Below are 56774 nucleotides of genomic sequence, written 5' to 3' on the forward strand. Positions count from 1 at the left end.
CGTCAACCAGCGGCGCAAGGAGGCCCAGAAGGCCCAGGTCGAGGCCGAGTTCGAGGAACTGTCCGAAGAGCCGACGGCAGGTGGCTTCCCGGTGCCGCCGCTCGATCTGCCGCACTACCACGGGGTGCAGCACAAGGAGATTCCCAGTGGGACTAACTGATTGGCTGAACCCCGTCAAGGGCTTCGGGGTCACCTTCCACACGATGTTCAAGAAGCCCGTCACGACGAACTACCCGGAGGAGAAGAAGCCGACGGCTCCTCGCTTCCACGGGCGTCACCAGCTCAACCGCTGGCCTGACGGGCTGGAGAAGTGCGTCGGCTGCGAGCTGTGCGCCTGGGCGTGTCCGGCCGACGCGATCTTCGTCGAGGGCGCGGACAACACCGACGAGGAGCGGTTCTCACCGGGTGAGCGTTACGGGCGCACATACCAGATCAACTATCTGCGGTGCATCCTCTGCGGTCTGTGCATCGAGGCCTGCCCGACCCGGGCGCTCACCATGACCAACGAGTACGAGCTCGCCGACACCTCCCGCGAGAGCCTCATCTTCACCAAGGAGATGCTCCTCGCGCCCCTGACCCAGGGCATGGAGCAGCCCCCGCACCCCATGCGGCTCGGTGAGACCGAAGAGGACTACTACCGGCTGGGGCGGACCAATGGGTGAGACCGTCACGTTCTGGGTGCTCGCCGTCGTGTCCGTCGGCGCCGCGCTCGGCATGGTCTTCAACAGGAAGGCCGTGTACTCCGCGCTGATGCTCGGCACGGTCATGCTCAGCCTCGCGGTCCTGTACGCCGTGCAGGACGCGCCCTTCCTGGCCGCGGTGCAGATCATCGTCTACACCGGCGCGATCATGATGCTGTTCCTGTTCGTGCTCATGCTGGTGGGCGTCGACTCCTCCGACTCCTTCGTCGAGACGCTGAAGGGCCAGCGCGTCTGGGCCTCGCTCGCGGCCCTCGGCTTCCTGGTCCTGATCGTCCTGGCCTTCGGCAACGCGATCTTCGCCGACCAGGCGGGGCTGGCGCAGGCCACGGCGCAGGGCGGCTACATCCGCTCGATCGCGCTGCTGCTGTTCACCAAGTACGTGTTCGCGTTCGAGATCACCTCGGCGCTGCTGATCACGGCGGCGCTGGGCGCGATGGTGCTGGCGCACCGCGAGCGGCTCACCGAGAAGCCGACGCAGAAGGACCTGGCCCGCGCCAGGTTCCTCGGCGACCAGCCCTCGGCGCTGCCCGGCCCCGGCACCTACGCCAGGAGCAACGCCATCGACATGCCGGCGCTGCTGCCCGACGGGTCGGTCGCTCCGTCCTCGGTCAACCGGTACATCGCCCGCTACGACGTGGAGCACGACCACCTGCCCGCCGACCCGAAGCTCGCCGAGGCCATCAAGCACACGGCCGAGGAAGACGCCGAGGAGCGCGCCATCGAGCGGGACGACAGCGAGCAGAACAATGAGGTGACCAAGTGACGACGCACTACCTCGTCCTGTCCGGCCTGCTGTTCGCCATCGGCGCTCTGGGCGTGCTGATCCGGCGCAACGCCATCGTGGTGTTCATGTGCGTGGAGCTCATGCTCAACGCCTGCAATCTCGCCTTCGTGACCTTCTCCAGGCAGGTCGGCAACCTGGAAGGCCAGATCATCGCGTTCTTCGTGATGGTGGTGGCCGCGGCCGAGGTCGTGGTCGGCCTGGCCATCATCGTGACGATCTTCCGAACCCGCAGGTCCGCGTCCGTCGACGACGCCAACCTGCTGAAGTACTAAGAGGTGACTGGTGGAATCTCCTGTTGAGATCATCCAGCACACCGGCGGCGTGATCGGGGTCTCCTGGCTGATGATCGCCCTCCCCCTGGTGGGGGCGGCCATCCTGCTGGTGCTGGGCCGGTTCACCAACCGCTGGGGCCATCTGCTGGGCGTGGCCATGTCCCTCGCCTCGTTCGTCGTGGCGGTGCTGGCGTTCTTCGAGCTCATCGGGTTCGGGGACGAGCAGCGCCGGCGGGCGGTCGAGCTTTACGACTTCATCCCCGGCATGGTGAAGATGGGGCTGCTGATCGACCCGCTGTCGATCAGCTTCGCGCTGTTGATCACCGGTGTGGGCTCGCTGATCCACATCTACTCGATCGGCTACATGTCGCACGACGAGCACCGGCGCAGGTTCTTCGGTTACCTGAACCTGTTCGTCTCCGCGATGCTCCTGCTGGTGCTGTCGGACAACTACGTCGGCCTGTTCATCGGCTGGGAGGGCGTCGGTCTGGCGTCGTACCTGCTGATCGGGTTCTGGCAGTTCAAGCCGTCGGCTGCGGTCGCGGCGAAGAAGGCGTTCGTCGTCAACCGCGTCGGTGACTTCGGCCTGCTGGTCGGCATGTTCATCATCTGGACCACGTTCGGCTCGCTGACGTTCAAGACCCTCGGCGAGCAGATCACGCCGGGCCAGGAGAGCGGCACCATGCTGGCCATCGGCCTGCTGCTGCTCCTCGGCGCGTGCGGCAAGTCCGCCCAGCTCCCGCTGCAGTCCTGGCTCCTGGACGCCATGGAGGGCCCGACCCCCGTGTCGGCCCTGATCCACGCCGCGACCATGGTCACCGCCGGCGTCTACCTGGTGGTCCGCTCGGGGGCGTTCTTCTTCCCCGAGGGCTCGGGCGCGGCGCTCGCCGTCTCCATCGTCGGCGCGGCCACGCTGCTCGCCGGTGCGATCATCGGTTGCGCCAAGGACGACATCAAGAAGGGCCTGGCCGGTTCGACGATGTCGCAGATCGGCTACATGATGCTCGGCGCGGGCCTCGGCCCCGCGGGGTACGCGTTCGCGATCGGTCACCTGATCACGCACGGCTTCTTCAAGGCCGACATGTTCCTCGGCGCCGGTTCGGTCATGCACGGCATGAACGACGAGGTGAACATGCGGAAGTACGGCGGGCTGCGCAAGGTCATGCCGGTCACCTTCGTCACGTTCTTCATCGGCTACCTGGCGATCATCGGGTTCCCGCTGCTGTCCGGTTACTTCACCAAGGACGGCATCATCGAGACCGCCGTCGAGCACAACCAGGTCCTCGGCTGGCTGGCCGTCCTGGGCGCCGGCATCACCGGCTTCTACATGTCGCGGATGGTCTTCATGACCTTCTTCGGTGAGAAGCGCTGGGCCGAGGACGCGCACCCGCACGAGTCGCCTGCCGTCATGACGTGGCCGCTGATCATCCTGTCGATCGGCTCGATCGGACTGGGCGGCTACCTCATCCTGAGCAACCGCCTCATGGACTTCCTCGCCCCGGCCGTCGGGGCGCCGGAAGAGCGGCCGGAATTCCACTTCGCCAGCACGCCGGGTCTTGCCACGCTCGCGCTCGTCGCAGTCGGGGCGGCCTTCGCCTGGATGAGGTACGGCCGGGCCGAGGTGCCGGTCCTGCAGCCGCGCGGCTCGTTCCTCACCACGTTCGCCCGGCGTGACCTGTACGGTGACGCGCTCAACGAGTCGCTCTTCATGCGTCCCGGCCAGTGGCTGACCCGGATCGCGGTGTTCTTCGACAACCGCGGCATCGACGGTCTCGTCAACGGCCTGGCCGCGGGCATCGGCGGCAGCTCCGGGCGCCTGCGGAGACTCCAGACGGGCTTCGCCAGAACGTACGCGCTGTCCATCTTCATCGGTGCCGCCCTGCTGACCGGCGCCCTGCTCCTCGTTGGGAACCTCTGATGTCACCCTGGCTTCCGATACTCATGGCGGTGCCCGTGGTGGGCGCCATCGTGGTGGCCCTGCTTCCCAAGGGCAGTGACAAGCTGGCCAAGCAGGTCACCCTGCTGGTCTCGCTGCTGACGCTGGTCCTCACGGGCGTCATGGCCGCCGGGTTCAAGCCGGCCGGTCCGCGCTTCCAGTTCACCGCCGAGTACAACTGGATCCCGAGCTTCGGTGTGAAGTTCGGAGTCGGCGTGGACGGCGTCGCGCTCGTGCTGATCGCGCTCTCGGTGGTGCTGGTGCCGATCGTGGTGCTGGCCTCCTGGCACGACGCCGACGGCGTCAAGACCGCCGACGGCACGCTCATCACGCCCAAGCGGTCGGTGAAGACGTACTTCTCGCTGCTGCTGGTCCTCGAGACGATGATGATCGGCGTCTTCGCGGCGACCGACATCTTCCTCTTCTACGTGTTCTTCGAAGCCATGCTGATCCCGATGTACTTCATGATCGGGTCGTACGGCGGCGCCCAGCGGTCCTACGCGGCCGTCAAGTTCCTGCTGTACTCGCTGTTCGGCGGCCTGCTCATGCTGGTCGCGGTCATCGGGCTCTACGTGGTCGGCGGCAGCAAGACCTTCATGTTCCCCGAGCTGATCGGGGCCGTGCAGGACCCGGCCATGCAGAAGTGGCTGTTCGGCGGCTTCTTCATCGCCTTCGCGATCAAGGCGCCGCTCTGGCCGGTGCACACCTGGCTGCCCGACGCGGCCGCGCAGGCTCCGGCCGGTGCCGCCGTGCTGCTGGTGGGCGTGCTGGACAAGGTCGGCACGTTCGGGATGCTCCGCTTCTGCCTGGAGCTGTTCCCCGACGCGGCCAAGGCGTTCACGATGCCGATCGTCGTACTGGCGGTCATCAGCATCATCTACGGCGCCATCGTGGCCATCGGGCAGACCGACATGAAGCGCCTCATCGCGTACACGTCGATCTCGCACTTCGGGTTCATCGTGCTCGGCGTGTTCGCCATGTCGTCGGTCGCCCAGTCCGGCGCGGCCCTCTACATGGTCAACCACGGCTTCGCCACCGGCGCGCTGTTCCTGGCCGCGGGCTTCCTCATCGCCAGGCGCGGCTCGCCGTTCATCGGTGACTACGGAGGCGTGCAGAGCGTCGCGCCGGTGCTCGCGGGCTTCTTCCTGGTCGCCGGTCTGGCCGGTCTCTCGCTGCCGGGGCTCTCCTCGTTCGTGAGCGAGTTCATGGTCATGATCGGCACGTACTCCAGCCAGGCTCACGGGTCGGGCGCCCTGACGGTGGCCGCGGTGGTCGCCGCGGTGGCCGTGATCCTCGCCGCCGTCTACATCCTGTGGATGGTCCAGCGGACCATCAACGGACCGACGGCCGAGCCGGTCAAGGCGTTCAAGGACCTGAACGCCCGCGAGATCTGGGTGCTGGCCCCGCTGGTCGCCCTGATCATCGGCTTCGGCTTCTTCCCCAAGCCGCTGCTCGACGTGATCAACCCGTCGGTGCACCAGACGCTGACCAACGTGAAGGTGCCCACCTCCACCATCGCTGAGAAGGGGACAGGTCAGTGAACTCCATCCCAGCGCCGACGATCGAGTACGGCACGCTGGCGCCGCTGCTGGTGGTGTTCGGCGCGGCCGTCATCGGAGTGCTCGTCGAGGCGTTCGCGCCCCGATACCTGCGTAAGTCGATCCACGTCCCGCTCACCCTGCTGAGCCTGTTCGGCGCGTTCGCCCTGGTGCTCGTGCAGGTGCTGCGCGGCAACGTGCCCACCGCGCCGGTCGCCATGGGCGCGGTCGCGGTGGACGGGCCCGCGCTGTTCATCTGGGGCGTCATCCTCGTCCTGTCGTTCGTGTGCGTGCTGCTGATCAACGACGAGGGCCACTTCGTCGCCTCGGCCGCGGCCGTGCCCGGCAGCGCCGACGAGGAGGAGGCCGAGGCCGCGGGCGGCGGGCACACCGAGGTGTACCCGCTGGTGCTGTTCGCGGTCGGCGGCATGCTGCTCTTCCCGGCCTCCCACGACCTGCTGATGATGTTCGTGGGCCTCGAGGTCATGTCGCTGCCGCTCTACCTGCTGTGCGGCCTGGCCCGCCGGCGCCGCCTGCTCTCGCAGGAGGCGTCCATGAAGTACTTCCTGCTGGGCGCGTTCTCCTCGGCCTTCTTCCTGTACGGCACCGCGATGGTGTACGGCTTCGCCGGCACCGTCTCGCTGCCGGGCATCAACGAAGCCATGGCCAGGAGCGCCTCGCTCGACCCGATCCTGATGCTCGGCCTCGCGCTGCTCGGCGTGGGCCTGCTGTTCAAGATCGGTGCGGCGCCGTTCCACGCCTGGAAGCCGGACGTCTACCAGGGCGCCCCGACGCCCATCACCGCCCTCATGGCCTCCGGCACGCTGGTCGCGGCCGTGGGCGCCGTGCTGCGGGTGTTCTGGGTCGGTCTGGGCAACCTCGACTGGAACTGGCGGCCGATCATCTGGGGCGTCGCCGCCCTGACCATGATCGTCGGCTCGATCCTGGCGATCACGCAGACCGAGATCAAGAGGATGCTGGCGTACTCGTCCATCGCGCACGCGGGCTTCCTGCTCGTCGGCGTGATGGCCACGTTCGGCTCCGCCGAGCAGAACGCGGTCTCCCTGAAGGCGATCCTGTTCTACCTGGCGGTCTACGGCATCACGACGGTCGGCGCGTTCGCGGTGGTCACGCTCGTGCGCGACCCGGGCGGCGAGGCCGGTCACCTGTCGCGCTGGGCCGGGCTCGGCAAGCGCGCGCCGGTGCTGGCCGGGGTGTTCGCCTTCTTCCTGCTGGCCTTCGCCGGCATCCCGCTGACGAGCGGCTTCTTCGGCAAGTACGCCGTCTTCGCCGCCGCTCTGAACAGCGGCACGCAGCCCGGCGACTCGATGGGCGGCTGGATGGCCGGCCTGGTCGTGGTGGGCGTGGTGGCCTCGGCCATCGCCGCGTTCTTCTACGTCCGCGTGATCGTGCTGATGTTCTTCAGCGAGCCGGCGGCCGACGGCCCGGCGATCGCGGTGCCCAGTATGGGGACCGTGGCCGTCATCGCCGTTTCGTTGCTGGTTACCGTAGGAGTGGGGCTCTACCCGGAGTCCGTGCTCGGTGTTGCCAACGACGCTGCTCACAGCCTGTTCATCAGATAAGGGGATCTCGTATGTCTGCGCCTCCCGTGGTTGACCTTCCCATCGAGGACGAACGGCTGGCGCAGGACGTGGCCACCGGACTGGCCGCGGTCGAGAAGCTCCTGCGTTCGTCGGTGGAGAGCGAGGACGCCTTCGTCACGGAGGCGTCCAAGCACCTCATCGAGGCCGGCGGCAAGCGGTTCCGGACGCTGATGGTGCTGCTGGCCGCGCAGTTCGGCGATCCGTCCGCGCCGGGGGTCGTGCCCGGCGCGGTGGTGATCGAGCTGACCCACCTGGGTTCGCTCTACCACGACGACGTCATGGACGAGGCCCCGGTCCGCCGGGGCTCCCCGTCCGCCAACGCCCGGTGGGACAACACCGTGGCCATCCTCACCGGCGACTATCTGTTCGCCCAGGCGTCCGACCTCCTCGCGGACCTCGGTCCCGAGCTGATCCGCATCCAGGCCCAGACGTTCTCCCGCCTCGTCCAGGGGCAGATCCGCGAGACCGTCGGCCCGCGCGACGGCGAGGACCCGATCGGCCACTACCTGAGCGTGCTCGCCGACAAGACGGGCTCCCTGATCGCCGCCTCCGGCCGCTTCGGCGCGCTGCTGTCCGGCGCGCCCGCGGACGTCGAGGAGCGCCTCAGCCGCGCCTGTGAGGCCATCGGCGTGGCCTGGCAGCTCGGTGACGACCTGCTGGACGTGGCCTCGTCCGGCGCCCAGTCGGGCAAGACGCCCGGGACCGACCTGCGCGAGGGGATCAAGACCCTTCCGGTTCTGTACGCTCTGGCGTCGGAGGAGCCGTCGCGGCTGCGCGAGCTGCTGGCGGGGCCGGTGGCCGAGGAGGATGTGGAGGAGGCGCTGACCCTGCTCCGCGCCGATCCCGCGATGGCGCAGGCGCGGGCGGAGCTGGAATCCTGGGTGGACCGCGCCCGTGCCGACATCTCCGGCCTTCCCGACATCCCCGCCAGGTCCGCATTTTTGGCGCTATGTGACTACGTGGTCCAGCGTTCCGGCTGATTTCCTGACCCGCTTGGCGGCGCGAGCAGCCCTGAAGCCGTCGTACGTGAAGATCGCCAGGGCCAGCCAGACGATCGAGAAGCCGATCCACCGGCTGGACGGCATGGTCTCCTTGGCGATCAGCACGCCGCACGCGAACTGCAGGACCGGCGCGATGTACTGCAGCAGCCCCATCGTGCTGAGCGGCACCCGGATGGCCGCCGCCCCGAAGCAGATCAGCGGGATGGCGGTGCCGATCCCGCCGCCGATCAGCAGCAGGGCGTGCCCGAGGCCCTGGCCGGCGAACGTCCCCTGCCCGCCGGCGTGCAGGAAGAAGATGTAGCCGAGCGCCGGGAGGATCAGCACGAGGGTCTCGATCGCGAGACCCTCCGTGGCCGGCACGTTCGCCCGCTTCTTCAGCAGCCCGTACACGCCGAAGCTCACGGCCAGCGTGAGCGCGATCCACGGCAGCCGTCCGTAGTCGAACGTCAGCACCAGCACCGCCAGGGAGCCGAATCCGACGGCCACCCACTGCAGCGGCCGCAGCCGCTCCCGTAGCAGCACCACCCCGAACAGCACGTTGACGAGCGGGTTGATGAAGTAGCCCAGGGCACTCTCGACGACGTGCCCGCTGTTGACGGCGTAGATGTACGTGCCCCAGTTGAGGGTCACGACCATGGCCGCCAGCACCAGCAGCCCCAGCTTCATGGGCTGCCTGAGCAGCGGGCGGAACCAGGACCAGTGCCTGCGCACCGCCAGCACGGCCGCGACGGCGACCAGTGACCACACCATCCGGTGGGCGAGGATCTCAACGGCTCCGGAAGGCTTGAGGAGCGGCCAGTAGAGGGGGAAGAGCCCCCACATCGTGTAGGCGGCGATCCCGAACAAGACACCGCGCCGAAGGTCAGGCATGAACCCCATCTTCGGCCATTACCACCTTTAAACACAAACGCCTCTCACTATGCGGAAATGTGTAGAGGTCCTAAAGCGTTAGGGCCTATGTACTCTGGGACGAGACCTACTGGAGGTAGTGCCATGGGCTGGCTGTTCGGCGGCAACAAGACATCGATGGTCCGACCCGAGGACGCCCTCCCCGGTCGCCCGGACCCCATGCCGATCCCGTCCCGTCACGCGGTCCTCGACGCCCCCCTCACCCCGCCGGAGGGCCTCGAGATCGCCGACTTCGGCCTCGGCTGCTTCTGGGGCGCGGAGCGCAAGTTCTGGCAGACGCCGGGGGTCGTCACGACGGCGGTCGGATACCAGGGCGGCTACACGCCCAACCCGACGTACGAGGAGGTCTGCAGCGGCCTCACGGGGCACACGGAGGCCGTCAGGGTGGCCTTCGACCCGGCGAAGGTGTCGTACGAGGAGCTCCTGAAGGTCTTCTGGGAGGCCCACGACCCGACCCAGGGCATGCGCCAGGGCAACGACGTGGGCACGCAGTACCGGTCGGCGATCTACTACCACTCACCGGAGCAGCAGAAGGCCGCGGAGGCGTCGCGGGACGCGTACCAGCAGGTCCTGAAGCAGGCCGGCTACGGCGAGATCACCACCGAACTCGCCCCCGCTGGCCCGTTCCACTACGCCGAGGACTATCACCAGCAGTATTTGTTCAAGAACCCGAACGGCTACTGCGGCATCGGCGGCACGGGCGTGACCTGCCCGGTCGGGCTGACGTTCGGCGACGCGTAGGCGTGCGGCGAGGGCGAGGGAAAGTCAAGCGGTGCGGATGCACTGCCGTGGGTTCACGGGCACCTCAAGGACGACGGCATGAGTGCCGTCGGCATCGATGAGGTGCTCCTCCACGGTGGGACCGGCGACAGCCAGGCGGTGGCGGTGCAGCCAGCCGAACAGGTCCTGTCCGGCGCGGACCACCCCTGCTGAGGGTGGGACGACGGCTCGTACGACGGTGGGCCGGCGGTACCTGCGCAGGCAGCAGGCGGTCGCTGCTGCTCTTGATCACCGGCCCGAGCCGCAATAGACGGCTGCTGCGGCATCGGTGGGACCGGGGTCTCCTGCCCGGTCGGACTGACGGCGATTGTCGTGCTTCGGCTGGAAGGCGTTCACTGCCCCCAGTGCCGATAGGGCTCCTGCAGCTGCGTCTCGAGGATCTCGGTCGCCGACTCCTGGGGCAGGATCGGGTCGGGGGACTTCTCCTTCCAGGGGTAGTCGAACAGCCAGGAGAACGGCTCGTCCTTCTCCAGGCGGTCGAAGTACGTGCCTTCTTCGTCGTGATAGAGGTCAACGTATTCGACGTAGGCGATCTGAGGCAGCAGCAGCTCGGCGTCCGCGGGGATCATGTCGTACCAGAAGCCCATCTGCTGGTTGAACTCGCGCAGGTACTGGCGGGCTCGCTCGTCGTCCTCGTTGTCCTCGCCGCCGGCCCACTCCCACAGGTCATCGATCTCGAAGTCGCCGACGGCCTTGGCGCAGTTTTCCTTGTATCGCCAGTAGAGCTCGCCGAACGAGAGGAGCACGTCGCCCGTCCGGCCCGCGTCGTAGGCGAGCGTCTTCGCGCTGCCGTGCAGCATCCTGAGCGCCTGCTGACACAGCTCCGCCGCCTCGCTGCCCCACACCTGAGCCAGCCCCTTCGAGTGCCCCTCGATGGCGGACGCCGCATCGGCCATCCGGTCGGCGAAGTTGTGAAGCACCACGCCGAGGTCCAGCAGGCGCTCCGGATGGCTGCGTTCGAAGAACTTCCTGATGCCGTCCGCGCTGTTGGCCGAGACGTCCTCCTCGTGCCACGGCTCGGTGTCAGAGGGAGGCCGGGAACGACCCGGATCCTGCTGCCCGTGGACAACCTTGCGCAGCTTGTCCAGACGGCGGTCGAGGATTCCCTCGGCCGTGTCATAGCTCATGGCGGCGACGTACACCAGCTGGCCGAAGCCCTCGTGTGACTTGTGGAATGCCTCTGACCGCTCCTCGAGGTGAAAGAACTTCCGGTTGAGCGCTTCCATCATCTTGTCCGCAGATGCCCATGCGCCGTCCAGATCAGTGCGAGGGACGGGGACGGAGGAGTATGCGCCGAAGGCGGTCCCCATGACGTAGTGCCCGAAGGCGTCACTCGGCGTGCGATCCGAATGCGTTTCACCGCTGAGGGAGGTCTTCGCGCTGAGGGCGTCGATGACCATTTGCCTTGAGCGCTTCTTGAGCTCCGCCCGGTTGACGATTATCCCGCGCCCGGGCGCCGGCCAAGATCGGTCCAGCTCGAGACCGTTGTGCCACTGCCTCCAGGGTTCGGAGCTCGGGGGGTCCTGCATGCGCGTGTCCTTCCGGCGCTACGGGCCGATCACGACGGCCGAAGGAACGCCGTCGCCGCCGCCTACATACATGTTAGGCATAGCCGTAATCTTCCCGTCAAGATCGCGTAACCCGCGACTCGCCGGCCCTTCACCGTGGATCGCTCCAGGCGGGCTCCGCCGGGTCGGGTTGCCCTCGAAGTACGCTTCTGGCCTTCATCGGTGATCCGTTGCATGCGCCCGGTCCAAGAAGATGAGGGGTACGGCAGCCGCGGCGAGGGCGGCCCCGATCAAGCAGACCGATGTGAGAGCGGCTCCTCGCGTGAGTGAGGCGGCTGCCAGAACGGGGGTGATGCTGATGCCCAGCTGGAATGCCGACACGGTGGTGGCGCCGGCGAGGGTCGGCGCGCCGGCTGCGATGGCGAAGACGCGGCCGTAGAGGGCGGGGTTCAGCACGAACGCGCCGACGCCGATCAGGAAGACCATGGGCACCACCACCCAGACCTGCCGGATCGCGATAGCCAGCACGACCGACAGGATCACGACCGCCGATGCGCCCGTAAGGAGGGCGAGGTGAGGGCGCTGGTCGGAGACGCGGCCGCCGATGGACAGGCCGGCGAAGGCGCCGATCCCGAAAAGCGCGAGGATCGCCGGGATCCAGACCTCGGGGACGGCGGTGATGCCGGCGAGCATGGCTGACAGGTAGTTGAACGTGATCATGTACGCCGCGGTGGTCAGGATCGTGATCGCGTAGATGCCCCAGAGCAGCGGTCTCCGCATCGTGGCCAGTTCACGCGAGATGCCGGGCCGGTGGGTGTCCGGGGCGGTGGCGGGGAGCCCGAGGAGGCAGCCGATGAGGGCGGCGAGCGTCAGGGCCACGACGGCCCAGAAGCCGCCGCGCCATTGGACGAAGTGGCTGAGCAGCGTGCCCGCGGGGCCGCCGACGACCATTGCCACGCTGAGCCCGCTGACCACGACTCCGGAGGCGCGGGCGTTGCGGTCGGGTGTCACCAGGCTGATCGCGGTCACCGACGCGACGGCGAAGAAGCCCGCGTACGCGATGCCTGAAACCACCCTCGTCACCAGCAGGACCTGGTAGTCGCCCAGCAGGCCGACGACGATGGCGGCGGCGAAGAGGGCCTGGGTCGCCACCAGCGCGGTGCGGCGCGGCCAGCGCAGGCTGACCACGGCGAACGGTGGGCCGCCGATCACGACGCCCAGCGCGAACGCGGTGATCAGGAACCCGGCCGAGGAGAGCGTGACGTCCAGATCGGCGGCCACCGCCGGCAGCACGCCGGCCAGCAGGAACTCCGCGCTCCCCATCGCGAACAGGCTGAAGGCGAGCAGGTACACGCCGGCGGGCAACCTGTCGGAGGGAGTGTTCCGGGACGTCCTCGCGATGGTGCCGGCCATCAGATCGCACCCCCGACGTCGAGCCCGTCGGACGAGACGGCAGCGGACAGCTCTCGTTCCAGCAGCCAGGCGGTCATGCTGATGGCGGCGGTGGCGCCCGCGCCCGCGCCCGCGCCCGCGGCGGCGACGACCTGCGCCCGAGGGTTGACCACGTTCCCGGCTGCCCAGAGCCCGGGGACGTTCGTGGCGCCTTGGGGATCGACGGCGACGAGCCCGCTCACCGGGTCCTTGCCCGCGCCGAGCGTGGTCAGGATCGCGTCATGGGGCACCGGGCGAGGTGCCACGAAGACGACCTCGCACGTGACCGTCTCCCCGTTGCCGAGCTCGATCGCGACCCCGCCCCCGCCACTCGTTGAGACCCGAGCGACGCGCGCGTCGACCAGGCGCACGCCGTACGCCGTGAGGCGCTGCCGCTCGGCGGCGCCGACCTCGGTGCCGTTGACGCAGAACGTCACCGAGGAGCTGTGGCGGCGCATCAGCGCGGCCAGATGCGCCGACACCGCCGCCATCGTGCTGCCGATCACGACGATGGTGCGCCCCCGCACCTCGTAGCCATGGCAGTGGGGGCAGTGGTGCACCTCGGACGCCCACCGTTCGGACAGTCCAGGGATGCCGGGCAGTTCGTCGGTCAGCCCGGTCGCGACGAACTCCCTCGGTGCCATGCCGTCCTGGGTCAGGTACCCGTGCATGTGATCGGCGGGCCCGTTCCGGGGCTCGCCGCCGTCGACGACCAGAGTCGCGAACCGGGCTCTCGCGAGCACGACTCCGGCCGACAGGCCGGCGGCACCACCGCCGACGACGATCGTGTCCCACAGCGTTGTTGCGTTCATGCGAAGAGGATCGGAAGGCTGGTCCGGAATCGACAAACTTCGTTGCTGATTCCGGGACACATTGGTTTACTGCGGCCCATGGACCAGCAACCGAGCGTCAGCGGGGTGATCGAGCAGATCGCTCCCCGGCTGCGACGCGCCCGTGAGAAGAAGGGTGTCAGCCTGGCCGACCTGGCGCGCGCCACCGGCATCTCGACCAGCACGCTGTCCCGGCTCGAATCAGCTCAGCGCAAGCCGAGCCTCGAACTGCTCCTGCCGATCACCGCGGCGCTGGGCATCCCCCTCGACGAGATCGTCGCCGCACCCCGGATCCTCGATCCGCGCGTGCCGCAGCAGCCCACCAGGAAAGACGGCCGGGTGCTGATCCCGTTGTCGCGGCATCAGGGAGAGCCGCGCGCGTACAAGATGATCATCCCAACGCACGACGAAGAGCCCCACCTGCGGACCCACGCGGGCTACGAATGGCTCTACGTGCTGCGCGGACGGCTGCGTGTGAGACTGGCCGACCACGACTTCGTCATGGGCGCAGGCGAGGCGGCCGAGTTCGACTGTCAGATTCCGCACTGGTTCGGCGCCGCCGGACGAGGCAGCGTCGAAGTGCTCAGCCTGTTCGGCAAGCAGGGCGAACGCATCCATCTCCGCACCCCACGGCGCTGACACAGGAGCACATGCCACCCCGTGAGCCGGGCTGTCGTGATCGCTTCCCGTGGCTCAGGGCGATCTGACGGAGGCGCGGGGAGCGCGGCTGGAGCGACGGTTCCCGACGGGCAGCCCGAGAAGCACGCCCGAACGGGGTCGGCTTCGTGCCCGGGGGCGACGCGCGTCAGCTCGGGTGGTCAGCTTCTCTCCGCACTGGAGGTTTTCTACGCTTGCGCGGTGAGCAGGGCGTCGCCGAGGTCGGTGCGGGCGTAGAGCACCGAACGGCCCGCTCGGTGGGTGCTGGTCAGGCCGGCGGCCCGCAGGGCGGTGAGGTGCTGGGACACGCCCGCCGCGGAAAGGCCCGACCGTTGGGCGAGCTCGGTGGTCGAGGCGGGCGTGTCCAGTTCGGTCAGGATCAACGCCCGGGAACGGCCGATCACGGCGGCGAGGGCTTCCATGTGCGCATGCGTCCGGCGCTCCCACAACATGCCGATCCCGCGCGCCGGGTAGGCCAGCTGGGGCGGTTCGGACGCGACGGACCGGGTCAGCACCCGCGGCCAGGCGAAGACTGACGGCACCAGGAGCAGCCCGGCTCCGGTCTCGATCCTGGTGATGGCGCAGTGCCGCTGTACCAGGTGGAGGCTGCCGCCGGCCCAACGTACCGTGTGGTGCAGCTCGTCCAGCGCCTGGGCCGTACCCTGCTCGGCCACCTGGCGCCCCCGGTGGAAGATGTCCGCCTCCAGGGTCGAGCGGATCCTGGCCCAGTAGGGCGCGATCGCCAGCCCCCAGTAGAGCTCGATCTCCGCCACGATCCGGGGCAGGCAGCTCCGAGGAGTCCGGTGAAGGCTCCGCAGCCGGGGGGACAGAGCGCCTTCGCGCTCGGCGGCCAGGCGATCGACGTCCTGCCGGATCTGCTCGGGGTCGGCGGCCTCGATGGCGGCCAACTCGTCGGAGAGGTCGGGGGAGGGGGTCGCCGGCGCCGGGTTGAGGAAGTCGGGGAGGTGGCCGCTGGGCGGGATCATGTCGGCCAGCCAGCCGCGATCGAGGCCGGCGGCTGCGAGCCGGGGGCGTACCTGGTCGGCCCAGCCGCGGTGCGGGCGCGGCACCACCGCGGCGGCCAGCGCTCTGACGCTGGTGACGACTTCCCACATGGGCGAGACGGCGAACCGGGTCTCGGCCAGATCGTTCACCGAAAAGGCGAGCCGCGCCTTCATCCCACCGCCTCCAGGATTCGGTCTGAGCTTAATCAGTGGACCCTCGATCCTCTGCCCAGCAGTATCCCGGAAGCAGGACGATCCGAAAGGCAGTCACGTACATGTCAGTTGACATCTCCCCCTCCGTCTCCCCCTCTGCCGATGCCGCGACTCAGCGGAAGGCACGGCTGTTCCGCGCCCTGAGCGCCGAGCCGGTACTGGTGCTGCCCAATGCCTGGGACGCCGCCAGCGCGGCCGTCATCGCCGCGGCCGGCGCCACGGCGATCGCCACGACCAGCGGGGGCGTCTCGTGGTCGCTGGGCCGTGGGGACGGGCAGCGCCTCGGCCGGGACGAGATGGTGGAAGCCGCGCGGCGCATCGTGGAGTCCGTCGGCGTGCCGGTGACGGTCGACGTGGAGGGCGGCTACGGACCGGATCCGGCGGATGTCGCCGCGACCGTGCGGGCGGTGGTCGAGGCCGGTGCGGTGGGCGTCAACCTGGAGGACTCCACGGCCGTCGGCGGCCCTCTGTTCGACGTCGCCGAGCAGAGCGCCAGGCTGCGTGCCGCCAGGCAGGCCGCGGCCGCCGCGTCCCTGCCGGAACTGTTCGTCAACGCCCGTACCGACGTCTTCCTGTTCGGGATCGGTGCGTCGGACGGGCGGCTGGGCGAGGTGCTGGAGCGTACGGAGGCGTACGCGGAGGCGGGAGCCGACGGCATCTTCGTCCCCGGCCTGCTCGACCTGGACGCGCTGAACACCCTCTGCGCGGCATCGCCGCTGCCGGTCAACGCGATGGCCGTCGCGGGTGGACCGAGCGTCACCGAGCTCGCGCAGGCCGGGGTAGGCAGGGTCAGCCTGGGCACCGGGCTGGCCCAGGCCGCGTATGCCGCGACCCGGAGAGCCGCCGCGGAGCTGCTCGGCACGGGAGGCCTCACGGCGCTGGACGGCTCACTGGACTTCAGCGAACTCGACGTCCTGTTCCGCCGTTGATCGAACCCAGGAGGAGGCAATGGCGGGTGGGCAGGCGGTTTTCATGCGGGGATCATGCGCCTCGTGATTGATCGTGGTCAGTGACGTCAGTCGCGCTACGGAGGTTACGCATGAAGCACATCCGACACGCAGCCGTCCGCCTCGTGGGCCGGGTCCGCATGGGAGGCATGTACACCTACTGGAACTTCTTCAACTAAGAGGGCCGACGAGTGTCGCATGCACCTGGTTCGGAGCGGCCTCCCGGCCCCCGAGGGCACTGGTTGTTCGGCAACACCGAGGAGTACGACCGGGACAGGAACGGCTTCCTGGAACGGTGTCACCGCGAGTACGGGGACGTCTTCTCGTTCGACGCCCGCACCATCGTGGTGTCCTCACCGGATCAGGTGCATGCGCTGCTCACCCGGACCAACAAGGACTTCCTGGCCGAGAATTCGCCGCTGGCGGGAAGCACGGACACCGAGCGGATGGCGGCCGACGCCGAGCTGTGGACGACGACCCGCCGCGCGGGCTGGCAGGGGCTGCACAGGAGGGTCGCGCAGGCGCACGCCGAACGGCTGCGTGAGATCTTCCTCAGGACCGTCGGCGAGGGGGAGCTGGACGTGCTCGCCACGACGGCCGATTTCTTCGGCCGGGCGACCGCCGACTTCTGCCTGAGCGCCGACGCGGAAGGCGTGCCGGAGACGCTGGCCGAGAACGTCGCGGCCATCGACCCCCTCTCGCGTGACTCGCTGCAGCTCCCGCCGTGGTGGCCGTCGCGGAAGGTGCGGCGCTTCGCCCGTTCCCGCAAGCGGCTCCTGGCACTCATGACCGACATCGTGCGCCGCCGCCGTCAGGCCCCGGACTCCGCCGCCCAGGATCTCCTCGCCGTGCTGCTCGCCCCGGGCGATCAGCAGCTGTCCGACCTGCAGATCGAGCGCTTCCTGCGCGGGATCATGCTGGCCGCGCTGGGCGTTCCCGCCGCCGCGCTCACCTGGATCGTGTACGAGCTCAGCACGCGGCCCGACGTGCTGGCCCGGCTGGAGGCCGAGGCCGCGTCGGCCGGTGACGTCCCGGTCATGGGGGACCTGCCGTACACCGAGGCTTTCGTCAAGGAGGTGCTCAGGCTCTGGCCGCCGACCTGGCTGATCGGCAGGACCGTACGTCACGAGACCGAGCTCGACGGGTGGCGGCTCAAGACGGGGGACCAGGTGCTGTTCAGCCTGTATCGCCTGCATCGCGATCCACGCTGGTGGTCCGACCCGGACCGGCTGGTGCCGGAACGGTGGCTGGATCCTCGCGCCGCGCCCGTCAGGCACACCTATCTGCCGTTCGGCGCCGGGCCGAGGGTGTGCGTGGGGACCCAGCTCGGCATGATGCAGCTGACGTTGGCGACGGCCTGGCTGGTCAGCGGCATGAACCTGGCGCTTGTGCAGGGGACGGCGATGGTGCCCGACTTCAGCGGTCTGCTGGTGCCGCGTGACCTGAGGGTCCGGCTGGAGCGGAAGGCGGTGCGGCAAGGCGCCTGATCTTCTCCTGGACGTTCCCGGCTTCGATCGCGCGGTGCTGCCTGTGGTAGAGATCGAGCGCTCGCTGCCAGGCGTCGCGGGCGGCGGCGGGCCGGCCCGCTTCGTGGTGGGCGTCGCCGATGCGGACCAGGGTGTCGGCGCCCTGGTAGGCGTTGCCTAGTCTGTCGCGTAGTTCGAGGCACCGGCCGTAGTAGTCGAGCGCCTGATCGTGCTGCCCCGCCCGGTGGGCGATGTAGCCGAGGCTGTCGAGGGTGGCGGATTCGCCGTTCAGGTCCTCGTGTTGCTGGAACAGCTCCAGGGCCTGCTCGCAGTACGCCCGCGCCTGCGGATAGTGGCCGAGCCTGGCGTGGCACCAGCCGGCGGCGCTGAGCGCGTTGGCCTCCCAGAGGGGGTCCCGGAGTTCGCGCTGGAGGCGCAGGGCGTTCTCCACGTGCGAGATCGCGCGTTCGGGCGCTCCTCGCTCCAGCCAGGCGAACCCGAGGGTGTGGCTGGTATGCGCCTGCCCGGCGAGGTCTCCCTCCTGCTCGAACAGCTCGAACGCGAGCAGCAGGTGCTTCAGGCCGTCGTCGGGCCGGGAGTCCTGCGCGTAGGCGTACCCCAGGTACCAATGGGCGAAGGCCCGGGGGCCCGGCTGCCCCAGCCGCTCGGCGGCGGCCAGGGCCGTCTGCCAGGACTGGATGCGCAGCTCGTGCTGGCATCGCTTGTGGTAGGTGTCCATGGCCCACGCCAGCCGCCAGACGGCCGCGTCCAGGCCCAGCTTCTCGGCGTGCCGCTGCACGGCGATGAGGCTGGACTGCTCGTCCTCGAACCACGCCCAGGCCGACGCGGCGTCCTCGAACTCCCCCCGCTCGGGCTCGGCGGAGATCCGCGCGGCGAAGGGACGCTGGGGGTTCAGCAGCCGGTCGCCGGCGAACGCGGTGAGCACGTAGGAGTCGACCAGGCGGGTCAGCGCCTCCGTCCGCTCGTGATCGGGCAGATCGGACTGCGCGCGTTCGGCGGAGTAGAGGCGGACCAGGTCATGCGTGCGATACCGCCCGGGACGGTGCTGCTGGGTCAGGTTGGCGGCTTCGAGGTCCCGCAGCAGGACCTTGGCGCGGGAGCCGGGCAGGCCGGCGAGCGCGGCGGCCGACCGCAGGCTGAGGTCCGGCCACGGCGCCAGTCCCAGCAGCGCGAACAGCCGGGCGGTGGCGGGGTGCAGGGCCTCGTACGAGGACCTGAACGCGGCCCGCAGGTCCGCGTTCAGATCGCCGGTCTGCAGGGCGTCGAGGCGGGTGGCGGGGCTGCTCAGCTCCTCGGCGAGGACCGACAGGGGAAAGCCGGGATGCATGGCGGCGCGCGCGGAGAGCACGCTGATCGCCAGGGGGAGGCCGCCGCTGTGCTCCACGAGGGCGGCCGCGCTGCCGGGATCCGCGCCGATCCTCGACTCGCCCAGGTGGCGGCCGAGCAGGCGGCGCGTCTCGTCGGGCGTGAGGGCGTCCAGCCCGATCAGGCTGGCGCCGTGGGTGGCGTTCAGGCCCGGGAGGCTGTTGCGGCTGGTGATCACTACGACGCAGCCGGGGCTGCCGGGGAGCAGCGGTTCGACCTGTGCCACGTCGCGGGCGTTGTCCAGGACGACGAGCAGGCGGCGGTCGGCGACCAGCGACCGGTAGAGCCCGGCCTGGGCCTCCTCCCCGACCGGGATGACCGCCGCCGGGACGCCGAGAGAGCCGAGGAAGTGGCGCAGCGCCACATGAGCCGGCAGGGGGTCGCTGCTCGGGTCGAACCCGTGGAGGTTGACGTAGAGCTGGCCGTCGGGGAAGAGGTCGATGTTGTCGTGCGCCCAGTGCAGGGCCAGCGAGGTCTTCCCCATTCCCCCGGTGGCGCTGATGGCGGCGATGGCGACGCTGTTCCCGGTCCGGTCGCGGGCGAGGCGATCCAGCTCGGCGCGTTCGCCTTCGCGGCCGACGAAGTGCGGTGGCGGAGCGGGCAACTGCCGGGGGATCGGCGAGACCACCGCAGGCGGCTGAGGTTCCGGCGTCGTGTCAGAGGTGAGGATCCGCTGGTGAAGCTGTTGCAGCTCGCGTTCGGGCTCCAGCCCCAGCTCCTCGCTGATCCGTTCGCGCAGCCTCCGGTAGACCGCCAGGGCGTCGGCGCGCCTGCCGCTCCGGTGCAGCGCGAGCATGAGCTGACCGTGCGCCGACTCGCGCAGGGGGTGATCCGCCACGACCGCGGTGAGCTCGGTGACGGCTTCGGCGTGCCTGCCCGTCGCGAGCATGGCCGAGCCCCGCTCCTCCACCGCCTCCAGCCGCAGCTCCTCGAGCCTGGCCACTTCCGCCTGGACGAAGGAGCCGTCGATCCCGGCCAGCGGTGCCCCGTGCCAGAGGCTCAGCGCCTCGTCGTAGCGGGTCAGCGCGGTCTCCGGGTCACCTCCGGCCGCCGCCTTGCGGGCCTGCGCCACACCGTCGAGGAAGCTGGCCAGATCGAGCTGGCCGGGCGCCAGCCGCACGACGTACCCGGGCCGCTGCGTACGGATCAGATCGTCGCCCGCGGCGGCGCACGTCTTCCTGAGGTCGGAGATCAGCATCCTGACGCGGGAGGACGGGGAACTGGGCAGCGGCTCGCCCCACAGCGACTCCGCCAGCCGCTGGACCGACACCACGCGGTTGGCGCTCAGCAGCAGGATCGTCAGCAACGCCCCCTGCTTGCCGGTCAGCACCACGTGTCCGGCCTCGCTCCGGAGCTCCACCGGTCCGAGCACGCGGAATCTGGCCCGCGCAAGACCTTCAGAACTCACCGGCGACCTCCAGAGGGTGGAACCAGCTCCCCGATCGTGAGGATAGTCGAGGCTTGATCACCGTCTCCGGTCGTCGGGTGGCGACCGGCGCGTGGGCGTCGTCGGCCCCGCGTCCGCACTTCCGGCGCGGAGCAACCACGCCGGATTCGTATTGAGGTCGCCTTCTCAATTGGCGCGGCGATGTCGCCGCCGGACCTGCCATGTTTACTTCGCTGTCATCCGGATCTTTCATTATGAAATGAGTACGGCGCAGGCCGGTGTCGGCCACTGAATCACCGTCCAACCATGAAACCGCAGGTGGACAGGGGGATTCGGGCGGCAGAAAACGGAGGTATGCATGGACGTACGGCTGGACCATCTCGTCTGCTGGGTCTCCGACCAGCTCGATTCCCTGCGTTTCTACGAGCAGGTTATCGGCCTGCCCGGGGTGCGGGCCGAGGCGTTTCGCGAGGGAAAGGCGGCCTTTCCGAGCGTGCGGATCTCGGCCGAGACCATCCTCGACCTGATGTCGTACGAGGCCGCCAGAGGAGTGGACGAGGGCACCGGGGTCAAGGGCAGCACCGGGCATCCGATCAACCACTTCTGCCTGGCCGTCGGAAAGGAGGATTTCGACGAGCTGCAGGTCAGGCTGAAGCAGCACGGGGTCGAGATCACGGGCTCCGGCGTCAACTCCTTCGGCGCCCAGGGCATCGCCCCCGAGACGATGTTCTTCCCCGACCCCGACGGCAACGTGCTGGAGGTGCGCTACTACGAGTGACGGCGGAGCTTGGCCCGGGCGGCGCGGCGTACGAGGGGGCCCATGTCCTCCAGGGCCGTCACCAGGCCCGCCAGGCTCTCCAGGGCGTCGAACGCCTGGTTCGCGCCGTCCGGGTCCACTCCCTCGTAGAGCTCCAGGCCCACGAACGCCGCCGCCGTGGCCTTGGCCAGGCCGGGCACGTCCACGAACTCCGCCAGCGGCGACTTGGCCAGCACCCTTCCCAGCGCCTGCTCGACCTCCTCGATCCACAGGTTGAGGCCGGTGGTGGTGGCCGGCGCGAGTTTGGAGTCGGTCTGGCCGCCCGCGAGGAGCTGGGCGAGGGCGGCGACCGTGCCTTCCGCGCGTTCCTCCGCGTGCAGCGCGCGGCCGAGGTCGAGGAGCTCGCGGAGGGTGGTGACGGCGGCGAAGCGGGCGCGGTAGAGGGCGATGCGCTGCTGGGAGCCGCGCTCGACGGCGGCCGCGAGGAGCTGGTCGACGCTGCCGAAGTGGTAGAAGACGAGGGCCTGGTTGACGCCCGCCGCCGCGGCGATCGTACGGGCGGAGACGCCGGCGATGCCGTGCTCCTTGAGCGTCTCCAGCGCGGCTTCGAGCAGTTTGGTACGTGTGTCGGCCACCGGTCTCACGTTAGTGGGCTCCGGCGCCGCGGTTGGAACTGTCGGTCGGGTTTGGTACACAGGCGGGCATGGGTGTGAGCGTCGATGAGTTCCTGCAGCTGCTGGACGAGCTGCCCGGGGTCCGCATGAGCCACGGTGGCGAATGGATCGGCCTCAAGGTCCGTGACAAGGGCTTCGGCTACCTGTGGGAGGCGACCGAGACCGTGGGGCTGAAGGCCACGATCGAGGAGCAGATCGCGCTGGTGGCCGAGCGGCCCGAGGTGTTCGAGGTGCAGTTCACGGCCGGGAGGTTCGGCTGGGTGGTGGTGCACCTCGACAAGATCGACTCAGACGAGTTGTTCGAGCTGGTGGCCGAGGCCTGGTGCCTGACCGCGCCGAAGGCGATGGTGGCCGAGTTCGAGGCCGCACATCAAATCGGGCAGGGCTCGTTATAGGTGCATTACGGGTAATGTCGGGCATTGTGGGCGCTGTGCACGTTCGGTTGCGGGAGTGGCGCGCGGACGACGCGCCGGTCGTGCTGAGGGCGTTTCAGGCGCCGGACCTCCGGACGCAGGCGTCCTGGCCCGTCGTCACGCTCAAGGACGCCTCCGGGTGGATCACCGCCTGGCAGGGGGTGGGTCACGCGTTCGCCGTCACGGTCGAGGGCCCCGAGGGTGAGCGGGTGGTCGGCAACGTCGCGGTGTCCCGCCTCGACGAGCACGCCACCGGCTGGGTGTCCTACTGGGTGGTGCCCGAGGCCAGAGGGCGCGGCATCGCCGCGGCAGCCACCGGGGAGCTGGCGCGGTGGGCGTTCGGCGAGCTGGGGCTCTACCGGCTGGAGCTGGGGCACCGCGTCAACAACCCGGCGTCGTGCCGGGTCGCCACCAAGGCCGGGTTCCGGCCGGAGGGCATCGAACGCGGCAGGCTCCGTCACGAGGGCGTCCGCCACGACGTCGAACGCCACGCCCGCCTGGCGACCGACCCGCCGCTCCAGACCGGCGAGTGACGCCGAGCGGGTGGCGTCGCGCTATTGTCCGCATGCGTGCTCGAGCGCGCCAAGGAAGCGGGCGACCTCGGCGCTCCTGGCGGACGGCTACCGGCGAGGCGTGTTCCGGAAAGTGGGCGGCCTGTACTACTTCCGACACGACCTCCTGAGAGTGCGGCTGGCCCACCCTCACCGCTCTCAGTACACGGGCAACAGCGGAACGAATGGCCACTTGTCGGCCCGCTGATCTACCCTTTCTTGGGTGGACAGCGAGAGTCTGGCCGCGGCCGGTCTCCTGGAAGCCCTGAGCCGGGCGTCAGGGATGCTCGCGGAATTACATCACCCGTTCGTCAGAAGCGAGCCCTTCTCCTATTTCCTCCCGCCCGCGGGCGCCCGCGTCGGCAACAACCTCACGCTGCCCGACGGCCGCGAGGTCCGTTTCGAGGTCTCCATCGCCGTCTCCGGCGGCGCCTTCCACATCGAGGGGGCGATCACCGCGGAGGACGAGACGCTGTTCGAGCTGCCGCGCAAGAGCGTGCCGGACCTCCACGACGCCCTGGCCGTGCTCGACGACTACGCGGGGGAGGTGGTGGCCCCGGCAGGGCGGCTGATCGACCAGCAACTGGACGAAATTGTCTAATTGTCAGACAATGGCAAGCATGGGAAAGGGACCACTCGCCGTTGTCGCTGCCTCCGTGCTCTGGGGCACGGCCGGGACGGCAGGACTGCTCGTCTCCGCCGACTCCGTCGCGCTGGCCGCCGCGCGGCTGGTCATCGGGGGGACGGCGCTCGCGCTCGTGGCCGGGGCCGGCGTCAGGAAGGCGATCAGGCCGAGCCTGCTGCTGGCCGCCGTCGCGGTGGCCGCGTACCAGCTCTGCTTCTTCGCGGCCGTCGGCCGCACGGGGGTCGCCATCGGCACCGTGGTCGCGATCGGGAGCGGGCCCGTCTTCACGGGGTTGCTGTCCTGGCTCCTGCACGGTCACCGGCCGAGCGGGCGGTGGGCCGTGGCGACCGCGGCGGCCATCTGCGGGTGCGCCGCGCTCATTGTGGGAGGCGGGGCCGAGACCGGCGGGCGGACGCTCTCGGGGGTGCTGTTCGCGCTGCTCGGTGGCCTGCTCTACGCCTTCTACGCGGTCATGGCCGCACGGGCGATCGGCCGCGGGGCCGAGTCCGACGCGGTGATGGGGGTCATGTTCGGCGGTGCGGCGCTGATCATGCTCCCCGTCCTCCTGGTGACCGGGGTCGCCTGGACGGGCGAGCCGCGCGGGCTGCTCGCCGTCGTCTACCTGGGCCTCGGCACCACGGCCCTGTCCTATTTCCTGTACGGCAGGGGCCTGCGGACCACGCCGGTGGCCACGGCCGCCACGCTGGCCCTGGCGGAGCCGGCCGTCGCGGCGCTGCTCGGCCTGGTGGTGCTCGGCGAGCGGCTGGCCCCGATCTCGATCGCCGGCCTGGTGCTCCTCGCGCTGAGCCTGGTGGCCGTGGCGATCCCGGAGAGGGTACGCGACCAAGAGCTTGTCCCGGAAAGGGAGCTAGAGTCGCAGCCGTGACGTTGCCGCTCAGACCCGTCTCCACCGTCGGCGCGCTCGCCGACGCCCTGCGCAGCAGGGTGCTCTCCGGCGAGATCCGGCCCGGCACCCCGCTGCCCGAGCAGGAGATCGCCGCCTCGTACGGCGTCGCCAGGCCGACCGTGCGGGAAGCGCTGGCGAGCCTCGTCCACGAGGGGCTGCTGAGGCGCGAGCGCAACCGCAGCGCTTATGTCCCCGAGGTGACCCTTTCGGACCTCGACGATCTCATGTACGTACGCAGGCCGCTCGAGGACCTCATGGCGCAGGCCGTGGCCGGGCGGCGGATTCCGGGCGCCGAGGCCGCCCTGCACCGGATGGCGGCCCTGCCCGCCGAAGCGCCCTGGTCAGAGAGCGTGGCCGAGCACATGGCGATGCACCAGGCACTGATCGAGGCCGTCGGGAGCCCCCGGCTCGAACGGCTCTACGGAGTCCTGGCGGCGGAGACGCGGCTGGGGCTGGTGCGGCTCCGGGAGGTCTACACGGACCGGGAGGTCCTGGTCCGCGAGCATCGCGAGCTGCTCGACGCCATCGCCGACGGCCCGCAGGACGCGGCCAGGGCGGCGGTGGCCGCGCATCTCAGCCACTCCTGGGGCGGCCACTGAGGGGGTCAACCGCACCATTGTGTGCGAACCCTTGCGGGACAGCCCCTGAACTCGCAAGAATCGCGCCCATGCACGGCAATCCGATGCCGGACTCCTACGTATATGTCACGGAAGAGGGCGTCACCCGTCACTACGCGGACGGTAGCGTCGAGGCTCTCGCCTGGGAGGACGTGGTGGAGGTCCGTGTCGTCACCGAAGCCGGGGAAGACGTCCTCTACATCCTGCTCGACCGCGACGGCGAGGGCTGTGTCGTGCCGCGTTCGGCCACGGACGCCACCTTCCTGGCGCGGCTGCGCTATCTGCCGGACTTCGACCTCGATCGGCTGACGCTGGCCGCCGACTCCACGCATGACGGGGTTGTGGTCGTCTGGCGCAGTCCCGATCCGCCGTCCGCATTGCCGGACCTGGAGTACGACTAGCCGCTTCATTCGGCGGCAACCTGCCGAAATATCCCCGTAAACCGCACATTTTGCGCGCCAGGCCGCTGCACTTATGGATCGTTCCGTCAAGCCCTTCTGCTGCTGAGGCGTCGTCCGATTGTGGACATTGGACGTTATTCCCCGTACTGGAATGGATCTTTACTCTTTAGTGGGGGCCGCCGCCCTTGATTGTGCGTGGGACATGTCAACCCATGTGGTTCAAGGAACGTCCTGTTATCGCGGTGCACAGAGTTTCAGGGTGGTGCTATGAGGGTGGGGACTGGGGAGTCCGCTGTCGTGCTCCTCGGGGCCGTGCCACGACGCGCGTCGAGCATCTGGACGCGCGCGTACCTACGGCTCCTGTTAGGCGGGGACACGACATGCGCACTGCTGGCATGCGTCTGCGTGCTGGGCATCCGGCTCATCGCCGGGGTGTTCATTCCGTGGGTCGAGTTCATGCTCGGACTCGGCCTGATCATCGCCTGGCCCGTCGCGCTCATGATGGGCGGCGCGTACCGCCAGCGCGCCAACGGCGAGGGAACGGACGAGTTCAAGGCCGTCTTCAACGGCGGTATCGGTCTGATGGCGACCGTCGCCATCCTGGCCTACGCGACGCAGACCGCGGTCGCGCGCAGTTTCGTGATGGCGATGCTGCCGCTGGCGCTGCTGTCCACGCTGTACTTCCGCTACCGGATGCGTAAACGTCTCCACCGCAGGAGAGCGGTGGGCGACTACACGCGCCAGGTGATCGCGGTCGGGCACCGGGAGTCGATTCTCGACCTGGTGATGCAGTTCAGACGGCAGCCGCATCACGGAATGCAGGTGGTGGGAGCCTGCCTTCCCGACAGCGCGATGGACAGCGTGCTGGACATCGATCTCGACGGCATCCCCGTGCTCGGCTCCTTCGGCGACGTGGCCGAGGTGGTCGAGCGCGTGCAGGCCGACGCGGTGGCGGTGCTGGCCTGCCCGGAGCTGGACGGGGCCGCGCTGCGCCGGCTGGCCTGGAGCCTGGAGACCGCGCGCACGGACCTCTTCGTGGCCCCCGCGCTCATGGACGTGGCCGGGCCGCGCATCAGCATCCGGCCGGTCGCGGGGATGCCGCTCCTGCACCTGGAGCATCCCGAGTTCGACGGTACCAAGCAGGTCGCGAAGACCGTGTTCGACCGCCTCGTCGCGGCGGCCGCCCTGCTGCTCCTGGCGCTTCCGCTGCTGACCATCGCGCTGGTGATCCGCCTCAGCAGCCACGGGCCGGCGCTGTTCCACCAGACCAGGGTCGGCAAAAGCGGCAAAGAGTTCCGTGTCGTGAAATTTCGTACGATGGTGGTGGATGCGGAGCGGCTCAAGAGCGCACTTCTGGACGCGAACGAGTTCGACGGGGTGCTCTTCAAGATTAGGAACGATCCAAGAATCACTCGGGTAGGCGCTTTCCTGCGGAAATACTCGCTCGACGAGCTGCCGCAGCTGCTGAACGTGCTCCGAGGCGAGATGTCCCTGGTCGGCCCCCGCCCGCCGCTGCCGGAGGAAGTGGGCAAGTACGGCGCCGACGTCCGCCGCCGCCTGGTGGTCAAGCCCGGCATGACCGGCCTCTGGCAGGTCAGCGGCCGCTCCGACCTGAGCTGGGAGGAGTCCGTACGCCTCGACCTGCGGTACGTGGAGAACTGGTCGCTCATCCTCGACCTGCAGATCCTCTGGAAGACCTGGTCCGTCGTCACCCGTGGAGAAGGGGCTTACTAGCGGTGAAAGCACTCGTGCTCGCCGGGGGGTCGGGCACACGGCTCCGGCCCATCACGCACACCTCGGCCAAGCAGCTGGTGCCGGTCGCGAACAAGCCGGTCCTCTTCTACGGGCTGGAGGCGATCGCGGCGGCGGGGATCAGGGAGCTCGGCCTGGTGGTCGGCGACACCCACGCCGAGATCGAGGCCGCCGTGGGGGACGGCTCGGCCTTCGGGCTGCAGGTCACGTACCTGCGGCAGGAGGCCCCGCTCGGGCTCGCGCACGGCGTGCTGATCGCCAGGGAGTTCCTGGGCGACGAGGACTTCGTCATGTACCTGGGCGACAACTTCGTCGTGGGCGGCATCAACGACCTGGTGGACAGGTTCACCCGCGAGCGACCCGCCGCCCAGATCATGCTCACCAGGGTCGGCGACCCGCGCCAGTTCGGGGTGGCCGAGCTCGACGCCTCCGGCCGGGTGGTCGGGCTGGAGGAGAAGCCCGCCCGTCCCAAGAGCGACCTGGCGCTGGTCGGCGTCTACCTGTTCAGCCCGGCCGTCCACGAGGCGGTGGCCGAGCTCAAACCGTCGTGGCGGGGCGAGCTGGAGATCACCGACGCGATCCAGTGGCTGATCGAGGCGGGCCTGCGCGTCGAGTCCTCGGTGATCTCCGGCTACTGGAAGGACACCGGCAACGTCACCGACATGCTGGAGGTCAACCGGCTGGTCCTGGAGTCGGTCGAGCCCAGCGTACGCGGGCACGTGGACGGCGCCAGCGAGCTGGTGGGCCGGGTGGTCGTCGCGGAGGGGGCCGTGGTCGAGCGGTCCAGGATCGTCGGCCCGGTGATCATCGGCCAGGGCGCGCGGATCCGTGACAGCTACGTCGGCCCCTTCACCTCCATCGGCGCCGACTGCGCCGTCACCGGCAGCGAGATCGAGTATTCGATCGTGCTGCCCAGGGCCTCCATCGCCGGGGTCGGCCGCATCGAGTCGTCGCTGATCGGCCACGACGTCGAGGTCACCCCGGCACCCAACACGCCCAGAGCCCACCGTCTCGTGCTGGGCGATCACAGCAAGGTACAGATCAGTTCATGACCCGGATCCTGGTGACGGGCGGTGCGGGCTTCATCGGCTCGCACTTCGTCCGCAATCTGCACGACATGTACGTCACGGTGCTGGACAAGCTCACGTATGCCGGCAACCGGGCCAACCTCGAAGGAGTGCGGCACGAGTTCGTGCACGGGGACATCTGCGACGCCGAGCTGCTCAGGAGCGTCGTCCCCGGCCACGACCTCGTGGTGAACTTCGCGGCCGAGTCGCACGTGGACCGCTCTATCGAGGGCGCCGCCGACTTCATGCGCACCAACACGCTGGGCACCCAGACCCTCCTCCAGGCGTGCCTGGAGGCCGGGGTGCCGAAGGTGGTCCAGGTGTCGACCGACGAGGTGTACGGGTCCATCGACATCGGCTCGTGGGACGAGGACGCGCCGTTGCGCCCGCGCTCGCCGTACGCGGCGTCGAAGGCCGGCGGCGACCTGGTCGCCCGGGCCTACGCGATCACCTACGGCCTGAACGTCTCGATCACGAGGTGCGGCAACAACTACGGGCCGAGACAGTACCCGGAGAAGCTCATCCCGCTGTTCCTCACGAACCTGATGCGCGGCCGGAAGGTCCCCCTGTACGGCGACGGCGGCAACGTCCGCGACTGGATCCACGTACAGGACCACTGCGCCGGCATCCGGCTGGTCGCCGAGAAGGGCGAGCCGGGCGAGGTCTACAACATCGCGGGCACGGCCGAGCTGACCAACAAGGAGCTGACCGGCCGCCTGCTGCAGGCCTGCGGCAGGGGCTGGGACGCGGTCGAGTACGTCGAGGACCGCAAGGGCCACGACCGCAGGTACTCGATGGACGACTCGAAGTTGCGGGCGCTCGGCTACCGGCCGGAGATCCCGTTCGAGCAGGGGCTGAAGGACACCGTCCGCTGGTACGCCGAGCACCGGGACTGGTGGACCTCGTGATCGATCGGTTATGCCGGGAGGCGGCATGAGGTGGCTCATCACGGGCGCCGGCGGCATGCTCGCCGCCGACGTCCTCGACAGGGCGGCACTGACCGGGGAGCCGGTGCTCGCACTCGGCCGGGCCGAGCTGGACCTGCGCGACAGGCGCGCGGTGCGTGACTTCGTGTCCGCCTACCGGCCGAGAGTCGTGATCAACTGCGCCGGTTGGACCGCGGTGGACGACGCCGAGGCCAGCGAGGCGGAGGCGCTGGCGGTCAACGGGCATGCGGTGCGCTGGCTGGCCGAGGCCTGCGAGCGGGCGGGGGCGCGGCTGGTGCACGTCTCCACCGACTACGTCTTCGGCGGGGACGGCGTGGTGCCGTACCCGGAGGACGCGCCGACGGGGCCCATCAACGCGTACGGGCGGAGCAAGCTCGCCGGGGAGTACGCGGCGCTGGAGCACGGGCAGTACGTGGTGCGCAGTGCCTGGCTCTACGGGGCGGGCGGCGCGAACTTCGTGCGGACCATGATCCGGCTGGCGGGCGAGCGGCCCACGGTCGACGTGGTGGACGACCAGCACGGCCAGCCGACCTGGGCGGCCGACCTGGCGGACTACCTCGTGCGGCTGGCCCGGTCGGACCTGCCGCCGGGCGTCTACCACGGCACCAGCGCGGGCGAGACCACCTGGTGCGGGTTCGCCAAGGAGATCTTCAGCCTGCTCGGCGCCGACCCGGACCGCGTGCGCCCCGTGACCAGCGAGGCCTTCCCCCGCCCGGCCAAGCGGCCGGCCTACAGCGTGCTCGCGCACACCAGGGGGGAGCCGATCCGGCACTGGCGGGCGGCGCTGCACGCGGCCTGGCCGGTGCTGATGCGTGGACGCCGGTGCAGCGTCGCCTGAGGGACTCGATGCTGTGGTGCATGGTGGCGGGCCTGGCCGGGTGGGCGGGCCTGCGCCTGTGCGGATGGGAGCCGAAGTTCGTCTGGTCCCAGCTGGTGTCGTTCACTCCCTACGCGGCCGTGCTCACGCTGGTGCCGCTGGGCTTCGCGGTCTTCCTGCGCTCCGGGGCGCTGCTGGTGGCCGCGCTGGTCGTGACCGCCGCCTTCGCGGTCATCGTGCTGCCGCGCGCGATCCCGGAGGGCAACCCGCCCGCCGGGGGCCCGGTGCTGCGGGTGATGGCCGTCAACCTGCTGCACTCCTCCGTGCTGCCGCCCGACCTGGTCGACGCGGTCGAGCGCGACCGGCCCGACGTGCTGCACCTGCTGGAGTTCACCGGCCTCATGCGGAAGCGGGTGGAGGAGCTCGGGCTGGGGCGGCTGCTGCCGTACCGGATCGTCCTGCCGGGGGAGGACTCCCAGGGCGCGGCGATCTACTCGCGCTACCCGCTGCGGCCGGGGGACGCGCCGATCGCGGCCCCGGCCTTCGAGGACAGCCCGCGCCACCTTCCGGCCGTCGTCACCCTGCCGGGCGGGCGGGAGGTGGACCTCGTCGCGGTCCACGCGTGCGCGCCCTCAGAGGGCTGGCGTACGGCGTGCTGGGCGTCGAGCATCCGGGCGTTGCCACCCGCCGGAGGGCGCCCGCGGGTGCTGGCCGGAGACTTCAACTCCACCCTCGACCACGCGGTGCTGCGCGACCTGATCGCCACCGGCTACCGGGACGCCGCCGACGTCACCGGAAAGGGGCTGTCCATGACCTGGCCCTACTACGAGCAGCCGCGGTTGTTCCCGAAGGTGGCCATCGATCATGTGCTGGCCGACCGCCGGATCGCGATCCGGAGCTTCCAGACCCTGCGGGTGCCCCGGACGGACCACCGCGCGACGCTCACCGAGCTGGTCCTCCCGTGATGTCACGTTTCCTGAGCCGGAACCGATATGTCATGGACACCCAGGGGGATGGATGACGAGGTTGCCGGAGCAGGCCTCCAGGAAGACGATACTCGGCACCACACTGGACGCCCTCACCATGCGTGAGGTGATCGCGCGGTGCGTGGCGGCGGTCTCGGAGAACAGGAGGCTCACCATCGGCGTGGTGAACGCCGCCAAGGTGGTCAACATGCGTGCGGACGCCGAGTTACGGCAGTCCGTGCTCGACAGCGATCTCGTGCTGGCCGACGGGCAGGCGGTGGTCTGGGCTGCGCGCATGCTCGGTCACCGGCTTCCCGAGCGGGTGGCGGGCATCGACCTGTTCACCGAGCTGATGGCCGAGGGGGACCGGCGCGGCTACCGCGCCTACTTCCTCGGCGCGACCGACGAGGTGCTGGCCCGGGTGCTGGCAGAGGTACGGCAGCGCTATCCGGGGCTGGCGATCGCCGGGTCGCGCAACGGCTATTTCGCGGTGGAGGACTCGGCCGAGGTCGCCGCCGAGATCGCCGCATCCCAGGCCGACCTGCTGTTCCTCGGCATCACCTCCCCGAAGAAGGAGATCTTCATCCGCGAGTGGGGCGAGAGCACCCGGACGCGGATCATCCACGGCGTGGGCGGCTCGTTCGACGTGCTGGCCGGGCACACCCGCAGGGCCCCATTGCGCTGGCAGCGCCTGGGCCTGGAATGGCTCTACCGCATGCTGCAGGAGCCGTTGCGGCTCGGTCCGCGCTACGTGCGGACGAACGGCAGATTCCTGCTCCTGGTGCTCCGGGAGCGGGTCGGTGTCAAACGCAGGATCGAGGAGACGACGTGACGGATCACCGGATCGCTCTGCTGAGCTCCGGACATCAGGACTTCGTGACGGGCATGGTGGACCTGTCCGTGCGCGGGCTGCCGCCGGGCTACGCCGACGGCGAGTTCGTGTTCACCCGCCGCGGTCGCCGGAACGCCGACGGGACGTGGACGGCGGTGCCGGAAGGGCGCAGCATCCGCTACTCGGCGATCGTCGCGCTCGGCGTGGGGACCCTGACGGAGCAGCGGCAGCGGGCGGCCCTGGCCGGTGACAGCCTCCTCGACCTGGTGGGCAACCTGGTCAAACGGCTGCCGGAGGTGACGGGGACGGGCGACGCCGCGCTGATCTGCTGGGCGGCCGCGGAGGCCGGGCACGCCGATCTGGATCTGGCGCTGAGCCGGCTCGCGGAGCTGGACACGGGTGCCCAGATCTACACCGTCGAGGCGGCGTGGGCGCTGGCCGCCCTGGTCGCGGCCGGGGTGACCGACGGCCGGGCCGAGCGCGCCCGCGAGCGGCTGCTGGGCGGGCTGGCGGGCAACCGGCTCTACCCGCACGCGCTCGGGAAGGGGCCGCTGGTCCCCCGGTACCGCGCCCACGTGGGCTGCTTCGCCGACCAGGTCTACCCGCTGCAGGCGCTGGCCAGGCTGCACGCCGCCACCGGAGACGCCGAGGCGCTGCGCGCGGCCGAGCAGGTGGCGGAGGGCATCTGCCACGCGCAGGGCCCGCAGGGGGAGTGGTGGTGGCATTACGACGCCCGCACCGGGTCGGTGGTCGAGGGCTATCCGGTCTACAGCGTCCATCAGCTGTCGATGGGGCCGATGGCGCTGCTCGACCTGGCCGACGCGGGAGGCACCGCCTACGTGGCGGAGATCTCCAAGGGGCTCGACTGGATGATCGAACGGCCCGCCTTCGTGCTCGAAGAGCTCGCCCTGACGTGGCGCAAGGAGGCCAGGGCGGATCCCCGCAAGCTGGTGCGCGGGGTGCGGGCGGTGGCGACGGGAGTGCATCAGGGGATGCGCCTGGGCGTGCTGGACCGGATCTATCCGCCCGTAGCCGTCGATCGGGAGTGCCGGCCGTACGAGCTGGGGTGGTTGCTGTACGCGTGGCTGTCCACTTGTGGACAGCCCTCGTGACTTCCGCCTGATTCGGTGCGATAGATCAAGTTCAGGGCTCGGGGGAGTTTCGGCTCAAGGGGGTTCCACATGTTGAGGCGGCTTCGCCATGCACTCCTTTCCGTCCTGCTGCTCACCACCGGCCTGGCGCTCGTCGCGCCGTCCGCCGCGCAGGCGCTGCCGGGCAGCTTCCAGAAACAGGTCGTCTTCAGCGGGCTGACCAACCCGACCAACATCGAGTTCGCCTCGGACGGCCGGGTGTTCGTCGCCGAGAAGAGCGGCCTGATCAAGGTCTTCGACTCGATCAGCGACACCACACCGGCGATCTACGCCGACCTGCGCACGCAGGTCCACAACTTCTGGGACCGCGGGCTCCTCGGCATGGCCCTGCACCCGAACTTCCCGGCCGACCCGCGCATCTACGTCCTGTACGCCTACGACGCGGTGCCCGGCGGCACCGCGCCACGCTGGGGTACGGCAGGCGTGAGCGCCGACCCCTGCCCGACCCCGCCCGGCGCCACCGGTGACGGCTGCCTCATCACCGGGCGCTTATCGTCGCTGGCGCCCTCGGGCGGCTCGGTCGTCGAGACCCCGCTGATCACCGACTGGTGCCAGCAGCACCCCAGCCACTCCGTCGGCGATCTCAAGTTCGGCCCCGACGGCATGCTGTACGCCAGCGGCGGCGACGGTGCCAGCTTCAACTTCGCCGACTACGGCCAGGACAACCTGACCGGCTCCGATGTCACCCCGGACAACCCGTGCGGCGACCCGCCGTCGCCGGTCGGCACGGCGCTCACCCCGCCGGCCGCCGAGGGGGGCGCGCTGCGCTCGCAGGACCCGCGCACCGGTGGTGACCCCGCGGCACTCAACGGCACTGTCATCAGGATCAACCCGGACACCGGCGCGGCCGCCCCCGGCAACCCGAACGCCGGCAGCAGCGACCCCAACGTGGCCAGGATCATCGCCTACGGCCAGCGCAACCCCTTCCGCTTCACCATCCGGCCGGGCACCGGCGAGGTCTGGGCCGGTGAAGTCGGCTGGAACACGTGGGAGGAGATCAACCGGATCGCCGACCCCACCGGCCCGGTGCGGAACTTCGGCTGGCCCTGCTACGAGGGCGCCGCCAGGCAGGGCGGCTACGACAACCTCAATCTGACCCTCTGCGAGAACCTCTACGCGGAAGGGGCCGCGGCGCACGCCCAGCCGTACTTCGCCTGGAGCCACAGCTCCAAGCCCGCGCCGAACGACCCGTGCCCGTCCGGCGGCTCGTCCTCCAGCGGCGTGGCCTTCTACACCGGCGGCCCCTACCCCGACGCCTACGACGGCGCGATGTTCTTCTCCGACTACAGCCGGTCGTGCGTCTGGGTGATGACCAAGGGGGCGGGCGGCCTGCCCGACACGTCCACCATCACCACGTTCGACTCGGGCATCCCCGCCGTGGAGCTGCAGACCGGCCCGGGCGGAGACCTCTTCGCGGTCGACTTCAGCAACGGGCAGGTCATCCGCTACCTCTACAACAACACCCCGCCGACCGCGGTCATCGGCGCGAGCGCCACGTCGGGCAACGCACCGGTCACCGTGAACTTCACCTCCGCCGGATCCGCGGACGCCGACGGCGACCCGCTCACCTTCCGGTGGGACCTGGACGGCGACGGCGACTTCGACGACTCCACCTCGGCCACCCCGTCCTTCACCTACACCCAGCCGGGCTCCTACGTGGTGAAGCTGCGCGCCGATGACGGGCGCGGCGGCCTGGGAGACGCCACCGTCACGGTCAACGTGAACAACACGGCGCCGACCGCGACCATCAACTCCCCGTCGTCCGCCCTCACCTGGGCGGTCGGGGACACGATCGCGTTCTCCGGCACCGGCACGGACGCCCAGGACGGCACGATCCCAGGGGCGCGGATGGCCTGGAAGCTGATCATGCACCACTGCCCCAGCACCTGCCACGAGCACGAGATCACCACGTTCACCGGGACGAGCGGGTCCTTCGCCGCCCCGGACCACGAATATCCCGCTCACCTGGAGCTCAGGCTGACCGTGACGGACGCGCACGGCCTCACCGACATCAAGAGCGTGACACTCCAGCCGAAGACGGTGAACCTGACCTTCCAGACCTCGCCCGCCGGGCTGCAGCTCGGCTTCAACAGCGAGCAGACCGTCGCCCCCTTCACCCGGACGGTGATCGTGGGCTCCCACAACTCGGTCTCCGCGCCCTCGCCGCAGAGCGCCGACGGCTTCAGCCACACGTTCACCTCCTGGGCCGACGGCGGCGCGGCCAACCACAACCTCACCGCGCCCGCCACAGCGGCGACCTACACCGCGACCTACCAGCGGGCACAGGCGCCGGACGGCCTGGTGGCCGCCTACGCGATGGACGAGGGCGGCGGCGCGGCGGTCGCCGACGCCTCGGGCAAGGGCAACAACGGCACGGCGGCGAACACCGCGTGGAGCGTGACCGGCAAGTACGGTCAGGCGCTGTCGTTCAACGGCACGTCGAGCTGGGTGACGGTGGCCGATTCGGCGTCGTTGCGGTTGACCGGCGGGATGACGCTGGAGGCGTGGGTGCGGCCCACCAGCGTTTCGGGGTGGCGGACGGTGTTGATGAAGGAGTTCGGCGCCGATCTGGCCTACGCGATCATGGGTAGCGGGAGCAGTGGTCCGGCGGCGTTCATCTACACCTCGTCGGGGGCGAACGCGCCGGCGGCGAGCAATCTGCCGTTGAACACCTGGAGTCATGTGGCGGCGACGTATGACGGGTCGACGTTGCGGATGTTCGTGAACGGTACGCAGGTGGCCACGAATCCGACGGGTGGCAACCTGCGTACCGGGACGAGTCCGTTGCGGATCGGTGGCAACAGCGGTTCGGGTGAGTACTTCAGCGGTCTCATCGACGAGGTCCGCGTCTACAACAAGACACTCACCGCGGCGCAGATCACCACCGACATGAACACCCCCGTCGGCCAGCAGGGACCGCCCGACACCCAGGCGCCCACCGCGCCTGGCTCGCTGGCGGCGACCGGCGGCCCGGGCAGTGCCCAGCTGACCTGGACGGCCTCGACCGACAACGTGGCGGTGACCGGGTACACCGTTCACAGGTCCGCCACCGCCGGGTTCACCCCGTCCGGCGCCAACCAGGTGGGTTCGACCGCGAGCACCTCGTTCACCGACTCGGGCGTGGCGGCGGGCACGTACTACTACCGCGTCGTGGCCTTCGACGGGTCCAGCAACACCAGCCCGTCGTCCAACGAGGCGTCGGCCGTCGTTACCCAGCCGCCGACGGTCAGCGGGCTGGTGGCCGCCTACGGGATGAACGCGGGCAACGGCACCGCCGTCGCCGACGCCTCCGGCAACGGCAACAACGGCACGGCCACCGCGGCGACCTGGTCGGCCGGCAAGTACGGCCAGGCGCTGTCGTTCAACGGCACGTCGAGCTGGGTGACGGTGGCCGATTCGGCGTCGTTGCGGTTGACCGGCGGGATGACGCTGGAGGCGTGGGTGCGGCCCACCAGCGTTTCGGGGTGGCGGACGGTGTTGATGAAGGAGTTCGGCGCCGATCTGGCCTACGCGATCATGGGCAGTGGCAGCAGTGGTCCGGCGGCGTTCATCTACACCTCGTCGGGGGCGAACGCGCCGGCGGCGAGCAATCTGCCGTTGAACACCTGGAGTCATGTGGCGGCGACGTATGACGGGTCGACGTTGCGGATGTTCGTGAACGGCACGCAGGTGGCCACGAATCCGACGGGTGGCAACCTGCGTACCGGGACGAGTCCGTTGCGGATCGGTGGCAACAGCGGTTCGGGTGAGTACTTCAGCGGTCTCGTCGACGAGGTCCGCGTCTACAACAAGGCACTCACCGCGGCCGAGATCACCACCGACATGAACACGCCGGTCGGTTAACCCCGGCTGCTCTCGTCACGCAGCCAGGTGGTGTAGTCGCCCGCGCGGATCGCGCGGGCGGCTCGCCGCCTGGCCAGCACGGCCACCAGGGCGAAGACGACCGCCGCGCCCACCAGGCGCGGCTCTGCGGCCACGATGGCCAGCAGATCCCGCAGGCCCGTGCGCTCCCCGGCCGTGGCCGAGGTCTGCTCCAGCTCGCTCACGCTGGTCGTGGCACGCACCCGGCGGCGCATCAGGTCGGCGACGGTGCGTGGAGTCTGGATCACCGCACGGGCGCCGGTCACGATCACGCGCTCGTCCGGTCCGAACGCCAGCGACGCCGCCAGATCGTCGGCCATCGCCGGCGGCAGGGCACGGATCCGCGCGTTGCCCTCGTCGTTCACCGCGATGACGCCCCGGCCGAACAGCCCGGCGCGCACGTGCGGCAGCCGTGTCCAGATCGCGTAGTAGGCGCGGATCGGCCACGGGCGATCGGCCAGCGCCAGCTCCCGTTCGGGCGCGGCGGCGAGCGGCCCGTCCGGCGCGGCCAGCACGTCGGCCAGCGCGCGGACGGAGGCGGTGCTCAGCTCGATGTCGGCGTCCACGTACAGCCGGGGATATCCGCGCGCGGCCTCGTCGCCCATCCGCAGCGCCTCGCGCTTGGAGGGGACCGGCGTCGACAGGACGCGGACGTCGTACGGCTGCGCCGCGGCGACCGTGCCGTCGGTGCAGCCGTTGGCCACCACCACGACGTCGAACTCGCCGGGCGCGGCCTCCCGGAGCAGGCCGTCCAGCAATCGGCCGATCACCTTGGCCTCGTTGTGGGCCGGTATCACGAGGCTCACCACGACGGGAGTATCCCCGCTTCCTGAGCCTGCTTGAGCGTGGGCGCCGCGGCGTCCTTCGCGGAGATGATGGGCTCCCCGTCGAGGGGCCATTCGATGCCGAGATCCGGGTCCAGCGGGTGGACGCCGTGCTCGCGCGCCGGATCGTACGTGGTGGAGCAGAGGTAGACGACGGTGGCCGACTCGCTGAGGGCCATGAAGGCGTGCCCCAGGCCCTCGGAGAGGTAGATCCCGCAGCGCGACACGTCGTTCAGCCGCACCGCCTCCCACTGACCGAAGGTGGGCGAGCCCACGCGCACGTCCACGACGACGTCCAGCACCTCGCCCGAGACGCACATGACGTATTTGGCCTGCCCCGGGGGGACGTCGGCGAAGTGGACGCCGCGCAGCACGCCGCGTTTGGAGACCGAACAGTTCACCTGCGCGAGGTCCATCGATTGCCCCAGCGCCTCCCGCAGGTCGGCGGCGCGGAAACTTTCCAGGAAGTCGCCCCGCGGATCGCTGTGGATGCGGGGGGTGTAGACAAGTGCTCCACTGATGCTCAGGTGCTTCATGAAGATACTTGTAACACTCCTTGGCGCCCACCCGAAGTACGTCTGTGGGTTTGCCATAGGGGGAAATCTTGTCATTTTCGGGTGGGGCCCATTGTTGAGGACATCGTGCCGGCTGTGTGGTTCGGCCGACCTGGTCGGTGTGGTGGATCTCGGGGCGACCCCGCCCTGTGAGCTCTTCCTCACCGCGGAACAGCTCGACCAGCCCGAGCTCACTTATCCACTTCACTTGCGGGTCTGCACCAGTTGCTGGCTGGCTCAGATACCGCCGCTGATCACGCCGGAAGAAACTTTCACCGAATACGCCTACTTTGCCTCTTATTCCGCCTCCTGGGTGGAACACGCACGGCAGTTCGTCGACTCCGCTGTGGAACGTTTGAAGCCGTCGTTCGTGGCCGAGGTGGCCAGCAACGACGGCTATCTGTTGCAGCACGTCGTCGAGCGCGGCATCAGGTGCCTGGGCATCGAGCCGTCGGCCAACGTGGGACAGGCGGCCAAGGACAAGGGCGTGCCGACGCTCACCGCGTTCCTGACGCCGGAGACGGGCGCCGCGGTGCGGGCCGAGAACGGTCCAGCCGACCTGGTCGTGGCCAACAACGTCTACGCGCACATCCCCGACGTGATCGGCTTCACCGAGGGGCTGCGCGCCCTGGTGGCCGACGACGGGTGGGTGTCGATCGAGGTCCAGCACCTGCTCACGCTCATGGAGCTGAACCAGTACGACACGATCTACCACGAGCACTTCCAGTACTACACGGTCGCCTCCGCGCAGCGGGCGCTGGCCTCCGGCGGGCTGACGCTGGTGGACGTCGAGCTGCTGCCCACCCATGGCGGATCCATCCGGCTGTGGGCCCGGCCGTCGGGGGACCCGTCCGATCGGGTGCTCGACGTGCTCGCGCGGGAGAAGGCGGCCGGGCTCCACGATCTCTCCGGCTACGCCGGCTTCGCGGAACGGGTCGCACGCGTCCGCCGCGACCTGCTCCGCTTCCTGATCGACGCCGCCGAAGAGGGCAAGACGGTCGTCGGGTACGGCGCGCCCGGGAAGGGCAACACGCTGCTCAACCACTGCGGCATCCGCCAGGACCTGCTGGCCTACACGGTTGACCGCAACCCCTACAAGCACGGCAGATTCACTCCGGGCACCCGGATCCCCATCGCCGCTCCGGAGCGCATCGCTCAGGATCGCCCGGACTATGTGCTGGTCCTGCCGTGGAACCTGCGCGAAGAGCTCACCGCTCAGCTCTCCTATGTGCACGAATGGGGAGGCCGTCTGGTCTTCCCGATCCCACACCTGGAGGTCGTGTGAAGGTTGTCCTGTTCTGTGGAGGCTTCGGCACACGCATGCGTACGGGTGTGCCGGGCGAGGTGCCCAAGCCGATGGCGCTCGTCGGCCCGCGGCCGCTGCTCTGGCACGTCATGCGTTACTACGCGCACTTCGGGCACAAGGAGTTCATCCTGTGCCTGGGCTACGGTGCCCACCACATCAAGGACTTCTTCCTCGGCTACCAGGAAGCCACGTCCAACGACTTCGTGTTACGCGGCGGCAAGGTCGAGCTGCTGTCGAGCGACATCTCCGACTGGTCCATCTCGTTCGTGCAGACCGGGACCAACTCCCCGATCGGCGAACGGCTGCGCCGCGTCCGTCACCACCTGGACGGCGACGAGATGTTCCTCGCGAACTACGCGGACGTGCTCACCGACGCGCCGCTGCCCGACATCATCGACCGCTTCGTCGAGTCGGGCGCGGCCGCCTCGATGATGGTCGTGCCGCCGTCCCAGACCTTCCACTGCGTGGAGGTCGGCGAGAACGGCCTGATCGGCGGCATCTCGCCGGTCAGCGAGATGCCGGTGTGGGTCAACGGCGGCTACTTCGTGCTGACCCAGGAGGTCTTCGAGCACATCCCGGAGAACGGCGACCTGGTCGCCGACGGCTGCGCGGAGCTGGCCAAGCGCGGACGCCTGCTGGCCTACCCGCACCGCGGCTACTGGCGGCCGACCGACACCGTGAACCAGCGGATGGAGCTGGACGAGGCCTACTCCCGGGGCGAGCGCCCGTGGGCCCTTTGGGAACGGTCCCGGTGATCGGCCTGCGCGCGGGGCGCCTCACCGGCATCGCGGCGCTCGCCGCGCACTGTGACGACCTCGCGATCGGGGCCGGCGGCAGCCTGCTGACGATCTGCGCCGCCCGCCCCGGCATCCGCGTGGACGCGCTGGTGCTGTCCGGCGGCGGCACCGAGCGCGAGGACGAGGAGCGCGCGGCGCTGGCGGACTTCTGCCCGGGCGCGGACCTCCGCGTCACCGTGCTGAAGCTGCCCGACGGCTACCTGCCGGCCAGGTGGGAGGAGGCCAAGGCCGCGGTGGAGGAGTTGCGCGGCCGCACCGAGCCCGGCCTGATCTTCGCACCCTGGCGGGGCGACGCCCACCAGGACCACCGCGGGCTGGCCAAGCTCGTGCCCACGGCCTTCCGCGACCACCTGACGCTCGGCTACGAGATCGTCAAATGGGACGGCGACCTCGCCGCGCCCTCCGCCTTCCAGCCGCTCACGGAGGAGGTGGCGGAGCTGAAGGTCGAGCTGCTCCAGCGCCACTACGCCTCCCAGCGGCACCGGCCCTGGTACGACCGCGAGGCGTTCCTGGGCCTGGCCCGCATCCGCGGCATCGAGTGCCACGCGCGTTATGCCGAGGCGTTTCACGTTTCCAAGCTGACCGTCGATCTGGAGAACTGATGCGGGTACTTCTCACCGGCCACCAGGGCTACCTGGGCAGCGTGATGGCTCCCATGCTGGCCGAGGCCGGACACGAGGTGGTCGGCCTGGACTCCGGCCTGTTCGCCGACTGCCTGCTCGGTCCCGAGCCCGGGAAGGTCGAGACGCACGCGGTGGACCTGCGTGACGCGGGTCCCGAACATGTGGCGGGATTCGACGCGGTGATCCATCTGGCCGCGCTGTCCAACGACCCGCTCGGCGCGCTCGCGCCCGACCTGACGTACGACATCAACCATCACGCCTCCGTCCGGCTGGCCAGGCTGGCCAAGGAGGCGGGCGTGCGCCGCTTCCTGTACGCCTCCACCTGCTCGGTCTACGGCGCGTCCGGCGGCGAGGAACTGCTGGACGAGGACGCGCCGCTGCGCCCGGTGACGCCGTACGCCGAGTCCAAGGTGCGCGTCGAGGACGACCTGGCCGCACTGGCCGACGACGACTTCACGCCGGTGTTCCTGCGCAACGCCACCGCCTTCGGGTTCTCCCCGAGGCTGCGTGCAGACATCGTGCTGAACAACCTGGTGGGCCACGCGCACCTGACCGGCGAGGTCCGGGTGCTGTCCGACGGCACCCCCTGGCGCCCGCTGGTCCACGCCAGGGACATCGCCGAGGCCTTCGCGACCGCTCTCGTCGCGCCCCGCGAAGCCGTGCACGCGACGGCCTTCAACGTGGGCACCGAGGTCAACAACGTGACCGTCGCCGAGATCGCGGCCGAGGTCGTCGCCGCGGTGCCCGGATCGACGCTGACCATCACCGGCGAGACGGGCTCCGATCCCCGCTCCTACCGCGTCGACTTCTCCCGGATCAGGGCCGCGCTGGGCTACGAGGCGCGCTGGACGGTCAAGGCGGGCGCGGTGGAGCTGATCGACGCCTACCGCGAGCACGGTCTGACCAAGCAGGACTTCGAGCGCCGCTTCACCAGACTGGCGCGGCTCGCCGACCGGCGCGAGGCGGGCACCGTCGACGACACCCTGCGGCCATGACCGCGCTCACCACCGGCGCGGAGATGCACGACCTGGTACGGCGGCTCTACCCGCTGTGCCGGAGCATCACCGGCGCCGGACTGCGGCAGACCCTGGAGATCATCGGCGAGTCGATCCCGCTGGAGATCACCCAGGTGCCGACGGGGACCAGGGTCCTCGACTGGACGATCCCCCGGGAATGGAACATCCGCGACGCCTACATCAAGGACGCCGCGGGCAACAAGGTGGTCGACTTCCAGGACTCCAACCTGCACGTCGTGGGATACAGCGTGCCGGTCGAGGTCACGATGTCCCTGGAGGAGCTGCGCGGGCACCTGCACACCCTGCCCGAGCAGCCGGACCTGATCCCGTACCGGACCAGCTACTACGCCGAGACCTGGGGCTTCTGCCTGAGCCAGAACACCCTGGACGGGATGGCCGGCGGCCCGTACGAGGTCAGGATCGACTCCACGCTGGCCGACGGGCACCTGACCTACGGCGAGCACGTGATCCGCGGCAGCAGCTCCCAGGAGGTGCTGATCTCCTGCCACGTCTGCCATCCCTCGCTGGCCAACGACAACCTGGCCGGGGTGGCGGTGGCCGTCGCCCTGGCGCAGCGGCTGTCCGACCCCTGGTACACCTACCGGTTCGTCTTCGCGCCCGGCACCATCGGCGCGATCGCCTGGCTCGCTCTCAACCGGGAGCGCACCGACCGGATCAGGCACGGCGTGACCATGGCCTGCGCGGGGGACAGCGGCACGATCACCTACAAGCGCAGCAGGCGCGGCGACGCCGAGATCGACCAGGTCTTCGCGCACGTGCTGAAGGACCGGCCGCACACCGTCCTGGACTTCTCCCCGTACGGCTACGACGAGCGGCAGTACTGCTCGCCGGGGTTCAACCTCGCCGTCGGCTCGCTGACCAGGACACCGTACGGCGGATACCCGGAATATCACACCTCAGCCGACAATCCCGACTTCGTGCGTCCCGAGGCCATGGAGGACACCCTTGAGACGCTGTGGACGGCCGTGCGGGTTCTGGAGGGCAACCGCCGCTACCAGAACCTCAGCCCGTACGGCGAGCCCCAGCTGGGGACCCGTGGCCTGTACGGGTCACTCGGCGGGCGCAGTGACACGAAGCAAGCGCAGATGGCGATGTTGTGGGTGTTGAGCCTTTCCGACGGGCTGAACAGTCTCCTGGACATCGCGGAACGGTCGAACCTGCCGTTCCAGGCAGTAGCGGACGCGGCACACGCCCTGCAGAACGCGGGCCTGGTGAAGGAGTGGATGGGTTGAACCTGGCGCTGAAAGTCGGCGACGTGGTCGAGGTCCTCAGTGCGGAGGAGATCCTCGCCACGCTCGATGACAAGGGTGAGCTGGACAGCCTCCCTTTCATGCCGGAGATGCTGCGGTTCTGCGGGCAACGGCTCACCGTGCACAAGGTGGCCAACAAGCTCTGCGACACGATGACCATGACCGGGATGCGGCGCATGGAGGACGCCGTCCATCTGACGGGCTCCCGCTGCGACGGCTCGGCCCACGGCGGCTGCCAGACCGCCTGCCTGCTCTACTGGAAGACCGCCTGGCTCAAGCGGGTGGACGGGCCGCCCACCTCGGAGCCGGCCATCCGCCCCGAGCGGCCGCTGCTGCCGATCCTGGAGGTCAACACCCACAGGGAGCCGGGGCCGGAGGGCGAGGAGCGCTTCCGCTGCCAGGCCACGGAGCTGCTGCGCGCCGCCCCGGACCACCTCCCGTTCCGTGACATGAGGCAGTACGTCACCGACATCCAGGTGGGCAACGCCGGGGTCGGACCGACCCTCCGCACGCTCTTCTTCGGGCTGTTCAACCGCTACCAGCGCCTGTCCAGGAAGTTCCCGAAGTGGTTGCGCATCAAGGGCGGCCTGGCCTGGGGCTTCGTCCGGCCGGGCCCGCACGACGGCCGTACGCCGACGGGCACGACCGACCTGCAGCCGGGTGAGCTGGTGCGGATCAAGTCCAGGGACGAGATCGTCGCCACGCTGAACACCAAGGGGTTCAACCGCGGGCTGGGCTTCGAGGAGGACATGGCGCGTTCGTGCGGCCGTGTCGCCCGCGTGAGCGCCCGAGTCGAGCGCTGCATCGACGAGAAGACGGGCGAGATGCTGGAGATGAAGAACCCCTGCATCGCGCTCGAAGGAATCATCTGCGACGGCGTCTACAAGTCCAACTGCCCCCGCGCGTTCGTCCCGTTCTGGCGGGAGATCTGGCTGGAGCGGATCAGCGAGCCAAGCTAGGAAGGCGGGCATGGCAGAGCAACCGGGCCCGGACATCAGCGACATCGGGCGTAAGGCGGGCCGAGGGGCCGTGTGGAGCTTTCTCGGCACACTGGTCACCCGCGCGGGCTCGTTCATCCTCGGCCTGATTCTGGCCAGACTCCTCGCGCCGGCGGACTTCGGCGTCTACGCCGTCGCGCTCGCGGCCACCCAGTTCGTCATGGTGGTCAAGGACGTCGGCGTCATGTCGGCCGTCGTGCAGTGGCGTGGGCGGCTGGAGGACATCGCGCCCACGGCGACGACCCTGACCATGATCTCCGCCCTGGGCCTGTACGGGATCTTCTGGGCCGGCGCGCCGTACTTCTCGATGCTGGCGGGCAGCGAGGAGGCCACGGACGTGGTGCGCATCCTCACCGCGGTCATCCTCGTCGAGGCGGTCACGGCGGTGCGCAGCGCGGCCCTGTTGCGCTGGTTCCGCACGGGCAAGAACGCCAAGGCGGTCCTCGCGGGCTTCCTGGTCAACGCGCCCGTGGCGATCATCCTGGCGGTCAACGGGGCGGGGGCGTACAGCTTCGCCTGGGGACAGCTCGTGGGGGCCGTGGTCACCGGCGTCTTCATGCTGCTCTACGCGCGGCTGCCCTACCGGTTCGGGTTCGACCGGCAGATCGCGGCGAAGCTGCTGCGGTTCGGCATCCCGTCGGCGGCGGGGATCGCGCTGGAGATCATGCTGCTCAACGTGGGCTACATCATCGTCGGCAACATCATGGGCGACGCGTGGCTGGGCTTCTACCTGATGGCCTTCAACGTCTCGAGCTGGGTGCCCGGCATCATCGGCAGCGCCATCCGCATGGTGTCGATCGCCGGCTTCTCCCGGCTGGCCGAACGTGACGAGGAGTCCCTGTCGCTCGGCGTGCAGCGAACCGTGCCGCTGCTCATCGCCATGGTGCTGCCGCTGGCCGTCTTCATGGCGCTGCTCGCGCACCCGTTGATCATCTTCATCTACGGCCCGAAGTGGGAGCTGGCCGCCGGGGTGCTGCGGTTCCTGGCGGTCCTGATGGTGGTGCGCATGCTCACCTCCTTCGCCCTCGACGTCCTCAACGGGCAGGGCGCCACCCGCTCGACGGTCTGGATGAACCTCGGGCACGCGGCGGCGATGATCCCGGCGGTCATCGTCGGCACGCATCTCGACGGCATCCGCGGCGCCGCGATCGGGCAGGCGGCCGCCGCCGTGCTCGTCGCCCTCCCGCTCGCCGTGCTCGCCGTGCAGCGGGCAGGGGTACGGCTCGCCCCGGCCCTGCCGGGACTCGTCCGCCCGGCGGCGGGAGCGCTGATCTGCGCGGCCGTCATGCTGGGCCTGGCGATCCTGACCCAGGGGAGCCCCCTGATCCAGCTCATCGTGGCGGGCGGCGGCGGCCTGCTGGCCTACGTGCTGGTCGTGGTGACCCGCGACCAGTTCCACATTGTGAGTGATCGCCTGGTGCGGCTGCTTCCCGCCCGCGCGCGATGACCTCGAGGAGAAGCGATGCTGGTGTCCATCGGAATCCCGGTCCGCAACGGTGCGGACCGCCTGGAGGCGGCCGTGCGGTCGGCGCTCGCCCAGGACCACGCCGAGATCGAGGTGGTGATCTCGGACAACGCCTCCACCGACGCCACGGAGGAGCTCTGCCGTGAGCTGGCGAGGCAGGACAGCCGGATCGCCTACTACCGGCAGCCGCGTGACCTGCACGTGGTCGGGAACTTCGTGGAGGTGCTGCGGCGGGCGCGCGGGGAGTTCTTCCGCTGGATGGGCGACGACGACCTGCTCGAACCGGGCTACGTCTCCCGGAGCCTGGAGCCGTTCCTGGCCGACGAGCGGCTCATCCTGGTCACCTCGGACGTCAGCTACACCGGGGCGGACGGGACGGTCCACCAGCCCCGCTACCGCGGCACCCGGATGCTCTCCGACGACCCCATCGACCGCCTGGACGAGCTGTGGGACGTCGTCACCACCCAGCACCACGGGCTCGACCCCCTTTACGGCCTGATGCGGCGCGAGCAGGTGGCCGCCGTGCCCAGGCCGCTGATGATCCGCGAGGACGAGGTCTACGCCACGATGCTCGCGCTGACCGCGCCCTGGGGTCACGTGCCGGAGACGCTCGCCCACCGCAACCTGCGCGAGCGGCGCCTGCCCGGGATCGCCGCGGCGCTCGGAGTGCCGGCCTGGACCGCGCACTTCGCCACCACGCTGCAGTTCCGGGCGATGTACCGAGCCGTGCGGCTCATGGAGCTGTCCACGGAGCAACGCAACCGTGCCCACGCCGTGCTGCTGCGTACCTACTGGCGGCGGCAGCACCAGATGCTGACGCACCGCAGCCGCAAACTCGCCGGGTTGGCCGCCCGACTCGTCTCCTCGAAAGGGTGATCTCCGCGTGTTGATTCGCATCGTGCGGCTGCTCATGCAGCCGGGCCGGATCCTGCTGGCCGTCATGCGGCGCCTGCCGTTCGGCTCGTACCAGCTGCGCTGCTCGCTCGACCTCTACCCGAGGCCGCACTACGCCTACGGCGTGCAGCAGGCGGCCGAGCTGGCCAGGCGCCTCGGCGTCGGCCGGATCAGCGTGGTCGAGTTCGGCGTCGCGGGCGGCGCGGGCATGGTGGAGCTCAACCGCATGGCGGCGCTGGCCTCGGCCGCGTCGGGGGTGAAGATCGACGTGTACGGCTTCGACACCGGCGCCGGGCTGCCCAAGCCCACCGACTTCCGGGACCTGCCCTACATCTGGCGCGAGGGCGACTTCGTCATGGACGTCGACGCCCTCCGGGCCCGGCTGGGGGAGGCCACTCTGGTCCTGGGCAACATCGAGGACACGGTCGGCGAGTTCCTCGACAGTGAGCGTCCGGCGCCGATCGGGTTCGTCTCCATCGACGTGGACTTCTACTCCTCGACCGCGGCGGCGCTGCGGCTGTTCAAGGGCGACCACAAGTACTTCCTGCCCCGCGTGTTCTGCTACCTCGACGACACGGTCGGCGACGACGACCAGATCATCCACAACGACTATGTCGGCGAGCTCAGCGCGATCCGGGAGTTCAACGAGGACAACGAGCTGATGAAGCTGGCGCCGATCAACGGGCTGCGGCACAAGCGCCCGGTTCCCGCCCCCTGGAACGACAACATCCAGGCGCTGCACCGCTTCGACCACCCGGACTACTCGGTCTATGTGGGCAGGCCGGACACGCAGACACAGCTTCCTCTGTGACCCCTCTAACCTCCCTGTAACAAAGAAGCGGGCTATGGCGAGAGAAGGGAAAAGAACCACGCGAGGGGGAAAATCTCGCTATGTCCGTTTTATTGTCAAATAGCCGAATCAACGATGATGTTCGGCGCAAAATGCTCTTCCAGGGAGACCTCTTCCTCTACTCCGCGACGCCTGCCTCGACCAAGCTGATCGAGTTCGCCCGCGAGTTGATCGAGGAGGCGTTCGAGGGCCGCGACCCCCAGACCGCCCAGTACGAGATGCCGGTAGAGGAGTTCGCGGCACTGCTCGCGGACCTCAAGCCGCGCTTCATCCACCACCCCACCAGCAAGAAGCTCCTCGTCACCCTGCTCGACGAGCTGGGCATGGCGCTGGACAAGACCTACTTCGACGTGCCGAGGCTGCGTACCTCCACCGCCGACCACTATCTCGACTCCGGCATCTCCTACGCCTACCACGCTCATCGCGACTGCTGGTACGCCGCGCCGTTCTGCCAGGTCAACTGGTGGATCCCGATCTACGAGGTGGTCCCGGAGAACGTCTTCGCCCTGCACCCGCAGTACTTCGACCGCCCCGTACGCAACGGCAGCGGCCGCTACGACTACGCGGAATGGACCGCCGTCAGCCGGCCCACGGCCGCCCAGCACATCCACAGCGACACCCGGGAGCAGCCCAAGCCGGAGGAGGCGCTCGACCTCGAAACGGAGCTCCGGCTGGTGCCGGAGCCGGGCGGGATGCTGCTCTTCTCCGGGGCGCACCTGCACTCCACCGTCACCAACACCTCCGGCAGGACCCGCTTCAGCATCGACTTCCGCACCGTCCACATCGACGACGTCCGCTCCCGCGCGGCGGCGCCCAACGTGGACGCGACCTGCCGCGGCACCACCCTGCGCGACTTCTACCGGGCCGACGACCTGACGCGCATCCCGGAGGAGCTCGCGGCGGAGTACGAGGCGGAGGCTTTGGCCAAGCTCACCTGACCAACCGCGCGCGTACGGCGTCGCGCAGGCCCTTCCAGCTCCGGTGCCGTTGGAAGGGCAACTCGAAGACCGAGGCGAACAACCACGCCGTCCCCACGCTCACCGGCACTGCCAGGGCGAGCGTGAGGAGAAAGGCCGGCATGCCCGGCGGCACGTGCGGGGCCACGACCAGCCGGTTGATCATGACGACGAGCGGGGAGTGGATCAGGTAGAGGCTGTAGGAGAAGGAGCCCAGCCGCCGGATCGGACGCGTGTCGAGCAGCCGTACCAGCCAGGCCGGCTTGCCCGTCGCCACGCCCGCCAGCAACAACCCGGCGGCCGGGCCGACCGCCAGGTCCACCCAGAAGAAGTTCGCGACCACCCAGACCGGCCCGGCGACCACGATCAGCAGGAGCACCGGGACCGCGGCGGCCGCCACGAACCAGTGCCAGGGCAGGCGCTCCGTACGCTCCTGCGCGCGCACGACACCGGCGCAGACCGCGCCCATGGCGAAGAGCGCGGCGAACTGCGGCGTCAGCCGCATCAGCAGGTCCACGGCCGGTACGGAAGGCGCCAGCGCCCCCACCGCCACGACGATCAGGGTCACCGCGCCGAGCATCACCGCCGCGCCCAGCTTGCGCAGGACCAGCAGCATCAGCGGGAACACCAGGTAGAGCTGCGCCTCGACGGCGATCGACCACAGGGCCCCGTTGGGGCTGGGGGAGCCGAAGACGTCCTGCAGAAGGAGCCCGTAGATGAGGACCGACTGCCCGGTGGGCGCCTGCTGCCCGGGTTGCGGGATGACCGCCCACGCGATCACCAGGCTGAACGCCAGCGCCGCCCAGTAGGGCGGCAGGATGCGCCAGGCGCGGCGGTTGAGGAACGTGGGGATGCCGCCCAGCTGCCAGCCGGAGCGGGCGGGCGAGATCGCCAGCGAGAAACCGGACAGGACGATGAACACCACGACCGCGAAATGGCCGTAGAGCAGCCATCCCGTCCACCAGGGCGCGTCGTTGACCGGGAACCCGGGGAAGGACAGGAGCCAGCAATGGTGAAGGACGACGAACAACGCCGCCAGGCCCCGTAAGCCGTCGAGTCCGGCCAGCCTGTGCCGCGTCGCCGGACGCTCTACCGTGATCCCCACCCGAAGCCCCCGTCGCCGTAGTCGTAGGTCTATCGCTTCGACTACGCGCGGTGTAACCGTTCTACGGAGATGTAACGTCTGGCCGCGGATGGGCGATGGTCCGCTATAGGGCAAGCATTGCTGATGCGGGGGAACGTACCAAAATGGAGTTCTGGAAGACGATCCTTGGTCTTCTCCGCCGAGTTCTCATAGGCCCGCCACTGATCTGTCTCTCGATCCTGGTGGGCGTTGTGGTGTACGCGGTCATTCCGGCGCACTACACGACCGATGTCTCCCTTGTGCTGGCCACGCCGGTGAACGGGGGCACCGTCCCCTCCGACAAGACCAAGCAGGGACTCACCAACCCGTTCCTCTCCTTCAACGACGCGCTGAAGACCGGCGCCAGCATCGTCATCCTGTCGATGAACACGCAGGACGTCTGGACCCAGCTCGGCGCCCCCAAGGACGGCCCGACGGAGATCACGATCGACGACGGCCGCTCCAACCCCAACGTCCTGGACATCAACGGGCCCTACATCTACATCAGGGTCGACAGCGAGTCTCCCCGGCAGGCCACGGCCGTGCTGATGGCGGCACGCGAGCGCGTGGCGACCGAGCTGTTCAAGTGGCAGAAGGCGCTCGGCGCTCCGCCGAACACCTTCATCACCTCCACCGACATCGTGCCGCCGTCCACCCCCGAGGCCGACCACAGCGTGAACTGGCAGGGAGGGATCGGTGGCGCCGTGCTCTGCCTGCTCCTGGGCCTCGGCATCGCCTACGGCGTCGTGACCAGGCGCGCTCCCCAGCAGATGAAGCAGCCGGAGCCCCTGGCAGCGCCTCTGGCAGCACCTCTGGCGGTTCCGGTGGCGGTCCCGGTGGTCGCTCCCGTGGCGGTGCCGGAGCCGGTGCCCGTGCCGGAGCCGGAGCCCGTGGAACCGGATGAGGACAGTTCCAGCACCATGGAGTTCCCCGTCTACCGGGGGGATCCTCTCTCGCCCGTGCCCTCGCCCGGCAAGGCGACCCAGGACAAGGGCGAGGGATGAGGCCCGCGCATGGACTTCTGGGCGACTGCGACCGTTCTGTTCAAACGGTGGTACGTGACGATTCCGGCCTTCCTGCTCACGGTCGTGGGAGCCGTCGGCATCTTCGCCGTGGCGCCCAAGACCTTCATCTCCAGCTCGGCGCTCGTTCTCACGCTGCCGGTCACCGGCGGCAGCGTGCCGAGCGACCCCAAGTTCCCCAACCCGCGCACCAACCCCCTGGTCTCCTTCGACCAGGGGTTGAGCATGACCTCGTCGATCCTCATCCAGGCGCTGAACACCCCTGAGGCGGTCGCCAAGGTCGGCGCGCCGATCGGCGGCGACGTCACGCTCAAGATCACCAGCGGGGGCACCAACCCCGAGATGATGCCGGCGACCCCCTTCATCGTCATCACCTGCGAGGCGCCGAGCGCTGAGCTGGCCCACGGCATCGTCGTGAAGGTCACCGAGCTGGCCCAGCAGGAGCTACGCGTCCGGCAGCAGCAGGTCAAGGCGCCGCCCACCACCTATGTGAGCGCCACCGTCGTGGTGCCGCCCACCCAGCCCGACGAGAAGAAGGGCAGCCGGATGCGCAGCGCGGTGGTCACGGGGGCGCTGGCGTTCTTCATGAGCCTGTTCGCCGCCTTCGCGGCCGAGAGCTTCGCCCGCCATCGCCGGGCGCGCCGCCCGGCCCCGCCCGAGCTCGGACTTTACGAGCCCGTCGCGAGCAACGGAACGCGGTCGCTGGCTGGACGCGAAGGATGACCCCGGCCGACCTGGCCCAGCGGCCGCTCCGGCGCGCCGACGGCGCCACGCTGGTCTGCTTCTTCGTCGTGGTCCTGCTGATGCTTCCGGCCCGCCTGGCGGTGGCCGGGCTCCCGCTGTCGCTCACGCCCGCCGAGATCATGGCTCTGCTGCTGGGCCTGGTGTGGGTGTGCGCGCAGATGATCAGTACGGCCGGCGTGGCCAAGGGCGGCAACCCGGTGCGCACCGCGATCTTCGTGTACGGCATGCTCCTGCTGGCGATCTACGGGTACACGACCTACCTGTACCTGCCGTCCGACGAGCTCAACCTCTCCGACCACACGTTCGTGCTCTACGCGGGCTACGTGAGCCTGCTGCTGATGGTCTGCGACGGCATCGGCAGCCGCGAGCGCCTCGACTTCGTGCTGAAGGCGGTCGTGATCGGCGGCACGTTCGCGGCGATCGTCGCGCTGCTGCAGTTCAGGCTCGACTTCGACCTCACCAAGTACATGCAGATCCCCGGGCTGCGCCACTCCTCCGTGGAGGAGGTGCCCACCGTGATCTCCCGCTCGGACCTGCGCCGCGTGGCCGGCACGCTCGGGCACCCGATCGAGTTCGGCGCGCTGTCGGCGATGCTGCTGCCGCTGGCCGCGCACCTCGGCTTCCAGGCGCGCAGCCGCGGCCAGGCCGCGACCCGCTGGTGGATCTGCGCCGCCATCATCGCGGCCGGCCTGATGTTCTCGGTCTCCAGGACCGCCGTGCTCGGCCTGGCGGGGGCGGGGCTGATCCTCCTGCTCGGCTGGTCCAACCGGCGGCGGATCGTCACCATCGGGGCGTTCGTAATGTTCCTGGGCTTCATGAAGGTCCTGGCGCCGGGCCTGATCGGCACGTTCTACAACCTGTTCGCCGGCGCCGGCGAGGACAGCAGCATCATCTACCGCACCCACGACTACCCGTTCGCGATGCGGGAGTTCGACAAGAGCCCGATCTTCGGCCGTGGGCTCGGCACCTGGTACCCCTTCAAGCATCAGGTCTTCGACAACCAGTACCTGCTGTCACTGGTCGAGACCGGGCTGCTCGGCGTGCTGGGGTTCGTCGGCGTGATCGGGTGCGGGATCGTCGTGGCCCTCTGGGTCCGCCGGCTGAGCTCCGATCCGAACGTACGCAACCTGGGCCTGACCATCGCCGCCTGCCTGGTGATCCCGCTGCTGGGGGCGGCCACCTTCGACCTGCTCTCCTTCCCCGGCATCACCAGCGTGATGTTCCTGCTGGTCGGCGCGGCCGGGGCGCTGCTGCGGTTCGAGCGCCAGGATCAGGCGGACAAGCTGCTCCTGAGCTCCTTCCAGGAGCCCGCCGACCTGTCGCGCTCGCTGATCGCGCTGACCGGCAACGGCCAGGGCAGCGCGAGGTCGGGGTCGTCGTAGCGGACGGCCAGGTCCTCGGCGGGGTCGTGCTCCCGGTCGATGCGGTAGCAGACGTCGGCGTGCTCGGTCAGCGCCTGGTAGCCGTGCAGGATGCCCGGCGGCACGTAGAGGTGCGCGAACGACACGTCGTCGAGCCGGACGGTGAGGTGGGCGCCGAACGTCGGCGAGTCCGGCCGCGCGTCCACCAGGATGTCGAGCACGGCGCCGTGCGCGGCCCGTACCAGCTTGGCCTCGCCGCGGCCCGAACGGCCGTGCATCCCTCGGATCGTTCCCAGGCGCGAGCGCGACTGGCTGTCCTGGACGAACGCGGCGTGGTCCAGCCCGTGCTCCGCGGCGATCGCGGCGTCGAAGGTCCGGGTGAAGAAGCCCCGATCGTCGTGACTGGGCGTCGGCACGAACAGCAGCACGCCTTCGAGCTCCAGGTGCTCGACTCTCATGGTGTTCCTCTCATCCAGGTAGGGTCCGCAGCCGGCGGGAGGGTCTGAGGAGGGCCACGACCGACGCTCTGGCCGTGCGGCGGCCCGCGGCGGCCCGCATGGCCTCGCCGAGCAGGACGGCGAGATAGAAGCCCGCGGTCGCGATCCTGCCCCTGCGCCGCCGGAACAGCCGCACGCGGTTGACCGTGAGCAGCGCGGCCAGCATCGGGCTGGTCTTCGCCTCGCCGCCGATGTGCTCGACCACCGCGGCGGGCTCGTACCAGAGGCTCCAGCCCCCGTCCGCGGCCCGCAGCGCGTACTCGGTCTCCTCGCTGTACAGCAGGAACGACTCGTCCCACGGGCCGACCTCGGTGAGCGCCGCGACGGAGATGAGCATGGCGGCCCCGGTGGCCCAGTCCGCGGGGCCCGGCCGCTCGTAGCGGCCGGGATCGACGATCATCTCGCCCAGCGCGCCGACGCGGCCCGCCAGGTGCCCGCCGAGCAGCGCCTCGCCCAGCGCGCGGCTTACGGCCGGCGTGCGGCGGAGCGAGTGGTGGAGCACCCCCTCGGTGCTGGTCAGGCGGGGGACGGCGATGCCGGTGCCCGGTCGGTCGAGGGCCTTGCTCAACACGGCCAGCGAACCGGGACGAAGGCGGCAGTCGGGGTTCATCACGAAGATCGCGTCGAGCTCGTGGAGGTCGAGCGCCGCGATCCCGGCGTTGATCGCCGCCGCGTACCCGGCGTTCCTGCCCACCTGCACGGGTCGCATGGGCAGGCCGGTGGCCTCTTCCGCGATGCGGAGCGAGTCGTCCTTGGAGGCGTTGTCCGCCACGACGACGGCGGCGAGCTGTACGCCGTCGGTGCCCTCGGGCAGGGAGGCCAGGCAACCGCCGAGGACCGGAGCGCTGTTGTAGGTCACGATCACGATCGCGACTCGGGGAGAGCCGGGCTTCACATGTCCCCATCGCGCCCCAGGAATGGAGCGTTACAGGTAACAGATGACACGGCTGAGGCGATGAGGAGGTAGGGGCCGCGGTGTCGTAGAGACGGAGACACATTTCATGCAGGATCTGCAGGCTTTCACCTTCCGCCGGGATGACCTCTTCCCGCTGGCGGACAAGTATTCCGAGCAGTTCCGTACGGCCTCGCCGTTCCGCCACGTGGTCATCGACGACTTCCTGCCGCCCGAGGTGCTGGAGCCCGTCCTCGAGGAGTTCCCCGAGCCGCGGGACGCCACCTGGCAGCGGTTCGACACCGCGCGCGAGGTGAAGCTGGCGCTGGCCGACACCGAGCGCATGGGGCCGGCCACCAGGCACCTGCTGGCGGAGTTCAACAGCGGGGTGTTCGTCCAGTTCCTGGAGCGGCTGACCGGCATCACGCAACTCGTCTCCGACCCGCACTTCGAGGGCGGCGGCCTGCACCAGATCCGGCCGGGCGGCTTCCTCAAGGTGCACGCCGACTTCAACAAGAGCCGGAAGCTGAACCTCGACCGCCGCCTCAACGGCCTGCTCTACCTCAACAAGGACTGGGAGGAGAGCTACGGCGGGCACCTGCAGCTGTGGAACAAGGACATGACCGAGTGCGAGGGCAAGATCCTCCCGGTCTTCAACCGGTTCGTGGTGTTCGCCACGACCGACGACGCCAACCACGGGCACCCGGACCCGCTCACCTGCCCGCCGGACCGGGCGCGGCGCTCGATGGCGCTCTACTACTACTCCAACGGCCGGCCCGAGGACGAGACCACCGACGAGCACACCACGCTGTTCAAGCAGCGGCCCGGCGAGGCGTGGAAGAGCAACCTCCGCCAGGTCGCCAAGCGCTGGACGCCACCCGCGCTGGCCGACCTCGTCGGCGGCCGGAAGCCCAACGCCTAGTGGGGTCGTCCGCCATAGGCCGGTGGCTCGGCCTGGGCCTGATCGTGCTGCTGAGCGGGTGCCAGAACGGCGGCGCCCAGGAGAAGCCGCTCGCCACCCAGTCGCTCGCCACGCCCCCGAGCGCGTCCGCCTCGGCCCCGCCGTTGAACCCGGCCGAGCGGAGCCGGCCGGGGCCGGACAACACCGGTGTGCCCAACGGTGTGCCGCTGCGCGAGTCCGGGTCCATCCGGGTGACCAAGAACGGCACGGTCATCGACGGCGTCGAGGTGACCGGCTACATCACGGTCGAGGCCGACGACGTGACCATCCGCAACACGCGGGTCCGCGGCACCAAGGGCTGGTGGGGGATCCTCCAGCGCGAGGGGCACACCGGGCTGAAGGTCGAGGACAGCGAGATCTTCGGCAACGGCAAGGAGCGCACCCAGTTCGGCATCCTCAACCAGGGCAAGCTGATCACGGTGCGCCGGGTGGACATCCACACGATCTCCAACGGCATCCTGACCCAGCAGGGTGTGGTCGAGGACTCGTACGTGCACGACCCGAAGTACTACTCCGGCGACCACACCGACATGATCATGTCGACGGGTCCGCCCGCCGCCGGCACCGAGCTGATCATCCGGCGCAACACGGTGATCAACACGCTCGACCAGACGGCCGCGATCGCGCTGTTCCAGGACTTCGGCGTGGTCAAGGACGTGACGGTGGAGGGCAACCTGCTGGCCGGGGGTGGCTGGTCGCTGTACGCGGGGGCCGGGGTCAAGGGCACCTCGTCGAACATCAAGGTGATCGGCAACGTCTTCAGCCGCAGGGTGTGGCCCAAGGGCGGCTCTGCGGGGCCGGTTTCATATTGGGATAAGGACGGGCCCGGAAATACGTGGCAGGGCAACATCTGGGAAAACGGTGGGGCGGTAAGTCCGGGATAACGGGTTTATTGTGATCATTGAGAAAGGTGAGCTTTCTGAGAATTGAGGGGTAAAGGAGTCCTTTTCGGCAAAAAGCCCCTCTTAGTGCTTCCGGCATGGCTACTCTCTCCCTTTGGGGACTCGATGTGGCCGTGATCGGAAGGAGTCACCTGTGTCAAGGCATCGGCGGAGTAATCGAAGTAAGAGGCGGACCGGGTGGTTATCCCTGGCCGGTGTCTCCGCCGTCGCGGTGCTCGCGGGCGGATACGGCGTCATCGCCTCTGATGTGCTGAAGCCTCAGGCGGTCCTGACGGACGCGAGCGGGACCCGCGCTTCGGTCTCGCCGCGGGCCGCCGCCGGTCAGAAGTCCCGGCCCCGCCCCACCACCGAGAGCCCGCGGTCACGGAAGACCAAGGGGCCGTGGTGGTGGCCCCGGCGGCCTACCAAGAAGCCGACCTCGCGGCCGACGCGCACGCGGACGGAGACGCCGGGGCCCGGCGATTCGGCGACGCCGCCCGGGACGCCCATCAAGACACCGACCCTGATCTCCTCACCGACGCCGAGGCCGACGAGGACGCGGACGCCCACTCCTCCTGTGACGCCCTCTCGTTCTGTGACGCCCACTCCTCCTGCGACGCCTACTCCTTCTGCGACTCCGACTGCGACGAGGACGCCGACCGCGACTCCGACGGTCACGCCGACCGGGACGCTCACCCCAACCCCCACCAGGACGCCGACCCCGACGGCCACGCCCACCGGGACGCCGACCCCGACCTCGACCGTGACGATTCCCGGGACCCCCACGAAGACGCCTCCCGGGACCCCCACCCAGACCCCGACCCCCACTCCGACGAAGACGCCGACGACCGCGCCGCCGCCGAGCGGTGGCTGGCCCGGACCCGGGAACACGGGCGTCCCCGAGGGCACCGATCTGGTCCGCAAGACCGGCTCGATCGTCATCAAGGAGGACGGCAAGGTCATCGACGGCTGGGACGTCACCGGCGACATCACGGTCGAGGCCGACAACGTGACCATCCGCAACACCCGGGTGCGCGGACAGTCCGAC

55 protein-coding genes and 1 pseudogene (1 of these 56 running past the window's edge) are annotated in these 56774 nt (G+C 69.6%); 43 read left to right on the forward strand and 13 right to left on the reverse strand.

Translation table 11 applies throughout. The annotated features are described in order from the left end of the window. Positions 1-146 precede the first annotated feature (146 nt). From nuoI to ACFKCF_RS37545, 7 genes are all read left to right on the forward strand, one after another. Entirely contained in the window at positions 147-662 is a 516-nt protein-coding gene (nuoI, locus tag ACFKCF_RS37515; protein WP_350733440.1) for an NADH-quinone oxidoreductase subunit NuoI, read from the forward strand. Continuing rightward, a complete protein-coding gene (locus ACFKCF_RS37520) occupies positions 655-1464 on the forward strand; it encodes an NADH-quinone oxidoreductase subunit J (RefSeq protein ID WP_394500056.1) in 810 nt (269 codons plus the stop codon). The genes nuoI and ACFKCF_RS37520 overlap by 8 nt, the downstream gene beginning before the upstream one ends. Then, on the forward strand, positions 1461-1757 hold the full coding sequence (nuoK, locus tag ACFKCF_RS37525) for an NADH-quinone oxidoreductase subunit NuoK (RefSeq protein WP_185069996.1): 297 nt from the start codon (positions 1461-1463) through the stop codon (positions 1755-1757). The genes ACFKCF_RS37520 and nuoK overlap by 4 nt, the downstream gene beginning before the upstream one ends. A gap of 70 nt (positions 1758-1827) precedes the next feature. Continuing rightward, complete coding sequence (gene nuoL / locus ACFKCF_RS37530; protein ID WP_394500197.1) at positions 1828-3675, forward strand: NADH-quinone oxidoreductase subunit L; 1848 nt, start codon at positions 1828-1830, stop codon at positions 3673-3675. Further along, positions 3675-5234 (forward strand): NADH-quinone oxidoreductase subunit M, encoded by a 1560-nt coding sequence (locus tag ACFKCF_RS37535; RefSeq protein WP_394500058.1) that lies wholly within the window; start codon positions 3675-3677, stop codon positions 5232-5234. Before nuoL ends, ACFKCF_RS37535 begins: the two co-directional genes overlap by 1 nt. Continuing rightward, positions 5231-6814, forward strand: coding sequence for an NADH-quinone oxidoreductase subunit NuoN (gene nuoN / locus ACFKCF_RS37540; protein ID WP_394500060.1), 1584 nt, complete (start codon positions 5231-5233; stop codon positions 6812-6814). Before ACFKCF_RS37535 ends, nuoN begins: the two co-directional genes overlap by 4 nt. A gap of 11 nt (positions 6815-6825) precedes the next feature. Beyond that, the gene (locus ACFKCF_RS37545; RefSeq protein WP_394500061.1) at positions 6826-7815 is read left to right on the forward strand and encodes a polyprenyl synthetase family protein; all 990 of its coding nucleotides are present in this window, start codon (positions 6826-6828) and stop codon (positions 7813-7815) included. Here ACFKCF_RS37545 and rarD read toward each other — a convergent pair. After that, entirely contained in the window at positions 7783-8706 is a 924-nt protein-coding gene (gene rarD / locus ACFKCF_RS37550; RefSeq protein ID WP_394500062.1) for an EamA family transporter RarD, read from the reverse strand. The two genes, ACFKCF_RS37545 and rarD, sit on opposite strands and share 33 nt — an antisense overlap. A 123-nt stretch (positions 8707-8829) precedes the next feature. On the opposite strand from rarD, the gene msrA reads away from it, so the two are divergent. Beyond that, a complete protein-coding gene (gene msrA / locus ACFKCF_RS37555; protein WP_394500063.1) occupies positions 8830-9486 on the forward strand; it encodes a peptide-methionine (S)-S-oxide reductase MsrA in 657 nt (218 codons plus the stop codon). A 371-nt stretch (positions 9487-9857) separates the two neighbouring features. Here the strand turns inward: msrA and ACFKCF_RS37560 are convergent, their stop codons facing one another. The 3 genes from ACFKCF_RS37560 to ACFKCF_RS37570 all read right to left on the reverse strand — a co-directional run bounded on the left by ACFKCF_RS37560 (position 9858) and on the right by ACFKCF_RS37570 (position 13276). Beyond that, positions 9858-10925: a hypothetical protein gene (locus tag ACFKCF_RS37560; RefSeq protein ID WP_394500064.1), complete on the reverse strand. Its 1068-nt coding sequence runs from the start codon at positions 10923-10925 to the stop codon at positions 9858-9860. Between the two features lie 324 nt (positions 10926-11249). Beyond that, the gene (locus ACFKCF_RS37565; protein WP_394500065.1) at positions 11250-12446 is read right to left on the reverse strand and encodes an MFS transporter; all 1197 of its coding nucleotides are present in this window, start codon (positions 12444-12446) and stop codon (positions 11250-11252) included. Continuing rightward, positions 12446-13276, reverse strand: a complete 831-nt coding sequence (locus tag ACFKCF_RS37570; protein ID WP_394500066.1) for an NAD(P)/FAD-dependent oxidoreductase — start codon at positions 13274-13276, stop codon at positions 12446-12448. The genes ACFKCF_RS37565 and ACFKCF_RS37570 overlap by 1 nt, the downstream gene beginning before the upstream one ends. 78 nt (positions 13277-13354) lie before the next feature. Here ACFKCF_RS37570 and ACFKCF_RS37575 point away from each other — a divergent pair, with 78 nt between their 5' ends. Continuing rightward, the gene (locus ACFKCF_RS37575) at positions 13355-13933 is read left to right on the forward strand and encodes a helix-turn-helix domain-containing protein (protein ID WP_394500067.1); all 579 of its coding nucleotides are present in this window, start codon (positions 13355-13357) and stop codon (positions 13931-13933) included. Positions 13934-14139: 206 nt separating this feature from the next. Here ACFKCF_RS37575 and ACFKCF_RS37580 read toward each other — a convergent pair whose 3' ends face one another. Then, positions 14140-15129: a DUF5937 family protein gene (locus tag ACFKCF_RS37580; RefSeq protein ID WP_394500068.1), complete on the reverse strand. Its 990-nt coding sequence runs from the start codon at positions 15127-15129 to the stop codon at positions 14140-14142. A gap of 101 nt (positions 15130-15230) precedes the next feature. Between ACFKCF_RS37580 and ACFKCF_RS37585 the strand changes: the two genes are divergently transcribed. After that, positions 15231-16097, forward strand: coding sequence for an isocitrate lyase/phosphoenolpyruvate mutase family protein (locus tag ACFKCF_RS37585; RefSeq protein WP_394500069.1), 867 nt, complete (start codon positions 15231-15233; stop codon positions 16095-16097). Between the two features lie 260 nt (positions 16098-16357). Continuing rightward, on the forward strand, positions 16358-17602 hold the full coding sequence (locus ACFKCF_RS37590) for a cytochrome P450 (RefSeq protein ID WP_394500070.1): 1245 nt from the start codon (positions 16358-16360) through the stop codon (positions 17600-17602). Here the strand turns inward: ACFKCF_RS37590 and ACFKCF_RS37595 are convergent. Continuing rightward, on the reverse strand, positions 17532-20375 hold the full coding sequence (locus ACFKCF_RS37595) for a BTAD domain-containing putative transcriptional regulator (RefSeq protein ID WP_394500071.1): 2844 nt from the start codon (positions 20373-20375) through the stop codon (positions 17532-17534). The genes ACFKCF_RS37590 and ACFKCF_RS37595 overlap by 71 nt on opposite strands. 337 nt (positions 20376-20712) lie before the next feature. Between ACFKCF_RS37595 and ACFKCF_RS37600 the strand changes: the two genes are divergently transcribed. Then, a complete protein-coding gene (locus tag ACFKCF_RS37600; RefSeq protein ID WP_394500072.1) occupies positions 20713-21132 on the forward strand; it encodes a VOC family protein in 420 nt (139 codons plus the stop codon). Here ACFKCF_RS37600 and ACFKCF_RS37605 read toward each other — a convergent pair. Continuing rightward, a complete protein-coding gene (locus ACFKCF_RS37605) occupies positions 21123-21746 on the reverse strand; it encodes a TetR/AcrR family transcriptional regulator (RefSeq protein WP_394500073.1) in 624 nt (207 codons plus the stop codon). The two genes, ACFKCF_RS37600 and ACFKCF_RS37605, sit on opposite strands and share 10 nt — an antisense overlap. A 68-nt stretch (positions 21747-21814) precedes the next feature. Between ACFKCF_RS37605 and ACFKCF_RS37610 the strand changes: the two genes are divergently transcribed. The 14 genes from ACFKCF_RS37610 to ACFKCF_RS37675 all read left to right on the forward strand — a co-directional run bounded on the left by ACFKCF_RS37610 (position 21815) and on the right by ACFKCF_RS37675 (position 36673). Further along, positions 21815-22180, forward strand: a complete 366-nt coding sequence (locus ACFKCF_RS37610; RefSeq protein WP_394500074.1) for an MmcQ/YjbR family DNA-binding protein — start codon at positions 21815-21817, stop codon at positions 22178-22180. Between the two features lie 35 nt (positions 22181-22215). After that, positions 22216-22731 carry a GNAT family N-acetyltransferase gene (locus ACFKCF_RS37615; RefSeq protein WP_394500075.1) on the forward strand — a complete coding sequence of 172 codons (516 nt, stop codon included), beginning with the start codon at positions 22216-22218 and terminating at the stop codon, positions 22729-22731. Positions 22732-22972: 241 nt separating this feature from the next. Next, the gene (locus ACFKCF_RS37620; RefSeq protein ID WP_394500076.1) at positions 22973-23350 is read left to right on the forward strand and encodes a hypothetical protein; all 378 of its coding nucleotides are present in this window, start codon (positions 22973-22975) and stop codon (positions 23348-23350) included. Positions 23351-23369: 19 nt separating this feature from the next. Continuing rightward, entirely contained in the window at positions 23370-24260 is an 891-nt protein-coding gene (locus tag ACFKCF_RS37625) for a DMT family transporter (RefSeq protein ID WP_394500077.1), read from the forward strand. Then, positions 24257-24880, forward strand: coding sequence for a GntR family transcriptional regulator (locus tag ACFKCF_RS37630; protein WP_394500078.1), 624 nt, complete (start codon positions 24257-24259; stop codon positions 24878-24880). Before ACFKCF_RS37625 ends, ACFKCF_RS37630 begins: the two co-directional genes overlap by 4 nt. 68 nt (positions 24881-24948) lie before the next feature. Continuing rightward, positions 24949-25299 carry a hypothetical protein gene (locus ACFKCF_RS37635; RefSeq protein WP_394500079.1) on the forward strand — a complete coding sequence of 117 codons (351 nt, stop codon included), beginning with the start codon at positions 24949-24951 and terminating at the stop codon, positions 25297-25299. Positions 25300-25566: 267 nt separating this feature from the next. Then, positions 25567-27033: a sugar transferase gene (locus tag ACFKCF_RS37640; RefSeq protein WP_394500080.1), complete on the forward strand. Its 1467-nt coding sequence runs from the start codon at positions 25567-25569 to the stop codon at positions 27031-27033. A gap of 2 nt (positions 27034-27035) precedes the next feature. Then, complete coding sequence (locus ACFKCF_RS37645; RefSeq protein ID WP_394500081.1) at positions 27036-28103, forward strand: glucose-1-phosphate thymidylyltransferase; 1068 nt, start codon at positions 27036-27038, stop codon at positions 28101-28103. Then, complete coding sequence (rfbB, locus tag ACFKCF_RS37650; RefSeq protein ID WP_394500082.1) at positions 28100-29026, forward strand: dTDP-glucose 4,6-dehydratase; 927 nt, start codon at positions 28100-28102, stop codon at positions 29024-29026. Before ACFKCF_RS37645 ends, rfbB begins: the two co-directional genes overlap by 4 nt. A 25-nt stretch (positions 29027-29051) precedes the next feature. Then, a complete protein-coding gene (gene rfbD / locus ACFKCF_RS37655) occupies positions 29052-29903 on the forward strand; it encodes a dTDP-4-dehydrorhamnose reductase (protein ID WP_394500083.1) in 852 nt (283 codons plus the stop codon). Then, positions 29888-30847, forward strand: a complete 960-nt coding sequence (locus tag ACFKCF_RS37660) for an endonuclease/exonuclease/phosphatase family protein (RefSeq protein WP_394500084.1) — start codon at positions 29888-29890, stop codon at positions 30845-30847. Before rfbD ends, ACFKCF_RS37660 begins: the two co-directional genes overlap by 16 nt. 52 nt (positions 30848-30899) lie before the next feature. Then, a complete protein-coding gene (locus ACFKCF_RS37665; protein ID WP_394500085.1) occupies positions 30900-31679 on the forward strand; it encodes a WecB/TagA/CpsF family glycosyltransferase in 780 nt (259 codons plus the stop codon). After that, the gene (locus tag ACFKCF_RS37670) at positions 31676-32791 is read left to right on the forward strand and encodes a hypothetical protein (protein ID WP_394500086.1); all 1116 of its coding nucleotides are present in this window, start codon (positions 31676-31678) and stop codon (positions 32789-32791) included. Before ACFKCF_RS37665 ends, ACFKCF_RS37670 begins: the two co-directional genes overlap by 4 nt. A 69-nt stretch (positions 32792-32860) precedes the next feature. Beyond that, positions 32861-36673: a LamG-like jellyroll fold domain-containing protein gene (locus ACFKCF_RS37675; protein WP_394500087.1), complete on the forward strand. Its 3813-nt coding sequence runs from the start codon at positions 32861-32863 to the stop codon at positions 36671-36673. Here the strand turns inward: ACFKCF_RS37675 and ACFKCF_RS37680 are convergent. Beyond that, entirely contained in the window at positions 36670-37500 is an 831-nt protein-coding gene (locus ACFKCF_RS37680; RefSeq protein ID WP_394500088.1) for a glycosyltransferase, read from the reverse strand. The two genes, ACFKCF_RS37675 and ACFKCF_RS37680, sit on opposite strands and share 4 nt — an antisense overlap. Further along, on the reverse strand, positions 37494-38051 hold the full coding sequence (rfbC, locus tag ACFKCF_RS37685) for a dTDP-4-dehydrorhamnose 3,5-epimerase (RefSeq protein ID WP_394500089.1): 558 nt from the start codon (positions 38049-38051) through the stop codon (positions 37494-37496). The genes ACFKCF_RS37680 and rfbC overlap by 7 nt, the downstream gene beginning before the upstream one ends. Between rfbC and ACFKCF_RS37690 the strand changes: the two are divergent. The 11 genes and pseudogenes from ACFKCF_RS37690 to ACFKCF_RS37740 form a co-directional block, all read left to right on the forward strand. Further along, positions 38050-38331: pseudogene (locus ACFKCF_RS37690) on the forward strand (class I SAM-dependent methyltransferase); the annotation flags it as partial. The gene rfbC and the pseudogene ACFKCF_RS37690 overlap by 2 nt on opposite strands. Before the next feature lie 84 nt (positions 38332-38415). Continuing rightward, the gene (locus ACFKCF_RS37695; protein ID WP_394500198.1) at positions 38416-39354 is read left to right on the forward strand and encodes a class I SAM-dependent methyltransferase; all 939 of its coding nucleotides are present in this window, start codon (positions 38416-38418) and stop codon (positions 39352-39354) included. After that, positions 39306-40130 (forward strand): sugar phosphate nucleotidyltransferase, encoded by an 825-nt coding sequence (locus ACFKCF_RS37700; RefSeq protein ID WP_394500090.1) that lies wholly within the window; start codon positions 39306-39308, stop codon positions 40128-40130. Before ACFKCF_RS37695 ends, ACFKCF_RS37700 begins: the two co-directional genes overlap by 49 nt. Next, complete coding sequence (locus ACFKCF_RS37705) at positions 40127-40774, forward strand: PIG-L deacetylase family protein (protein ID WP_394500091.1); 648 nt, start codon at positions 40127-40129, stop codon at positions 40772-40774. The genes ACFKCF_RS37700 and ACFKCF_RS37705 overlap by 4 nt, the downstream gene beginning before the upstream one ends. Beyond that, positions 40774-41790 carry an NAD-dependent epimerase/dehydratase family protein gene (locus tag ACFKCF_RS37710; RefSeq protein ID WP_394500092.1) on the forward strand — a complete coding sequence of 339 codons (1017 nt, stop codon included), beginning with the start codon at positions 40774-40776 and terminating at the stop codon, positions 41788-41790. Before ACFKCF_RS37705 ends, ACFKCF_RS37710 begins: the two co-directional genes overlap by 1 nt. After that, positions 41787-43064, forward strand: coding sequence for a DUF4910 domain-containing protein (locus ACFKCF_RS37715; RefSeq protein WP_394500093.1), 1278 nt, complete (start codon positions 41787-41789; stop codon positions 43062-43064). The genes ACFKCF_RS37710 and ACFKCF_RS37715 overlap by 4 nt, the downstream gene beginning before the upstream one ends. Then, positions 43052-44041 carry a hypothetical protein gene (locus ACFKCF_RS37720; RefSeq protein WP_394500094.1) on the forward strand — a complete coding sequence of 330 codons (990 nt, stop codon included), beginning with the start codon at positions 43052-43054 and terminating at the stop codon, positions 44039-44041. Before ACFKCF_RS37715 ends, ACFKCF_RS37720 begins: the two co-directional genes overlap by 13 nt. Positions 44042-44051: 10 nt before the next feature. Continuing rightward, positions 44052-45527 (forward strand): oligosaccharide flippase family protein, encoded by a 1476-nt coding sequence (locus ACFKCF_RS37725; protein WP_394500095.1) that lies wholly within the window; start codon positions 44052-44054, stop codon positions 45525-45527. A gap of 15 nt (positions 45528-45542) precedes the next feature. Then, positions 45543-46421, forward strand: a complete 879-nt coding sequence (locus tag ACFKCF_RS37730; RefSeq protein ID WP_394500096.1) for a glycosyltransferase family 2 protein — start codon at positions 45543-45545, stop codon at positions 46419-46421. Between the two features lie 7 nt (positions 46422-46428). After that, the gene (locus tag ACFKCF_RS37735; RefSeq protein ID WP_394500097.1) at positions 46429-47250 is read left to right on the forward strand and encodes a hypothetical protein; all 822 of its coding nucleotides are present in this window, start codon (positions 46429-46431) and stop codon (positions 47248-47250) included. A 131-nt stretch (positions 47251-47381) separates the two neighbouring features. Next, complete coding sequence (locus ACFKCF_RS37740) at positions 47382-48227, forward strand: hypothetical protein (RefSeq protein WP_387581457.1); 846 nt, start codon at positions 47382-47384, stop codon at positions 48225-48227. Here the strand turns inward: ACFKCF_RS37740 and ACFKCF_RS37745 are convergent. Then, entirely contained in the window at positions 48220-49350 is a 1131-nt protein-coding gene (locus ACFKCF_RS37745) for an acyltransferase family protein (RefSeq protein WP_394500098.1), read from the reverse strand. The genes ACFKCF_RS37740 and ACFKCF_RS37745 overlap by 8 nt on opposite strands. A gap of 230 nt (positions 49351-49580) precedes the next feature. Between ACFKCF_RS37745 and ACFKCF_RS37750 the strand changes: the two genes are divergently transcribed. Genes ACFKCF_RS37750 through ACFKCF_RS37760 form a run of 3 tightly spaced genes read left to right on the forward strand, consistent with a single transcriptional unit; the run spans position 49581 to position 52516 of the window. Further along, the gene (locus ACFKCF_RS37750) at positions 49581-50372 is read left to right on the forward strand and encodes a hypothetical protein (RefSeq protein ID WP_394500099.1); all 792 of its coding nucleotides are present in this window, start codon (positions 49581-49583) and stop codon (positions 50370-50372) included. A 54-nt stretch (positions 50373-50426) separates the two neighbouring features. Next, the gene (locus ACFKCF_RS37755) at positions 50427-51113 is read left to right on the forward strand and encodes a hypothetical protein (RefSeq protein ID WP_394500100.1); all 687 of its coding nucleotides are present in this window, start codon (positions 50427-50429) and stop codon (positions 51111-51113) included. Continuing rightward, positions 51110-52516, forward strand: coding sequence for an O-antigen ligase family protein (locus ACFKCF_RS37760; RefSeq protein ID WP_394500101.1), 1407 nt, complete (start codon positions 51110-51112; stop codon positions 52514-52516). Before ACFKCF_RS37755 ends, ACFKCF_RS37760 begins: the two co-directional genes overlap by 4 nt. Here ACFKCF_RS37760 and ACFKCF_RS37765 read toward each other — a convergent pair. Continuing rightward, positions 52405-52953 carry a dTDP-4-dehydrorhamnose 3,5-epimerase family protein gene (locus ACFKCF_RS37765; RefSeq protein ID WP_394500102.1) on the reverse strand — a complete coding sequence of 183 codons (549 nt, stop codon included), beginning with the start codon at positions 52951-52953 and terminating at the stop codon, positions 52405-52407. The genes ACFKCF_RS37760 and ACFKCF_RS37765 overlap by 112 nt on opposite strands. Positions 52954-52963: 10 nt before the next feature. After that, entirely contained in the window at positions 52964-53887 is a 924-nt protein-coding gene (locus ACFKCF_RS37770) for a glycosyltransferase family 2 protein (protein ID WP_394500103.1), read from the reverse strand. A gap of 106 nt (positions 53888-53993) precedes the next feature. On the opposite strand from ACFKCF_RS37770, the gene ACFKCF_RS37775 reads away from it, so the two are divergent. Next, a complete protein-coding gene (locus tag ACFKCF_RS37775; RefSeq protein ID WP_394500104.1) occupies positions 53994-54806 on the forward strand; it encodes a 2OG-Fe(II) oxygenase in 813 nt (270 codons plus the stop codon). Next, positions 54806-55729, forward strand: a complete 924-nt coding sequence (locus tag ACFKCF_RS37780; RefSeq protein ID WP_394500105.1) for a hypothetical protein — start codon at positions 54806-54808, stop codon at positions 55727-55729. The genes ACFKCF_RS37775 and ACFKCF_RS37780 overlap by 1 nt, the downstream gene beginning before the upstream one ends. 339 nt (positions 55730-56068) lie before the next feature. On the opposite strand, the gene ACFKCF_RS37785 is transcribed toward ACFKCF_RS37780, so the two are convergent. Beyond that, the gene (locus ACFKCF_RS37785; RefSeq protein ID WP_394500106.1) at positions 56069-56512 is read right to left on the reverse strand and encodes a hypothetical protein; all 444 of its coding nucleotides are present in this window, start codon (positions 56510-56512) and stop codon (positions 56069-56071) included. On the opposite strand from ACFKCF_RS37785, the gene ACFKCF_RS37790 reads away from it, so the two are divergent. Beyond that, a protein-coding gene (locus ACFKCF_RS37790) for a hypothetical protein (RefSeq protein ID WP_394500107.1) crosses the window boundary here: on the forward strand, positions 56490-56774 show its 5' end (the start). 591 nt of this gene lie beyond the right edge of the window; the window shows 285 of its 876 coding nt (coding positions 1-285); the start codon lies at positions 56490-56492; the stop codon falls past the right edge of the window. The two genes, ACFKCF_RS37785 and ACFKCF_RS37790, sit on opposite strands and share 23 nt — an antisense overlap.

Source organism: Nonomuraea sp. JJY05 (genome assembly GCF_043496855.1).
Classification (GTDB): domain Bacteria; phylum Actinomycetota; class Actinomycetes; order Streptosporangiales; family Streptosporangiaceae; genus Nonomuraea.

Bases quoted from the DNA above. Each gene is read 5' to 3' on its own strand.
- ACFKCF_RS37520 (WP_394500056.1), top strand. From the start codon at position 655: ATGGGTGAGACCGTCACGTTCTGGGTGCTCGCCGTCGTGTCCGTCGGC.
- nuoL (WP_394500197.1), top strand. From the start codon at position 1,828: ATGATCGCCCTCCCCCTGGTGGGGGCGGCCATCCTGCTGGTGCTGGGC.
- ACFKCF_RS37535 (WP_394500058.1), top strand. From the start codon at position 3,675: ATGTCACCCTGGCTTCCGATACTCATGGCGGTGCCCGTGGTGGGCGCC.
- ACFKCF_RS37545 (WP_394500061.1), top strand. From the start codon at position 6,826: ATGTCTGCGCCTCCCGTGGTTGACCTTCCCATCGAGGACGAACGGCTG.
- rarD (WP_394500062.1), bottom strand. From the start codon at position 8,706: ATGCCTGACCTTCGGCGCGGTGTCTTGTTCGGGATCGCCGCCTACACG.
- msrA (WP_394500063.1), top strand. From the start codon at position 8,830: ATGGGCTGGCTGTTCGGCGGCAACAAGACATCGATGGTCCGACCCGAG.
- ACFKCF_RS37560 (WP_394500064.1), bottom strand. From the start codon at position 10,925: ATGGTCATCGACGCCCTCAGCGCGAAGACCTCCCTCAGCGGTGAAACG.
- ACFKCF_RS37565 (WP_394500065.1), bottom strand. From the start codon at position 12,446: ATGGCCGGCACCATCGCGAGGACGTCCCGGAACACTCCCTCCGACAGG.
- ACFKCF_RS37570 (WP_394500066.1), bottom strand. From the start codon at position 13,276: ATGAACGCAACAACGCTGTGGGACACGATCGTCGTCGGCGGTGGTGCC.
- ACFKCF_RS37575 (WP_394500067.1), top strand. From the start codon at position 13,355: ATGGACCAGCAACCGAGCGTCAGCGGGGTGATCGAGCAGATCGCTCCC.
- ACFKCF_RS37580 (WP_394500068.1), bottom strand. From the start codon at position 15,129: ATGAAGGCGCGGCTCGCCTTTTCGGTGAACGATCTGGCCGAGACCCGG.
- ACFKCF_RS37585 (WP_394500069.1), top strand. From the start codon at position 15,231: ATGTCAGTTGACATCTCCCCCTCCGTCTCCCCCTCTGCCGATGCCGCG.
- ACFKCF_RS37600 (WP_394500072.1), top strand. From the start codon at position 20,713: ATGGACGTACGGCTGGACCATCTCGTCTGCTGGGTCTCCGACCAGCTC.
- ACFKCF_RS37610 (WP_394500074.1), top strand. From the start codon at position 21,815: ATGGGTGTGAGCGTCGATGAGTTCCTGCAGCTGCTGGACGAGCTGCCC.
- ACFKCF_RS37625 (WP_394500077.1), top strand. From the start codon at position 23,370: ATGGGAAAGGGACCACTCGCCGTTGTCGCTGCCTCCGTGCTCTGGGGC.
- ACFKCF_RS37635 (WP_394500079.1), top strand. From the start codon at position 24,949: ATGCACGGCAATCCGATGCCGGACTCCTACGTATATGTCACGGAAGAG.
- ACFKCF_RS37640 (WP_394500080.1), top strand. From the start codon at position 25,567: ATGAGGGTGGGGACTGGGGAGTCCGCTGTCGTGCTCCTCGGGGCCGTG.
- rfbB (WP_394500082.1), top strand. From the start codon at position 28,100: ATGACCCGGATCCTGGTGACGGGCGGTGCGGGCTTCATCGGCTCGCAC.
- rfbD (WP_394500083.1), top strand. From the start codon at position 29,052: ATGAGGTGGCTCATCACGGGCGCCGGCGGCATGCTCGCCGCCGACGTC.
- ACFKCF_RS37665 (WP_394500085.1), top strand. From the start codon at position 30,900: ATGACGAGGTTGCCGGAGCAGGCCTCCAGGAAGACGATACTCGGCACC.
- ACFKCF_RS37675 (WP_394500087.1), top strand. From the start codon at position 32,861: ATGTTGAGGCGGCTTCGCCATGCACTCCTTTCCGTCCTGCTGCTCACC.
- rfbC (WP_394500089.1), bottom strand. From the start codon at position 38,051: ATGAAGCACCTGAGCATCAGTGGAGCACTTGTCTACACCCCCCGCATC.
- ACFKCF_RS37700 (WP_394500090.1), top strand. From the start codon at position 39,306: ATGGGGAGGCCGTCTGGTCTTCCCGATCCCACACCTGGAGGTCGTGTG.
- ACFKCF_RS37710 (WP_394500092.1), top strand. From the start codon at position 40,774: ATGCGGGTACTTCTCACCGGCCACCAGGGCTACCTGGGCAGCGTGATG.
- ACFKCF_RS37715 (WP_394500093.1), top strand. From the start codon at position 41,787: ATGACCGCGCTCACCACCGGCGCGGAGATGCACGACCTGGTACGGCGG.
- ACFKCF_RS37725 (WP_394500095.1), top strand. From the start codon at position 44,052: ATGGCAGAGCAACCGGGCCCGGACATCAGCGACATCGGGCGTAAGGCG.
- ACFKCF_RS37730 (WP_394500096.1), top strand. From the start codon at position 45,543: ATGCTGGTGTCCATCGGAATCCCGGTCCGCAACGGTGCGGACCGCCTG.
- ACFKCF_RS37740 (WP_387581457.1), top strand. From the start codon at position 47,382: ATGCTCTTCCAGGGAGACCTCTTCCTCTACTCCGCGACGCCTGCCTCG.
- ACFKCF_RS37760 (WP_394500101.1), top strand. From the start codon at position 51,110: ATGACCCCGGCCGACCTGGCCCAGCGGCCGCTCCGGCGCGCCGACGGC.
- ACFKCF_RS37765 (WP_394500102.1), bottom strand. From the start codon at position 52,953: ATGAGAGTCGAGCACCTGGAGCTCGAAGGCGTGCTGCTGTTCGTGCCG.
- ACFKCF_RS37775 (WP_394500104.1), top strand. From the start codon at position 53,994: ATGCAGGATCTGCAGGCTTTCACCTTCCGCCGGGATGACCTCTTCCCG.